Origin of the sequence: Nonomuraea maheshkhaliensis (genome assembly GCF_039529435.1) — a bacterium.
Classification (GTDB): domain Bacteria; phylum Actinomycetota; class Actinomycetes; order Streptosporangiales; family Streptosporangiaceae; genus Nonomuraea; species Nonomuraea maheshkhaliensis.
The window spans coordinates 1-57,671 of the sequence record NZ_BAAAMU010000022.1; the positions used below are offsets into that span (position 1 = coordinate 1).

Below are 57,671 nucleotides of genomic sequence, written 5' to 3' on the forward strand. Positions count from 1 at the left end.
ATCAGGATGGCGACCAGGCCGCGCGGCTTGACGTGGGTGAGGCAGTGCTGCACCCAGGCCAGCTCGGGCTCGCCACGGGGCGGCAGGCCGTACTCCCAGCGCGGGTCGCCGGTCAGCTCCTCGTAGCCCCAGGCCCGCTCGTTGAACGGCGGGTCGCACACGACCGCGTCGGCCCGCTCGCCGGCGAAGCCGTCGTGACGCATGGCGTCGCCGGCCACGACCCTGGCCGCCAGGCCGCGCAGCCGCAGCCTGGCGGCGGCGATGGCGGCCGAGGTCTCGCTGAGCTCCTGGCCGAGCACCCGCGCCGCGCCGGCGGGGGAGAGCAGCAGCGTGCCGACGCCGCAGGCCGGGTCGAACAGGGTCGAGCCGTCGGCGCTCACGAGCCGGACCATCAGCGCGGCGACGTCCTCGCGGGTGATGGACAACTGCCGCGAGTGGGCTTCGAGATAACGCTCGCACAGGAACTCGTACGCGGCCCGCGCGCCGTGCTGCTCACCCAGTTCGAGAACGAGCCCCGCCAGCTCGGGCTCCAGCTCGCCGGCCACGCGGGGATCGCGGACGCCCAGCGCGTCGTCATGGGATCCCGCGCCGTCACTCGCGGCGGCGGAGGCCCTGGTGAGCAGGGCTCCGGCCTGGGCCACCAGCTCGCCCAGCCGCAAATCGCCCGCGGCTTTCAGGCGTTGCCACACCCGATCTCCCAGGGAGACCTGGTAGGACTTCCCATAGCGCCGCAGCCACGACTCGACCTGCCGCAGGGAGAACAGCGGCTGGTTGGCGGTGCCGCCGATGGGCTGGGGGAAGTCGTCGTGGCGACGGCGCCAGTTGCTCACCGCGGCACGCCCGACACCGGCGAGCCGGGCGATGTCCCCGGCATTGACGGTCGGGTCGTGGCTCATGGAGCCCACAGTAGTTCACAAGAGTCTTCAGCGCATCTGCTTGTGAAGTCTTTCAACCAATGATTTACTGCTAGGTATGAAGCACAACATCCGCTATGCCGCCGGATCAGACGTGGGCCGCCGCAGGGAGCAGAACGAGGATTCTGGCTATGCGAGCGGCCGGTTGCTCGTGGTGGCTGACGGGATGGGTGGACACGCGGCCGGCGAGCTGGCGAGCTCGGCGGCGATCGCCGTCATGCGCGAGCTGGATGCCACGCTTCCCGAGACGGGCTCCGACCTGGAGGCGGCCCTGGAGGGCGCCGTGCACGAGGCGGCGCGCAGGCTGGTCGAGCTGGCCGACATCGACCCCGCCCGCAGGGGGATGGGGACCACGGTGACCGCCATGCTGTGGGACGGCTACCGGTTCGCCCTGGCTCATCTCGGTGACTCCCGCGGATACTTGCTTCGCGATGGTGCTCTCTACCAGATGACCAAGGATCACACACTTGTGCAGTCGATGGTGGACGAAGGACGGATAACGGAGGACCAGGCCGCCGTGCATCCCCGTCGTTCCATGGTGCTGCGCGTGCTGGGCAGCGAGGGCCGGGCGGAGCCGGACATGGCGCTGCGTGAAGCCGAGCCTGATGATCGCTACCTCCTCTGCTCCGACGGGCTCACGACCGTGCTCGGGCCCGAGGTCCTGCACGAGGTGCTGACCACGGTGGCAGACCCGGCCGCGGCCGTCCAGCGTCTGATCGATCTGGCCAACGAGGGCGGCTCGCCGGACAACGTGACCGTGGTCGTGGCCGACGTGGTCGCGCCGGGCGCGGGAGACGCGGGCATCTTCCGCGTGGGCGCCGGCGCCTAGCCATCGTAGTAGCGAGTCACACCAGCCTCAGCAGTCACGTAGCCGAAATTTCGGCTCATAGCAAGACACTTTCCGAATGACACGCGCACTTTCGCGATGGCGCTACTACAGTCCATCGTGATTTGTCGGTTTTCTGGGAGGAGTCGCCCTGGACTCGATCGCGGACGAGCTGCTGAAGACGGTGCGGCAGGAACTCGGTTACAAGGAGAAGAGCAGCCAGTTCACCAAGTTCGGCCAGTGGTACGCGGATCGCGTCCAAGACCCCCAGTATCGCGACGCGCCGTGGTGCGACATGTTCCTCGCCTGGGCCGCGAACAAGTCCGGCCTCTCCGACTACGTCGGCGAGTTCGCCTGGACGCCCTCCCACGCGGCCTGGTTCATCCAGCGGGGCGCCTGGTCGCAGAAGCCCGAGCCCGGAGCGCTGGTCTTCTTCGACTGGCGCGGCGGCAAGAGCTACAAGGGCATCGACCACGTCGGCGTGGTCGAGCGCGTCAGCGGCAAGAAGATCCACACCATCGAGGCGAACGTCGACCGCGTCTGGCTCAAGCGCAAGACCAGGGAGACGGACAAGGTCGTCGGCTACGGCCTGCCGCGCGTGGTCAAGGCCAACGCCGACAAGCTGGACGAGATCCGCTCGACCGAGCGCCCGTTTGCGTCGCCGCCGCCCGCCCAGGTCGGGCAGGGCTCGCCGCTGGACGTCTTAGGCACGCCGCCCGCGCTGCTCGCCGCCATGGTGATCATGACCATCGTGCTCTCGCTCCGCGTCTCAGGCCGTCGCCGCGGCACCCACCGCCGCCTCGCCTGGGCCTGGCCCCTGCGCCGCCTCAATCCGCCCGCGCAGCCGCCGTCCGGCCCGAAGGTCCCCTCCCCCAGAAACCCGCTGACCCCGCCCGCCGACGACGGCACGAAACCGCCGCGCGAGAAGGCGCCGGCCCGCCAGAAGGCGCCGCCCCGCGAGAAGGCCCCGGTCCGCGAGAAGGCCCCGGTGGCGAAGAAGGCCCCGGCCCCCGAGAAGGCCCAGGCGCTTGAGAAGGCTCCCGAGAGGCCCGCCCGTCCGGTCAGGAGCCGGGTGCCGGCCGGTTCGGGCGGTTCCGCCGCGAAGTACCCCACCACGTCGAGACGCAGACCGTACGAACGGGACTGACCCCGGCGAACAGCGCTAAGCGGTCAGGTCGATGACCGTCTTGACGTTGTCGTGGCCGGCGGGCTCGAACGCCTCCAGGGCGCGCGTCAGCGGCACCCGCCGCGTGATCAGCCGCTCCAGCCAGCCCAGGTCCGCCTTGGCCAGCGCCGCCGCCGCGTCGCGGTAGTGCCGCAGGTTGCCGTTCACCGTTCCGAAGACCACGTCGTTCTCCAGCACGATGTCCCGGTTGATCACGCCGGCGTCCACCCGGTGCGACCGCCCGCCGGGCGAGAGCCCGCACAGGCAGACGATGCCCGCGGCGGCGGTGGTGGTCATGGCGTCGATGACGAGCGGCCCCGCTCCCGTGCACTCGATGATGAGGTCCGGCTTGGCCTCGGCGAACTCCGCCAGCGACGAGCCGGAGTGGTACGTCGCGCCGATCCCCTCCACCAGGCTCGACTTGAGCCCCGGGCCGGAGCGGTCGAGAACGTGCACCTCCAGCCCGCGCTGCCGCCCGAGCAGGGCCGCCAGCAGCCCGATCGGCCCGGCGCCGGTGACCAGCAGCGTGCGCGGCTCGAACCAGGACCGCGCGCCGATCCGCTCGATCTGCTCCCACGCCTTGGCGACCACAGAGGCGGGCTCGACCAGCGCGCCGACGCTCTCCAGCGCGCGGTCCACCTTCACGGCGTAGCCGGCCTCGACGGTCCAGCGCTCACTGGCGAACCCGTCGAGCTCCTTGATGCCGCGCTCGGTGTAGCCGCCGTTGCGGCACATGTCGAACTCGCCCCGCGCGCAGGCCCCGCACGGCGCCGGGTCGGGGCGGCGTACGACGCCGGCGACTAGCTCTCCCGGTGAGAACGCGGACCCGTCGGGGGCTTCGAGCACCCGCCCGAGCGACTCGTGGCCGATGACCATGCGCTCCTCGCCCGGCGGCGGCCAGCCGTAGCCGGCGCCGATCAGCTCCCTGTCGGTCCCGCAGATGCCGACGGCCAGGCCCTCGACGAGCAGCTCGCCCTGACCCCGCCGCGGGTCGGGCACCTCCCGCACGTCGAGCGTGCCCTCACTCCCCGGTTCGAACGTCAGCGCGCGCATCCCCGCCACCTCCTCGGAAGGGCCCTACCCACGCTGCCCCCGTCCACCTCGCCCTTGGGAAATAGTAGGACGTCCTAGTATCTTCGTAGGTGAAGCCTCCACGAAGGAGTGATCAGGCGTGCACGTCCCGCGACACCCCGTCCGTTTCGTGACCGCCGCGGCCCTGTTCGACGGGCATGACGCGGCGATCAACATCATGCGGCGCATCCTCCAGTCCCAGGGTGCCGAGGTGATCCACCTCGGGCACAACCGGTCGGTCGACGAGATCGTCACCGCCGCCATCCAGGAGGACGTCCAGGGGGTGGCGATCAGCTCCTACCAGGGCGGGCACGTGGAGTTCTTCAGCTACCTGGTGGACCTGCTGCGCGAGCGCGGCGCCGGCCACGTGAAGGTGTACGGCGGCGGCGGGGGCGTGATCGTCCCCGAGGAGATCGAGCTGCTGCACTCACGCGGTGTCGCCCGGATCTTCTCGCCCGAGGACGGCCAGCGCTACGGCCTGCCCGGCATGATCAACAAGCTGATCGAGGAGTGCGACGTCGAGCTGGGCGACCCGCCCTCCGTGGAGGCCGTGGTCTCGGGCGACCAGGCGGCGCTGGCCCGCGCGATCACCCTGATCGAGAGCGGCCGGGCCCCCGCCGAGCTGGTGACCGGCCTGGCCACGGAGCGGCGGGCGCCCGTCCTCGGCATCACCGGCACCGGCGGCTCGGGCAAGTCCTCGCTCACCGACGAGCTGGTCCGCAGGTTCCGCGTGGACAACGACGACAAACTGCGCATCGCGATCATCGCCATCGACCCGACCCGCAGGCGCGGCGGCGGCGCGCTGCTCGGCGACCGCATCCGCATGAACAGCCTGGGCCCCCAGACCTACTTCCGCTCCCTGGCCACCAGGGGAGCGGCCAACGAGGTGCCCGCCTGCCTCGACGACGTGATCAACGCCTGCCGCGCGGCCGGCTACGACCTGGTGATCGTGGAGACGCCCGGCATCGGCCAGGGCGACGCGGGCATCGTGCCGCACGTGGACGTGCCCATCTACGTGATGACGCCCGAGTTCGGGGCGGCCTCCCAGTTGGAGAAGATCGACATGCTCGACTTCGCCGAGGCCGTGGTGATCAACAAGTACGAGCGGCGCGGCGCCGAGGACGCCCTGCGCGACGTGCGCCGCCAGCTCGTACGCAACCGCGAGGCGTTCGGCGTCTCACCCGAGGACATGCCGGTCTTCGGCACCATCGCCGCCCGCTTCAACGACGCCGGCGTCACCGCCCTCTACCACCACCTCAAGCCTCTCCTCCCCACAGGCGCGAGCCCCGGCCTGCTGGCGCCGGTCCAGGGCCGCACCTCGCAGGCGTCGGCCGCCATCGTCCCGCCCGCCAGGGTGCGCTACCTGGCCGACATCGCCGAGACCGTGCGCGGCTACCACGCCGAGACGCTGGCCCAGGCCGAGGTGGCCCGCCGCCGCCAGCAGCTGGCCGCAGTCCGCGACCTGCTCAGCGAGGCGGGCGCGCGGGAGATCGGCCGCGTCGAGGGGGAGCTGTCCGAGGAGAGCCGCGCGCTGCTCGACGGCTGGCCCGCCGTCAAAGAGCGCTACAGCGCCGACGAGCTGGTGGTGAAGGTACGCGACCGCGAGCTGCACACCCCGCTCTGGCGCGAGACGCTGTCCGGCAACCGCATCCCCAGGGTGGCGCTGCCCCGCTACACCGACCACGGCGACCTGCTGCGCTTCCTGCGCTCGGAGAACCTGCCGGGGATGTTCCCGTTCACCGCCGGGGTGTTCCCGTTCAAGCGCGACGACGAGGATCCGACCAGGATGTTCGCCGGCGAGGGCGACCCGTTCCGCACCAACAGGCGCTTCAAGCTGCTGTCCGAGGGCCAGCCCGCGACCCGGCTGTCCACCGCGTTCGACTCGGTCACGCTGTACGGCCACGACCCCGACCTGCGCCCCGACATCTACGGCAAGGTCGGCACCTCGGGCGTCTCGATCGCCACGCTCGACGACATGAAGGTGCTCTACGACGGGTTCGACCTGGCCGCGCCGAACACGTCGGTGTCGATGACGATCAACGGTCCGGCGCCCACGATCCTGGCCTTCTACCTCAACGCCGCCATCGACCAGGCCATCGACCGCTTCCGCGCCGAGCAGGGCCGCGACCCCGACGAGGCCGAGGCCCGCGAGCTGCGCGCCCGCACGCTGGCCACGGTCAGGGGCACGGTGCAGGCCGACATCCTCAAGGAGGACCAGGGACAGAACACCTGCATCTTCTCCACGGAGTTCAGCCTGCGGATGATGGCCGACATCCAGGAGTGGTTCATCGCCAACGGGGTGAGGAACTTCTACTCGGTCTCGATCTCCGGCTACCACATCGCCGAGGCCGGGGCCAATCCGATCAGCCAGCTCGCGTTCACGCTGGCCAACGGCTTCACCTATGTGGAGGCGTACCTGGCCAGAGGCATGAGGATCGACGACTTCGCGCCGAACCTGTCGTTCTTCTTCTCCAACGGCATGGACCCCGAGTACAGCGTGCTCGGGCGGGTGGCTCGCCGGATCTGGGCGGTGGCGATGCGCGAGCGCTACGGCGCCGGCGAGCGGTCGCAGAAGCTGAAGTACCACGTCCAGACCTCGGGCCGGTCCCTGCACGCCCAGGAGATGAACTTCAACGACATCCGCACCACCCTCCAGGCCCTGATCGCCGTCTATGACAACTGCAACAGCCTGCACACCAACGCCTTCGACGAGGCCGTGACCACCCCCTCGGCCGACTCGGTGCGCCGCGCGATGGCCATCCAGCTCATCATCAACCGCGAGTGGGGCCTGGCCAGGAACGAGAACCCGCTGCAGGGCTCGTTCATCATCGAGGAGCTCACCGACCTGGTGGAGGAGGCGGTGCTGAGCGAGTTCGAACGGCTGTCGGACCGAGGCGGCGTCCTCGGCGCGATGGAGACGGGCTACCAGCGCGGCAAGATCCAGGACGAGTCCATGCTGTACGAGATGCGCAAGCACGACGGCTCCCTGCCGATCGTCGGCGTCAACACCTTCCGCAACCCGCGCGGCGAGGACGAGGCCGAGCCGCACCAGGTGGAGCTGGCCAGGGGCACCGAGGAGGAGAAGCGCTCACAGCTCGACCGGCTGCACGCCTTCCACGAGCGCAACCGCTCCGAGGCGCCCGCGCAGCTGGCTCGGCTGCGGGACGTGGCGATGTCGGAAGGGAACGCGTTCGAGGTGCTGATGGAGGCGGCCAGGGTCTGCTCGCTCGGCCAGATCACCGACGCCCTCTTCGAGGCGGGCGGCCAGTACCGCCGCAACGTCTGACCGCGCCGGGCGACCGGCCCCGGCTCGCCCCGACGGCACGCGGCCGTCGGGGCTGCGGCCGCCTGCCGTGGCTGGTTCGGCCGCATGCCGGGACGGGGCCGGACATGGGACGCCGATAGGATCACGGTTCTGGGGAATATCCGTATTCTGGAGGATTTCATGTCCGACGTCACGCTCAGAGGTAACCCGATCACGGTCGGCGGCACCTTCCCGAAGCCCGGCGACAGCGCGCCGGCCTTCCGGCTCGTGGGCTCCGACCTGGCCGATCGTTCGCTCGACGACTTCGGTCAGAAGACCAAGGTCCTCAACATCTTCCCGAGCGTCGACACCGGCGTCTGCGCCGCCTCGGTGCGCCGCTTCAACCAGGTGGCCGGTGAGCACCCCGACGTGGCCGTGCTCTGCGTCTCGGCCGACCTGCCCTTCGCCCAGAGCCGTTTCTGCGGCGCCGAGGGCGTGGAGAACGTGACCATGCTCTCGCTCATGCGGGGCCGCGAGTTCCTCACCGACTACGGCGTGGCACAGGAGTCGGGCCCGATGGTCGGGCTGGCCGCCCGCGCGGTGGTCGTGCTCGACGGCGACAACAAGGTGATCTACTCGGAGCTGGTGCCCGAGATCTCCCAGGAGCCCGACTACGAGAGCGCGCTGTCCGCCCTCAAGTGAGCCACCGCTGAGCGGGCCGCCCGCGTACGTCGCGGGCGGCGCCTCAGCGCTTGACGCCCACGCCGCACAGCCCCAGCGACGCCTGCGGACCGGCGGCGGCGAAGTCAATCATGTCCGACAGATCCGGCCGCCACTGCGGCAACCACACCAGACCCGGATCCACCAGCTCGAACCCCTCGAACAGCGCGCCGATCTCGTCGCGGTCGCGCGGGGTGAGCGGCAGGCCGGCGCTCCGGTAGACCTCGGTGCACCGCTCGACCGCGGCCGGCCGGGCCTCGCTGCTGCCATGGGACATGACCAGGAAACTGCCCGGCGCCATGGCCTCGCGCAGCGCCGCGACGATCTCGCCGGGCCGTTCGGAGTCGGCGATGTGATGCATGACCGCCCCCAGCAGCACCCCGAGCGGACGGCCGAAGTCGATCGCCTCCAGCACGCCGGGGTCGCGCAGGATCGCCTCGGGCTCGCGCAGGTCGCCATGGACGACGCCGGTGCCGCCCTGGCCCTCCAGCAGCGCGCGGGCGTGCACCAGCACCACCGGGTCATGGTCGACGTAGACCACCCTCGCGCCCGGATCGACCTCCTGGGCGACCTCGTGCACGTTGCCCGGCGCCGGCAGGCCGGTGCCGAGATCGAGGAACTGCGTGATGCCGTTTCGCGCGAGATGGCGCACCGCCCGGCCGAGAAACGCCCGGTTCGCCCGGGCCGCCGCGGGTAACTCGGGTGCCACCTCCAGGATCTTCTCGGCCGCCGCGCGGTCGGCCGCGAAGTTGTCCTTCCCGCCGAGGAAGTAGTCGTAGAGCCTGGCCACGCTGGGCGTGCTGGGATCGAAGCCGAGTGACTCCCGCTCCAACCGTGGTCCCCCGATCAACGAGTAAAACGATCTTAGGCTCGGATCATACGGACGCCGACCGACATTCGCAGGATCTAGGCTGCATACGTGGACGACCTCGGTGTGCCCCTGCGGATTCCCGGGACCGTGAGCCGCATCGTGTCCCTGGTGCCGTCGCTGACCGAGTCGGTCGCGGCGAGCCTGCCGGGGGCGCTGGTGGGCGCGACCGACTGGTGCTCGCACCCGGCCGGCCTCGACGTCGCCAGGGTCAGGGGCACCAAGAACCCCGACCTTGACGCGATCAGGCGGCTGCGACCCGACGTGGTGCTGGCCAACGCCGAGGAGAACCGCGCGCCCGACATCGAGGCGCTGCGGGTGTCGGGGATCGCGGTCTGGGTGACGAAGATCGAGACGGTGGCGGAGGCGTTCGCGTCGCTGGAGCGGATGTTCGCCCTCGCCTGCCGGGCCGAGCCGCCCGGATGGCTGGAGGAGGCGCGGGAGGCGTGGCGGGCGCCGTACGAGGGGCCGCGGCGGACGGCGATCGTGCCGATCTGGCGGCGGCCGTGGATGGTCGTGGGCCGCGACACCTTCACCGGCGACGTGCTGCGCCGGCTCGGCGTGGACAACCTGTACGCCGGCCACCCCGAGCGTTACCCGAAGATCCCGCTCGCCGAGCTGATCGCGCGCCGCCCCGACCTGGTGGTGCTGCCCGACGAGCCCTACGCCTTCAGCGAGACCGACGGCCCCGAGTCGTTCCCCGGCCTGACCTGCGTCCCCGTCAGCGGCCGGCTGCTCACCTGGTACGGCCCCTCCCTGGTGCGGGCTCCGGAGATCCTGCGCCGTGCCCTCGCCTGACCCGGCCGTGCGGGGTCAGCTCGCCGCGTCGGTCCTGGCGGCCAGCGCGGCGTCCACGGAGGCGGGGGAGAGCACGTGCTCCATGACGATCACCGCCATCCCCACGATCCCGGCCCGATCCCCCAGCGAGCTGGTGACGATCTCCAGGTTCCTCGTCGTGTACGGCAGGCTGCGCCGGTAGACGACCTCCCTGATGCCCGTCAGATAGTGCTCCCTGGTCTGCGCCATGTCTCCGGCCAGCACCAGCACGCCCGGGTTGAGCAGGCTCACCGCCGTGGCCAGCACGACCCCCAGCGTGCGCCCGGCCTCCTGGACCCGCGCGATGGCCTCGGCGTCCCCCGCCTGCACGAGCTGGACCACCTCGCGGCTCGACGTCTTGCCGAGGTCGGTGGCCAGGGCGTGGCCGCTGGCCAGCGAGGCCACGCAGCCGCGCGAGCCGCAGGTGCAGACCCGGTCGTCGGTCTCGCGCAGCCGGACGTGCCCGATGTTGCCGGCCGCCTCCTCGACGCCGCGATAGATCTGGCCGTCGAGGACGATGCCGGTGCCGATGCCGGTGGAGACCTTGATCAGGATCAGCGAGTCGGTGCCCCGCCAGGACGACCACCACTCGCCCAGCGCCATCGCGTTGGCGTCGTTCTCCACCAGGATCGGCACGTCGAACATCGAGCCGATGGCCTCGCCCACCGGATGGTCGTCCCAGCCGGGCATCAGGAACGACCTGATCACCCGCCCGGTGGTGTGGTCGACCGAGCCGGGCAGGTCAAGGCCGACCCCGCACACGTCGCCGGCCGGCCGTCCGGCCCGGTCGAGCATCCGCTGGAACGCCTGCCGCACCCACGACAGCACGGCGTCAGGACCGAGCTCGATGCGCATCTCGGCGCGCTCCTCGGCCATCGTCTTGGCCGCCAGGTCGGTGAGTGCCACCCTGGCGTGGGTGGCGCCCAGGTCGGCGACCAGCAGCAGGCGCCTGGTGGCGTCCACGTCGAGCACGGACGGCGGCCGCCCGCCCCCGGAGACGCCCACGCCGGACTCGTGGATGTAGCCGGCGTCGATGAGCCGGTCGACCCGGTCGGTGATGGTCGACCGGGACAGGCCGGTGAACTCGATCAGTTCTTTGCGGGTACGGCAGGTGCCCTTGCGGATCAGCTGGAGGATCTGCCCTGCCGTCAGCATGGTCTATCCCTTCTCCGCTCCTGCGGTGAGGCCCTCCGTCAGCAGGCGTTCGCCGGCGAAGAACACGATCACGATGGGCAGCGTGAGCACCACCGATCCAGCCATCAGGACCGTCGTCGGGATCTCGATGCTCCCCGCCAGCTGAGAGAGCCCCAGGGACACGGTCCAGCTCTCCCGGCTCTCCACCAGGAAGAGCAGGGCGAACAGAAACTCGTTCCACGCGATCATGAACGCGTAGAGGCCGGTGGCCATCAGCGCGGGCTTGGACAGCGGCAGCACCACGCGCCAGATGGTCGACAACCTCGTGCACCCATCGATCGCGGCCGCTTCCTCCACGCTGCGCGGCACGGTCTCGAAGTAGTTGCGGAGCATGTATACCGTGACGGGCACCGTTTGCGCGATATACACGAGGATCAATCCGATCAGCGATCCACGCAGCCCGATCATGGTGAAGAGCACGAACAGCGGGATGGCCAGCACGATCGCCGGGAAGAGGTACACCGCCAGGAAGAGGAAGTGCACCTGGCGCCGGCCGAAGAAGCGCAGCCGCGCGACCGCGTACGCGCCCGGGATCGAGATCAGCAGCGTGACCGCCACCGAGGCCACCGCGACGATCGCGCTGTTCCTCAGGAAGGTCAGGAAGCCCTGCTTGGTCAGCACGTTCACGTACGTGTCCAGGGTGAAGGCACGTGGCCAGAGCGAGCCGGGGTCCAGGATGAGCTCCTGGATGTCGCGTACCGACAGCATCACCATGTAGAGGAACGGGAACGCGGTGATCAGGAAGAGGAACGCGATCACCAGCGGCTTGAGCACCTTGAGCAGGGCCCGCTCGAACCTATCCCTGCTCACGTTCGCCTCCCGCGAAGAACCTCAGGTAGACGGCCAGGAAGACCACCAGGAAGATCGCCAGCACGATCGCCTGCGCCGCCGAGGCGCCGATGTCGTCGCGCGAGGTGAGGAAGTTGTAGACCCGCACGCTGACCACCTCGGTGCCGGCGCCGCCGCCGGTCAGCAGGTAGACGTCGTCGAACTTGGTGAAGGTGAACACGAAGCGCAGCACCGACAGCAGCGCGATGATCCGCCACAGCTGCGGCATGATCACGTACCGGAAGCGCTGGGTGGGGGTGGCGCCGTCCACGACCGCGGCCTCGTCCAGCTCTTTCGGCAGCGCCTGCAGCCTGGCCAGGATGAACAGGAACGCGAACGGGAAATACCGCCACGCCTCGAACGCGATCACCGTGAGCAGCGCCACCGGCACCTCGATGCCCAGGAACTCGCCTCTGGCCTGGGTGAGGAAGGCGATCGGCTCATCCAGCCAGGTGTTGACGATGCCGTACTGCGGGTTGAGCATCGTCTCCCACAGGAACGTCACAGCCACCACCGGAGCCACGTACGGGATCAGGATCGAGGCCCTGACCAGGGTGCGCCCCCGGAACCTGTCGCGCAGCGCGAGCGCGGTCACCAGCCCGATCACGATCGACGACGCGGTCCCCGCGACCGTGTAGACGAGCGTGTTGACCAGCGACGTCCAGAAGCCCGGCTCGGACATCACGTACGTGAAGTTCTCCAGCGTGTAGTGACCGAAGATCCCGACCCGGCGGATGTTGATCAGCCGCGCGTCCTGGAACGCCAGCATGATCGCCCACAGCAGCGGCAGCACCACCACGACCAGCGTGATGACGAGCGTCGGTGAGATGAGTACCAACCCGGCTCGCGCCTCTTGCTGTCGCAAAGTGCGGCTGGTTTGGTCGCCTGACCTCACTGCCGGATCCCGCGCTTGATGGACTCGACCTCGGTCTTGGCCTGGTCGGCGGCGGCCTGGGGGGTCAGGGAGCCGTCGACGACCATGCTGAGCGCCTTGGGCACGGGCAGTTCGCCCATCGTGGCGCCGACCAGCTTGCCCTGGCCCTGCGGGATGCCCCACCTGGCGAAGGTGTCGGGGCTCTTGCGCAGGGCTTCGAGCACGTCGGCCGGGTAGACGTCGGCCAGCGGCTTCTTGGTGTCGACCCCGGCGGGCAACTTGTTCCACTTGTCCTCGAAGCCCTTGCGCGCGGGGAACTTGCCCTCGGGGGCCATGCCGATCCAGCGCTCGTAGCCCTCGTTCATCATGTAGGAGACGAACTTGCTCGCCGGGTCGGTGGCGGCGCCGTTCGTGATCGCCCAGGAGACGATCTCGCCGTACTGCGCGGGCGCATCGCCGTCAGGGCCCTTGAGTGCCGTGACGACGCCGGTGTTCTCGGCCAGCCACTCGGGGTTCGCGCGGCACTCCTGGCAACTGGGCAGCGCGTCCTTACGCAGCCCGGCCAGCTCGTCGAGGATGAACGACGACCAGATCATCATGGCCGCCTTGCCGGAGAAGTAGGTGGCCCTGGTGGTGTCGACGTCCTGCTTGCCCTTGACCGAGTAGTTCTTGGCCAGCTTCGCGTAGAACTCGAACGCCTTCACACACTGTGGCGTCCCAAGGGCGACATTTCCGGAATTGTCGACCAGCTGGCAGCCGTTCGCCAGCGCCACGTGCTCGAAGCTCTGCGCCGTGAACGAGTCCTTCGGCGCGATCGCCAGCGTGATGCCCGCGGTCCCGCCCGTGTTGAGCTTGGCCGCGGCCGTCTCCAGCGCCTCGTACGTGTCCGGCGGCTCAAGCCCGGCCTTGTCGAACAGGTCCTTGCGGTAGAGGATCAGCTGCGCCCACCCGTCGCTGGGCACCGCCAGCAGCTTGCCCCCCGAAGTGTCGAGCTCCAGCGCCCGCGGCGAGAAGGTGTCGCGGCCGAGCCCATCCACGATCCTGCCCGGCGTCTCGGTGTCGAGCAGGTCGTTGGCCTCCAGCTCGCGGATCGAGGCCAGCGGCAGCGCCCCGATCACGTCCGGCAGGTCGTCCGCGGCGGCGGCCGCCGTGATGGTCTGGCTGAACTGGTCCTCGGCCACGCCGACCAGCTTCACCTTGATCCCGGTCTTCTGGGTGAACTCGGAGACGATCGCGTTCTGCACGGCCATCCGGTCTTCGAGGTTCTCCTCGGTCCAGACCGTGATCTCGTCGGACGACTGCTCGCCACCGCCGTCGCCGCAGGCCGCCAGGGCGACGGCGAGCAGCGTGGCGGAGAGGACGGCGGTTACCTTCGTCGGCATGGCGCGCTCCTCTGGTTGGGGATATGCCGCCCTTACCCCCGGACGAGATGACGCAACGTGCGGTAGGCGATACCGAGACCGGTCTGTACCCTCTCCGTGCTTCCGCTCCAGACGGCGTCCTCGTGCTCCACGGAGACCACCCCGTCGTAGCCCCCCTCGTGCAGCGCGTCGATCACCCGGGTCCAGTCGACCTGGCCGAGTCCGGGCACGCGGAAGCGGTACCAGCCCTTCTCGCCGCTGATCGGGCCGTGGAAGCCGTACCGGTCGATCTTGCCCGCCAGGATCTGCGTGTCCTTGGCCTGCACGTGCGCGATGTTCGGGATGTACGGGGTCAGCGCCGTCACTGGGTCGATGCCCAGCGCCACCAGGTGCGAGGGGTCCCAGTTGAGCTTGAGCCCGAGGGTGAACATCCACTCCCACAGCTCGGGGGAGTAGGCCAGGTTGCCGGGATATCCGTCGGGATGCCAGCTCTTCATCACGCAGTTCTCGATCACGATCTCGACGCCGTGCCGGCCCGCGTACTCGACCAGCGGGCCGAAGACGTCCGCGGCCCGCTTGAGGTTGTCGTGCACGGTCAGCCCGGGGTCGCGGCCCACGAACGTGCCGACCGTGGGGCAGCCGAGCGCGGCGGCGGCGTCGACGCAGCGGCGTACGTGGGCGTTCACCTGCGGCCCTGCCTCAGGGTGCAGATTGTTCTCGTAGTACGCGATCGAGGAAAGCGTGAGTCCGCTCTCTGCGAAGATTCGCCCGACTCGCGAGCATTCGACGTCGTCGAAACGATCTACTCTGATGTGATTTCGGTCATCCGGAGAAGGCCACCCGGCGACCTCGAGCGCCTCGAAACCCCGGCTGGCAGCCCAGTGTGCAATGTCGGTAAGGTCGCTTTCCGGAAGACACGCTGTCAGAAACCCCAATTTCATCAGTCACCTCCGACGGAAGTCGTAGACTTCAGAGGGTTATCAGCACCACTATCGAGTGCAAACAAGTCCTAAATCTTCAACTTTTGATTGATCAGAACGCATAAGTGTGGGGAATTGCGCGTCATCACCTTCCAAGAGCCAGGCAAAGTCCGCGTCAGCCTGGAGTCGCCCGCCGAGCTGGTGGCGGGCACAGTGCGCGTGCGCACTCTCTATTCAGGAGTCTCAGCGGGCACAGAACTCACCGCCTATCGCGGGACAAACCCCTATCTCAGTCGTAAGTGGGACACCGAGCGGCGGCTCTTCGTGGAGGGCCAGACTCATGCGTACCCGCTGGCCGGTTGGGGCTACCAGGAAGTCGGCGAGGTGATCGAAGCCGCGCCCGATGTGGCCGACCCGCCGGTCGGCAGCCTGGTGTGGGGCATCTGGGGCCACCGGGCCGAGGCCGTGGTGCCGGCGGAGAAGCTCGTCGGCCACGTGCTGCCGCCCGGCGCCGACCCCGTGACCGGCGTCTTCGCCAGGGTCGGGGCCATCGCGCTCAACGCGGTCCACGCCGCCGATATCCACCTGGGCGACCAGGTCGCGATCTTCGGCCAGGGCGTCATCGGGCTGCTCGCCACCCGCCTGGCCGTGCTCAGCGGCGCCCGCGTGGTCGCCGCCGACGGCATCGCCGACCGGCTGGAGCTGGCCAGGAGGTTCGGCGCCGCCGAGACGTTCGACATCGCCTCGGGGTCGGTGGCCGAGTTCATGCGCAAGCGGGTCGAGGGCGCCGACACCGCCATCGAGCTGAGCGGCAGCCACGCCGGGCTGCACGAGGCGATCAGGACCGTGCGCAAGGGCGGCCGGGTCGTCGCCGCCGGCTTCTACCAGGGTGACGGCGTCGGGCTGCGGCTCGGCGAGGAGTTCCACCACAACCAGGTCCAGCTCGTCTCCTCCCAGATCGGCGGCGTCGCCTCGTGGCTTTCGCACCGGTGGGACGTCGAGCGCATGCAGCGCACGTTCATGGAGCTCGTGCACCGGGGGGAGGTCGACGCCCGCGAGCTCGTCAGCCACATCATGCCCCTCGACCGGGCCGCCGAGGCGTTCGACCTGATCGACAAGCACCAGTCCGAGGTGCTCCAGCTCGTCTTCGAATTTGAGGAGTCACAGTGAAGCTCGCCGTACAGGAGCAGCTTCTCCCCGGTCGTACCCTCCAGGAGAAGTACGCGTTCGCGCTCGATGCCGGATTCGACGCCATCGAGCTGCGCGGCAAGGGAGACTTCCACTTCGCGGGGCGGCTCACCGAGCTGAAGCGGGCGCTGGCCGACGGCGTGGTGATGCCGACGGTGTGCGTGGACATGCCCCACTTCATCGGCGACTTCGACCCGGCCAAGCGCAAGGACGCCATCCAGCAGCTCAGGTCGCAGCTGACGGTGATCGCCGAGCTGGGCGGCATCGGCGTGATGACCCCCGCCTCCTGGGGCCAGTTCTCCCTCAGGCTGCCCCCGTTCGAGCCGCCGCGCGGGCCCGAGGAGGACCGCGAGGTGCTGGCCGAGGCGCTGGGCATCCTCGGGGAGCACGCGCAGCGCAACGGCGTGCTGATCATGCTGGAGCCGCTCAACCGCTACGAGAACCACATGGTCAACACTCTGGCCGACGCCGTCTCCTACTGCGCGACGGACTCGATCAGGATCGTCGGCGACACCTACCACATGAACATCGAGGAGGACGACCCCTGCCGGGCGCTGATCGACGCGGCCCCGTACATCGCCCACATGCAGATCAGCGAGTCCAACCGCAACCAGCCGGGCACCGGCCACCTCGACTGGGGCGCGCAACTGGCCACGCTCGACGCCGTGGGCTTCGACGGCTACCTCGCCCTCGAATGCCGCCTGCGGGGCGAACCCGAGATCGTCCTGCCGCAAACCGCCGCCTTCGTCAGGAAATATCTATGATCCTCCGCGACGCTGTGCGCGTCCTCGTGAGCAACTGGGACGGCGCGCACACGGTCCCCTCCCGTCGCCTCTACCCCCACCAGTGGAGCTGGGACTCCGCCTTCATCGCGATCGGCAACGCCCGCTGGTCGCCGCGCAGGGCCAGGTCGGAGTTGCTGTCCCTGTTCGGCGCTCAGTGGGCGGACGGCCGGGTGCCGCACATCGTGTTCAACCCGCGGGTGCCGGCCGGCGCCTACTTTCCCGATCAGGGCTTCTGGCAGGCCAAGGCGCCCTCGGGGGCCGAGACCTCCGGCATCGTCCAGCCTCCGGTCCACGCGCTGGCCGCCTGGAAGACGCATCTGGCCGAGCCCGACACCGCGTTCCTGCGCCGGATCTACCCCCGGCTGGTGGCCCAGCAGGAGTTCCTGCGCCGCGACCGGCGCTCGCCCGAAGGGCTGATCTCGGTCGTGCACCCCTGGGAGTCGGGCATGGACAACAGCCCGGCGTGGGACCTGCCGCTGCGCGCGGTGCGGACCGGCGCGTCCGGGTTCACCCGCAAGGACCTCGACAGCGTCAACCCCGCCGAGCGGCCCACCGACCGCGACTACGAGCAGTACATCGGGCTCGCCACCGCCTACCGCGACTCCGGCTACACCGGTACGGGCGCGTTCGAGGTCGAGGATCCGCTGTTCAACGCCGCGTACGGGCTGGCCGAGTCCACCCTGGCCAAGATCGCGAACACGCTGGGCCTGGATGCCGAGCCGCACGAGCGCGAGGCCGAGGCGATCACCCTGGCCATGGTCGAGCACCTCTACGACGGCCGCCTGTTCCAGGCCCGCGACGTGCGTACCGGCCTGCTGACCGACACGGCCAGCGCGGCCGGGCTGACCCCGCTCATGCTGCCGGGGCTGCCGGTCGAGGTGGCCGAGACGCTGATCGCCACCGCGCTCGACCGCTTCCGGATCAAGGACCTGCCGCTGCCGAGCTATGCCCCGGACACTCCCGAGTTCGACCCCGCCCGTTACTGGCGTGGCCCGAGCTGGATCAACGTGAGCTGGCTGCTCTGGCAGGGGCTCAAGGACCGCCGCCCCGACCTGGCGGCGACCCTGGCCGACTCGGTGCTGAGCGCCGTGGTCAAGTCGGGGTTTCGCGAATACTTCGACCCGTTCACACTGCGCGGGCACGGCTGCCGCGACTTCAGCTGGTCAGCCGCCCTCGTCCTCGACATGGTCGCAGAGCACAGCCTGCACGGTCTGAAGCCGTCCGCCCGCGAGGCCGGTCAGAAAGTCTGGAGCGTCGGCGAAACCCACCAGATCGGTGATCACGCGCTCACGTAGCGCCCGCCCGCGCTCCCTGAGCAGGCCGATGGTCTCGTGCGAGAGCCGTTCCCTGTCCCAGGCGTGCGCGAGGCCGCGTGGCACCCGGCCGATCTGGGCGCAGCGCACGGTCAGCCCGTTGTGGTGGAACTCCTCGCCGAGCCGCACCTCCTGCGCGCCCTGGGTGTAGAAGGCCAGGTCGACCAGGGTGCCCTGGGGGCGCAGCAGGCGCAGCCCAAGCGCCAGCGCCCTGGTCTGGCCGCGGCACTGGAAGACCACGTCGGCGCCGCGGTCGCCCGGGCCGTGGCGCCAGCGGCGCTTGAGGTCCACGGCCGGGTCGTCGCCGGCGGCCATCGTGGCCGCGCCGAGCGCCGCGGCGATCTCCAGCCGCTCCGGGGTCTCGTCCACCACCACGACCTCGGCCGCGCCGCAGGAGAGCGCGAAGCAGGCCGTCAGCAGCCCGACGACGCCCGCGCCCACGACCGCGACCCGCCGCCCGCGCACGCCGTCGCCCAGGTGCCGCACCGCCGGGCCGTGCAGGTCGTGGGCGGCGTGCAGCAGGCCGTTGGCACAGATGGGGCCCATGTGGGCGACGTAGATGCCGAGGATGGGGTCGAGGTCGTCGGGCAGCTCGACGAACCGGTCGGTCAGGGGATCGGCCACGTACGCGGTGCGGTGCCCGTAGCACATGGCCACCAGCGAGCCCTCCCGCACGGCCCGCGTCCGCGTCTCGACCACCAGGCCGACCTGCATGTAGCCGATGCCGCGCACCGGATAGGACACCGACGGCTCACCTTCGCGGAACAGCCCGAGCGCCGGATCCCAGCTCGCGCCCAGGTAGGGGTTGGTGCCCTTGACGTAGGTCAGCTCGGTGCCGGCGGAGACGCCGCTGTGCGTGGTGGCCACCATGAAGCCGCCCTCGGGCAGGTCGGGCAGCTTCTCCTCGATCAGGCGCACCTCGCCGGGCGCCTCGATGCTCAGCACTTCAGTCATGCAGGGTCACCGGCCTCCGTTCGGTGGCGGAGCGCGCGAGCGCGAGCGCCACACGATGAGTGCGCAGCGCCTCACCGTACGGTACGCGGACATCGGCCGGCCTGCCCTGCACCGCGTTGATGAACTCCCGGTCCACCCGGGTCTTCGCCCGGCCGTCGTCCTCGATCGCGCGTTCGCCGTCCACGAGCAGCCGTGTCTCGCTGAGTTCGAGCGCGATCCCCTCCGCGCACACCTCCAGCCCCACCCGGTGCTTGCGCGTCAGCAGGCACGAGGTGGCCAGCAGACCGGAGGCGCCGCCGGCGAAGCGCATGACGGCGGAGGTGGCCCGGTCGACCTCACCGTCCACGCTGTCGCCCGCCGGCACCGCGTGCACCATCTCCACCTCGCCCACCAGGAGTCGCGCGAGGTCGAGCACGTGGACCGCCTGCTCGACGATCTGGCCGCCGGACATCTCCCGGTTGAGCCACCAGCCGACGGGGGGCACCTTGTCCAGCCAGTGACCGAGCGCGAGGCGTACGGGACGGCCGGAGAGCAGGTCACGGGCCTGTTCGACGATGTCGAGATAACGCCAGTGGTGACCGACGGCGGAGGGCAGCGATCTCCGCTCTATTTCGGTCGCGATTTTTTCCGCGGTTTGGAGGTCTAGTGAAAGGGGTTTTTCTACAAATAGCGGGAGATTGCACGACAGAACATCATGTTCCGGGTTACCGTGCGCGAAAGGAGGCACACAGACGTAAACAGCGTCGAGACCGCCGGCACTGAGCAGGTCGGCATGGCCGCCATAGGCGGGGGAGCCGTGCTTCGAGGCCAGAGCCTCGGCCCTATGGGGATCGGTGTCGGCGATTCCAGCGATCGTGACATCGGGGAAGCCGGACAGGACGTCTGCGTGGCGAGCGGCGACATTTCCGGCACCTACGATGCCGACACGGGTCATTGGGGACACAACCCGGCATATGCCACGTCTAGGCGCCATCAAACAAACATGTTCGTAAGCCTAACCGTCGGGCAGAAGCCGGGACCTCATGAGATCGGGGCTGATGCATGGAGACAGATATGCGAGCCTTGGCCAGGGTCCAGGAATGGTACGGCCCGCACTCGAGCACGTCAGCCGAGTGGCCGGTGGACGCCTTAATGATGGCCAAAGGAGAGACCACGATCAGCGTGGTCCTGCCCGCGCGTGACGAGGAGAGCACCGTGGGCGACATCATCACCACCATTCGCGGAGACCTCATCGAACGCACACCTCTCGTCGACGAGATCCTCGTCGTCGACTCCAACTCCACCGACGCCACCGCCGAACGGGCGCGCGAGGCCGGCGCCCGGGTCGTGGCGCAGAACGACGTCCTGCCCCACCTCCCGCCCCTCACCGGCAAGGGAGAGGCCCTGTGGAAGGGGCTGGCGGCCTCCAAGGGCGACATCGTCGTCTACATCGACTCCGACCTGCGCAGCTTCGGCGCGCACTACGTGACGGGCCTGGTCGGGCCCCTGCTGGTGGACACAGGCATCCACTTCGTCAAAGCGACCTACGAACGGCCCTACGTCGCCGCCGACGGCTCCGTCCAGCGAGGCGACGGCGGCCGCGTGACCGAGCTGGTGGCCAGGCCGCTGCTCAACATGTTCTGGCCGGAACTGGCCGGATTCGCCCAGCCGCTCGGCGGAGAGTACGCCGCCCGCCGCGAGGTGCTCGAACGACTGCCCTTCGTCACCGAGTACGGCGTGGAGTTCGGCCTCCTCGTCGACCTGCTCCAGCTCGTCGGGCTGGACGCCATGGCCCAGGTCGACCTGGGCCACCGCATCCACACCCACCAGCCGATGGCCGCCCTGGGCCGGATGGCCGGGCAGATCATGCAGACCGCGTGGTCCCGCCTGGAACGCCAGGGCCGCGTGCTCGCGTCGGAGCCCCCGGCGCACACCCTGCTGCAGTTCGGACTCGACAACGATGTCGCTCTCGTGGACGTGGCGGTGGCGGAACGACCTCCGCTCGCCTCCCTCGTGCTTGAGGAGGACCTGGCGTGAAAGTCCTGGTGAACGCGGGCCCGTGGCTGGAGGTTCCGCCCGCGGGCTACGGCGGTATCGAGAACGTGGTGGCCACCCTCGTGCCCGCGCTGCGCGAGCGCGGCGTGCACGTCGTGCTGGCCTCCGTCGGCTCCAGCGGGCTGGAGGTGGACGAGCTGATCAGCGCGTACGACGAAGGTCAGTTCACCGAGCTGCAGAAGCCGTACAACCAGGTCATGGGCATCGCGCACGCGCATCTGGCCCGGGTGGCGGCCGAGCTGCGGCGGCGTGACGACATCGACCTCGTGCACGATCACGTCGAGGTGGTCGGCCCGGCCGTGCTCTCGGCGCTCGGCGGGCCGCCCGTCCTGCACACCCTGCACTGGGACCTGCGCAAGCATCCGGCCTTCTACGGCGCGTTCCCGCCTGGGATCGCGGTCAACGGCGTCTCCGAGTCGCAGATCGCCCGCGCCCCCGACGCCCTGCGCGCCGCCGCGCTCGGCTCCATCCACCTGGCCACCCCGCTGGCCGACCCGCCGGCTGATCGCGAGCCGCGGGTGGAGCGGGGCGAGCACCTGATGGTCATGGGCCGCATCTGCGCGCTCAAGGGCCAGCACGTGGCGGCCAGGATCTGCCAGAAGCTCGGCCTGCCCCTCGTCCTGGCCGGCCCCGTCAGCGGCCGCGACACCGCCGCCGAGCTGGACGTCGTCGCCCAGAACCCGTACCACCCGCTGCACAGCCACCCCGACGTGCGCTACCACCTGGACCAGGTGGCCCCCTACCTGGACGGCGACCTGGTTCGCTGGGTCGGCGCGGTCGGCGGCGCGGAGCGGGACGACCTGTACGCCTCGGCCCGCGCGGCCCTGTTCCCCATTCAGTGGGACGAACCAGGCGGGACCGCCGTCGTGGAGGCCATGGCGCTCGGGGTGCCCCCGGTGGGCCTGCGCCGCGGCTGCCTGCCGGAACTCATCGACCACGGCCGTACCGGGTTCCTGGCGGACAGTGAGGAGGAGCTGGCGGAGTGGGTGCTGCGGCTGGACGAACTGGACCCCGAGGAGTGCCGTCGCGAGGCCCGCCGCCGCTTCACACCGTTGGTGATGGCCGATCGGTACGTGGAACTGTACGAGCGCCTCGCCCGCCACTGACGGCTCGTCGGCCAGGTCGGCGGGTCAGGAACACTGACGGTTCGCCGGCCGGTCGGCGGCCTGGGAGAAGCCCACTGACGGTTCGCCGGCCCGGTCGGAGGCTCAAGAGAAGCCCCTGGGCAGGACCGTCACCGGGCAGGCCGACGCGCGCAGCACCTTCATGGCCAGCTCACCCAGGAACACCCGGTGCGGCTGCGCGTCCTCGCTCGCCGCGCACACCAGCAGCTCGCCCGGCAGCCACTCCAGATCCGACAGGGCGGCCACCACGTCGTGCCCCTCGGCCACGGCCGCCTCCGCCTCGATCCCGGTGCTCTCCCAGGCCAGCCGGACCGCCAGGGCGAGATCGTCCCTGAGCTTGCCCTGATCCTCCGTACGCAGGTCGAGGGTGATCAGCCGGAGCGGGACACCCAGCCGCAGCGCCGCGTGAGCCACCTGCTCGACCGCCGCGTCACACTGCGGCCGATGCACGTACGCCAGCGTGAGCCGGGCGGGCTCGACCGGCGGCTGATAGCCGGACGGCGCCAGCATCACCGCCTCGGACGAGCGGTGCAGCAGGTGGTCCGCGGCCGAGCCGATGGTGATCCGGCCGGGCTGCCCGCCGCCCGCCGAGCCGACCACGATCAGGTCGGCCCTGATCCGGCTGGCCAGCACCGACAATCCCCGCCCCGTGCCCCGGCTCTCGTACGTCAGGTACTCGGCCGTGACCTGCCCCAGCTCCTCGGCCGCGTGCGCCAGATTGGCCTGCGCCTCCACCGCCAGCCCCGGGCTGCCCGGCGGGTAGATCGTGGCGATCGTCAGCTCGCCGCCGGTGACCCGGGTGATCGCCGACCCCAGCGCGAGGGCGTCCCGCCCACCAGGGTCGTTCGCATAGCCGACGATCACGTGCGCACCGATCACGATCCCCCTCTTACCCGACTTGAGCTGGGAATACGCGACCTCAGCGACAACGTTGTAAACGTACGGAGGCGCAAAGAAAGTGAAGATCACCCTTGACACCCGTTTCAACGGGTCCCTCGGCTCCGTCACCCTCGGTGAAGCGGTTCAGCAACTCAAGGCTCGCGACCTGGCCTGCACCGTCGCCGCCGACGTGCTGGAGCAGAAGGTCACCATCTTCTCCGACTGCGTGGAGCGCGGGTTCACGCCGCTCCGCAGTGAGATCATGGCCGCGTACTACGTCGCCGAGCGCGACGCCACCGCCGAGGCGTTCGACCGGGGGCTGATCAGCCGGGGCGAGCTGGAGACGAAACAGGCCGCGCTCGTACGCCAGCTCTTGTCCTGACGCCGTTTTGACCACGGTTGACGGCCGGAGTTCGTAAGGTCGTGTCCATCGCATATTCATGGATTGGACACGTGTGTACGAGGACATCGTCGACTTCGCCCGCTCCACGCCCGGGTGGCTGCACACCCTCGCCGAGGTCGGCACCGACGCCGGGTTGTTCGTGTTCGCGGCGCTCTTCGTGGTCGTCGCGGTGCGGGCGTGGCGGGCGCCGGCCAGAGAACTGGCGCTCGCGGTCTCGGGGCCGGCCGGGATCGTGCTGGCGTACATCCTGAGCGAGGTGATCAAGACCTTCGTCCAGGAGGACCGGCCGTGCCGGGGCGGGATCGCCACGATCGCCGCCTGCCCGCCGCTCGACGACTGGTCCTTCCCGAGCAACCACTCCGTCATCGCGGCCGGCGCCGCCGCCACCCTCGTCCTGGCCTGGCGGTCTCTGGCCTGGGCGGTGTTCCCGCTGGCCGTGGTGATGGCGTTCTCGCGGGTGTTCGTCGGGGTGCACTATCCGCACGACGTGGCGGCCGGCTTCCTGCTGGGGGCCACGCTGGCGCCGCTGTTCGCGCTGCTGCAGGTCGGGGCGGTCACGCCGGCCGTACGGCTGCTGCGCGCCCGCCTGCCCGAACACCTCCGCCCCGCCGCCCCTGACCCGGCCCCGAACTGGCGCCAACGCCCCTCCACGTCACAGCCGCCTTTCGAGGACCCGCAGCGGTCGTTCGGACAGGGGCCGGACCCGCGACAGCATGTCGGGGCGGACCCGCGACAGGACTTCGGGCCGGACCCGCGACAGGACCCGTCGGTGGATCCCCGGTATGGCCCCGCCGCTGATCCGGGACGGCCGAGCTTCGGCCGGGGGAGGGCGCCGCAACACGGGGTCGCACAGCCGCCGCACCAGTACGCCGAAGGAGCACCCCAGGGCTATGCCGGGGGCGCGCCTCATCGCTACACCGACGGCCCGCCCCATGGTTACGCCGGAGAGCGGTCGCGGCGCCATGCCGAGGGACCGTAGCCCCATCGGCCGCTCCAACTGGGCCGGCGTGGACGCTCCGTCGCCACGGCGAGCAGCCGTCCCCCGCATGAGGCGGCATGCCGGCCCCAAGCTCGCTCGGCGGTGCCGTCCCTGACCCTGCATCCCGGGGTCGCCCTGCCTGCATCCCGGGCTCGTCCGGGCTGCACCGTGGGCTCGTCCGGGCCGCATCGCGGGCTCGTCCGGGCTGCACCGTGGGCTCGTCCGGGCTGCACCGTGGGCTCGTCCGGGCTGCATCGTGGGCTCGTCCGGGCTGCATCGTGGGCTCGTCCGGGCTGCACCGTGGGCTCGTCCGGGCTGCATCGCGGGCTCGTCCGGGCTGCACCGTGGACTTGTTCCAGCTACACAACAGGGCGGCTCCCGCTGCACCGCAGCTCGTTCTGCCTGCACTGCCTAGACCGTCTGCCTGCACCGCATGAGCCGCTTGGCTGCACTGCAGGGGCCGGGGCGGCTGCATAGCGGGCCGCCCTGCCTGCATCGAGGGATCGCCTCGGCTACATCGTGGGGTCGCCCCGCCTGCACCTAGCCTGCCCCGGCCCTGCACCGCAGGCCGTCCTGCCTGCATTGCGGGGTCGTCTGCCTACACAGTGGGCTCGCCCTCGCCACACCACGCGATCGTCCCGGCTGCACAGCAGGGCCGCCCCAGCTGCATCGCGAAGCCGTCCCGGCTACACCGTTGTGCCGCCCTGGCTGTTCGGAGTGGACCAGCGGTCGGTGATGGAGATCAGGCGGTCCAGAGTGCCGGGTTCCGAGTAGGCGTGGCCGGCGTCGTCGATCACGTGGAACTCGGCCTCCGGCCACGCCTTGTGCAGGTCCCAGGCCGTGGCCACAGGGGTGCAGACGTCGTAGCGGCCCTGGACGATCGCCGCCGGGATGTGCCGGATCCGATCCACGTCCCTGATGAGCTGGTCGGGCTCGAACCAGCCGCCGTGGGTGAAGTAGTGGTTCTCGATCCGGGCGAAGGCGACGGCCATCTTCTCCTCGCCGAACTCCTCGACCAGCCCGGGGTCGGGCCGCATCGTGATCGTGCCGCCCTCCCACTGGGCCCACGCCTTGGCCGCCGCCAGCCGGGCCTCGTCGTCCGGACCCTCCAGCCTCTTCGCGAAGGCCGCGATCAGGTCGCCGCGCTCGTCCTCCGGGATCGGGGCGACGAACCGCTCCCACAGGTCGGGGAAGATGTGGCTGGTCCCGTCCTGGTAGAACCAGCGCAGTTCCTGGGGCCGCAGCGTGAAGATCCCGCGCAGCACCAGCTCGGTCGTCCTGTCGGGATGCGTCTGCGCGTACGCCAGCGCCAGCGAGCTGCCCCACGAACCCCCGAACACCTGCCACCGCTCGATCCCGAGGTGCTCGCGCAGCTTCTCCATGTCGGCCACCAGGTGCCACGTGGTGTTGGCGCTCAGGTCGGTGGCCGGGTCGGAGGCGTGCGGCAGGCTCCGGCCGCAGTTGCGCTGGTCGAACAGGACGATGCGGTAGAGCGCGGGGTTCCACTGGCGGCGGTGCTTGGCGTTGCACCCGCCCCCTGGTCCGCCGTGGAGCATGACGGCGGGCTTGCCATCAGGGTTGCCGCAGACCTCGTAGTAGATCTGGTTGCCGTCGCCGACGTCGAGCAGTCCGGAGTCGTACGGTTCGATGGCGGGGTACAGGGTTCTCATACGTCCTGATCCTGCCGCATCGTCCGGGTCGAACGCGGCCAGGGGCTCAGTCGGACCAGTCGTATCGGGTCAGGAACGTACGACTTCCGGTCGCGTAGTCGTGGAACGCCTGCCGTACCTCCTCCAGTTCCCCCACCTCGGTCCTGATGAGCTTCCCCTCCTTGTATTCCAGCTCGTACCCGGGAGAAACCTGGAGGAAGTGCCGCCCGAAGTTCACCACCGCCACGAACGGGTTCTGCGGTGACATCGTGCCGAGCACGTCGTGGATCAGCCCGAGGTCGGGGTCGTTGACCATCATCCCGTCGCCGGTGTGGAGCTGCATGCCCTCGTACACCCCCAGCGGCGCCACGTTGTGCACGAGGTCGCGCTGCGGGTCGTAGCAGACCAGGCCGTGCGCCCGCGCGGCCGTGAACACCTGCGCGGACATCTCGTCCATCGTGTCCAGATCCATCGTCACCAGGACGTGCCCGTCCGGATAAGTCGTGACCTGCCCCGGCAGCTCCTTCGCGACGCCGGGCGCGGCACCGGTGGCGGGTTCCGTCCGCTTGACCGCCAGGTACGTCGCCCGTGCCTGGTCCCTGCTGATCGGTACGGGCTCGTCCCAGACCATCAACTCAACGCTCATCGACTCTCCTTGAGGAGGCTGGAATCCCCGTGCCTCATAGCGGGGAGGGTAGCCGGATCCCGGCCGGGAGATGGACCCGGGCGCGGCGACCGGGTCCATCTTGGCCGACGCCCGCACCCGGGTCGCGCGTCACTGCCTGGGCTTTTCCGAATCCGGCACCAGCACGACCGTGCAGTTCGCGCAACGGCGGGCCTCGGCGGGAATGTCGGACAGGCATTCGGGGCACTGCTTGGTGGTGGCCGCCTTGTTCCGGTCGAACAGCGAGATCAGCCGGGTCATCGGCGCCACGATCAACCAGTACACGACGGCCGCGATGATCAGGAAGCTGAGCAGGTGGTTGAGGAAGTCGCCGTAGAGGAAACGGCTGCCGTTGACGGTGAACGAGTAGTCGGCGAAGTCGGGCTGCCGGCCGCCGGTGATCGCCCCGATCAGTGGGGTGACCAGATCGGTGACCAGCGCCTGCACCAAACCGCTGAACGTGGCGCCGATGATCACGGCGACCGCGAGTTCGACGATGTTGCCTCGGAGTAAGAACTGTTTGAATCCGCCCATGAAACCGCATGTTGCCCGTTACGGCGACGGCAAACGGAAGCAGGCGCATGCTGTGTGGGTGAGCCGTCTTCGACACCGCGCCGCCGGGGGCGGCCCCCCGTTGACCTCGGGCGGAGTAAGGACGACGCAAGCGTGGGAAGGAACAGGGTGATCAGTCGGGCCCGGGGTTGTCGGGTTGAGCGGGGGAACAGACCATGGGGAAAGACCGCAAGGGAGCCTCGATGATCGAGATCTGGCCGGGTGACCCCTATCCGCTCGGGGCCACCTATGACGGCGCGGGCACGAACTTCTCGCTCTACACCGAGGTCGCGGACAAGGTGGAGCTGTGCCTGTTCGACGAGGCCAATGTCGAGTCGAGGGTGCCGCTGGCCGAGGTGGACGGGTTCATCTGGCACGGCTACCTGCCGGGGATCGGGCCGGGGCAGCGCTACGGCTATCGCATCCACGGTCCCTACGAGCCGGCGCGCGGCCTGCGCTGCAATCCGTCGAAGGTGCTGCTCGACCCGTACGCCATGGCGATCGAGGGCGGCGTCGACTGGAACGAGGCGGTGTACGGCTACCGCTTCGGCCAGCCCGACACCAGGAACGACCTCGACTCCGCCCCCTACGTGCCGCGCTCGATCGTGATCAACCCGTTCTTCGGCTGGGGCCACGACCGCCCGCCCGCGACGCCGTATCACGACACCGTGATCTACGAGGCGCACGTGCGCGGGCTGACGATCAGTCACCCGAAGATCCCGCGGCACCTGCGCGGCACGTACGCGGCGCTCGGCCACCCGGAGATCCTCGACCATCTGACCAAGCTGGGCGTGACGGCGCTGGAACTGATGCCGGTGCACCAGTTCGTCACCGACCACATCCTTGAGCAGCGCGGGCTGTCCAACTACTGGGGCTACAACTCGATCGGCTTCTTCGCCCCGCACAACCGCTATTCCAGCCAGGGGCAGCGGGGCGGTCAGGTGCTGGAGTTCAAGGCGATGGTGCGCTCGCTGCACGAAGCGGGCATCGAGGTCATTCTCGACGTCGTCTACAACCACACCGCCGAGGGCAACCACCTCGGGCCGACGCTGGGGTTCAGGGGCATCGACAACCTCAACTACTACCGGCTGGTCGAGAACGACAAGCGGTATTACGTGGACACCACGGGCACCGGCAACAGTCTGCTCATGCGCTCTCCGCACGTCCTGCAGATGATCATGGACTCGCTGCGTTACTGGGTCATCGAGATGCACGTGGACGGGTTCCGGTTCGACCTGGCCTCGACGCTGGCCAGGGAGCTGCACGAGGTCGACCGGCTGAGCGCGTTCTTCGACCTGGTGCAGCAGGACCCCGTGCTGTCGCAGGTCAAGCTGATCGCCGAGCCGTGGGACGTCGGTCCTGGCGGCTATCAGGTCGGCAACTTCCCCTCGCGGTGGACGGAGTGGAACGGCCGTTACCGCGACACCATCCGCGACCTGTGGCGGGGGCAGGCGGCCACGCTGCCCGAGTTCGGCTCGCGGTTCACCGGATCGAGCGACCTCTACAAGGACGACAGCCGCCGCCCCGCCGCCTCGATCAACTTCGTGACCTGCCACGACGGCTTCACCCTGCAAGATCTGGTCTCGTACAACAACAAGCACAACGAGGCCAACAAGGAGAGCAACCGCGACGGCACCGACGACAACAGGTCCTGGAACTGCGGCGAGGAGGGCCCCGCGGGCATCGCCATCGAGTCGCTGCGCGAGCAGCAGAAACGCAACTTCCTCACCACGCTGTTCCTGTCGCAGGGCGTGCCGATGCTCTCGCACGGCGACGAGCTCGGGCGCACGCAGCGCGGCAACAACAATGGCTACTGCCAGGACAACGACCTGACCTGGGTGGACTGGTCGGACGTCAGGGAGAACTGGCTGCTGCTGGAGTTCACCCAGAGCCTGGCCGAGCTGAGAAAGAAACATCCCGTCTTCCGGCGTAGGAGGTTTTTCTATGGCAAACCGGTGCGCGGGCTGAACGACATCGCGTGGCTCACCCCGTCGGGCGAAGAGATGACCGACAGCGACTGGAACGTGGGTTACGCCAAGTCGCTGGCCGTCTTCCTCAACGGCGACGCCATCACCGAACCCGACCGGCGCGGCCGGCCGATCCGGGACGACTCCTTCCTGCTGCTGTTCAACGCCCACTACGACACCATCAAGTTCACGATCCCCAAGGACTACGGCGAGATGTGGCACACCGAGATCGACACGGCCATGCCGATCAAGCTCGACGTGCGGATGATCAAGGCGGGCGAGGGCATCGCGGTGCCCGGCCGCAGCGTACGGGTGCTGCGCCGTGTCTAGACCCATCTCGACCTACCGGCTGCAGCTCACCCCCGACTTCGGTTTCGCCCAGGTGGCCGAGATCGCCGGTTACCTGCGCGACCTGGGCGTGAGCCACGTCTACCTGTCTCCGATCCTCCAGGCCACGCCCGAGTCGCGGCACGGCTACGACGTCACCGACCACTCCCGGATCAGGGAGGAGTTCGGCGGGGCCACCGGGTTCAGGGAGATGGCCCAGCAACTCGCCGCGCACGATCTGGGCATCGTGGTGGACATCGTGCCCAACCACATGAACACGGTGAACGCCCAGTTCTGGTCGGTGCTCAAGGACGGCCCCGCCTCGCCGTACGTCAAGTGGTTCGACATCGACTGGCGCGACGGGAAGGTCGCGCTGCCCGTGCTCGGCGACGACACCGAGCCGGTCGTCGACGGCGACGTGCTGCGCTACCACGAGCACGCCTACCCGCACCCCGGCCACTATCGCCTGGTCGACTGGCGCGAGGGGCCCGGCTACCGGCGCTTCTTCGACGTGTCGTCGCTGATCGGGCTGCGGGTCGAGGACCCGTCGGTGTTCTTCGCCACTCACGAGGTCATCTTCTGGCTGCTCGACGAGGGGCTGGTGGACGGCCTGCGCATCGATCACCCCGACGGCCTGGCCGATCCGCGCGGCTACCTCCAGCGGCTGCGCGAGCGCACGGGCGGCGCCTGGACGGTCGTCGAGAAGATCCTCATCGGCTCCGAACGGCTGCCCCGCGACTGGGCCTGCGACGGCACCTCCGGCTACGAGGTGCTCAACCGCGTCAACGGCCTCTTCGTGGACCCGGCCGGCAAAGAACCGCTGATCCGCCTTTTCGCCGACATGACAGGACAACCAGCCGAATACCGGCCGGTGATGGAGCAGTCGAAGGCGGACGTGCTCGATCTGTTCTTCGGCGCCGAGATCGACCGCCTGGCCCGGGCGACCTCCTGCGACCCCGCCGCCGTCCGTGAGTTGCTCGCCGCCATGCCGGTCTACCGAGCGTACGTGGTGCCCGGCGAGCCGCCTCCCCCCGAGTCGGCCGAGATCGTCGAACTGGCCGCCGAGTCCTGCTCGCCCGCCGTCCGCCCGCTGGTCCGCGAGGTGCTGCACGGCTCGCCGGAGGCCGTCGTCCGCTTCCAGCAGTCGTGCGGTCCCGTCATGGCCAAGGGTGTGGAGGACACGGCGCTCTACCGGTGGTTCCCGCTGGCCTGCCTGAACGAGGTCGGCGGCGAGCCCGACGCCTTCGGCGCCAGCGTGGCCGACTTCCACGCCTTCTGCCAGGAGATGCCCCCGTACTCGATGACCGCCCTGTCCACCCACGACACCAAGCGGTCGGAGGACGTACGGGCCCGGCTGTCGGTGCTGTCGGAGATCCCCGGCGAGTGGGCGGCACAGGTGGAGGAGTGGTCGGCGCAGGTCAGTTTCGACCCGCACCTCGACTACCTGGCCTGGCAGAACCTCATGGCCGCCTGGCCGATCTCCGCCGAACGCTTCACCGACTATCTGCTCAAAGCGGCCCGCGAGGCCAAGACCGCCATTTCCTGGGTGCATCCTGATCCTTCCTACGAACGCCGCCTGAGATCCTTCGCCGAGGCCGCCGTACGCCTGCCGATCGGCGGTTTCACCGAACGCATCGACCCGTACGCGATGTCCAACTCCCTCGGGGCCAAGCTGGTGCAGCTGATGATGCCGGGGGTGCCCGACGTGTACCAGGGCAACGAGACGACGGACTTCTCCCTGGTCGACCCGGACAACCGCCGGCCGGTGACGTATCCCCGTAAACCGGAGACATCGTGGGACTCGGCCAAACTGCTGGTCACCACCCAGGCCCTGCGGCTGCGACGCAGACTCGGGGGCGCGGCGCCGTACCTGCCGCTGCAGGCGGAGGGCGAACGCGCCGACCACGTGATCGCCTTCGCCCGCACCGACCCCGTTGCTCCCTCAGACGTCCGCACAGCCACCTCCGCCGACGCTGGTGCCGAGGAGGGTGCCGAAGGTGGGCGTGGCGAGGGCTCGGGTCTCGGGTCCGTGCGTGGCGAGGGCTCTGGTCTTGGGCCCGCGCGTGATGCGGACTCGGGTCTCGGGACCGGGCATGCTGCTGACTCTGGTCTCGGAACCTCGGGGCGTGGAGATGATCGGGGTGCCGGGGCCGCCACATGGCCGGAAACCAGCTCCGGCACCGCCATCCGCGCCGACGCCGTGGTGGGAACCGTGGCCGGTTGGGGCGCGAGACCTCCGACCGGTGCAGGCATGGGGGCTCCGGCGGGCTGGGGTGGGGAAGATCCGGCCAGATCGAGTGAGGGGATGTCGGCTGGGTCAGGTGCGGGGACGCTGACCAGCTCGGGTGCGGGGTTGTCGGTCGGTTCGGGTGCGGGGGCGTCGCCCGGTTCGGGTGTGGAGGTGCCGACCAGCCCGGGGGCGGAGGGTTCGGTGGATGTGGATGTGGATGTGGAGGTTGGGGGTGGGGCGGACGTCGGGGCTGGGGTGCGGGCGCGGGCGGTCGTTGTGGCTACTCGGCTGCCCGTACGGCTGGCCGCGACGGGATGGGGAGCCACGACGTTGACGCTGCCGCCGGGCACGTGGCGGGATCTGCTCACCGGCGGCCTCTACACCGGGCGGATTCCGCTCGGGCACCTGCTCGGTCAGTATCCGGTCTCACTGCTGGAGCGACATGATCTTTGAGGTCTGGGCACCGAAGGCGACAGTGGTCGAAGTGGACGTCCTGGGCGGGCGAAGGGCGATGTCCCCCGGGGAAGGTGGTTGGTGGAGGGCGGAGGTGGAGGGCGCGGGGCACGGCACTCGGTACGCGTTCGTGGTGGACGGCGACGGGCCGTACCCGGATCCGCGGTCGCGGCGCCAGCCGGACGGCATCTTCGCGTCGAGCGCGGTGTACGACCACGCCCGCTTCACCTGGTCCGACCACGACTGGAAGGGCCGCGACCTGCGCGGGGCGGTGATCTACGAGCTGCATGTGGGCACCTTCACCTCTGAAGGGACGTTCGTCGCGGCCATCGAGAAGCTGCCGCATCTGGTGGAGCTCTGCGTGGACTTCGTGGAGGTCATGCCGGTCGCGCCGGTGCCGGGCGAGCGTAACTGGGGCTACGACGGCGTGGACCTGTACGCCGTGAACGAGACGTACGGCGGCCCCGACGGGCTCAAGTCGTTCGTGGACGCCTGCCACCGGGCCGGGATCGGGGTCATCCTGGACGTCGTCTACAACCACCTGGGGCCGTCGGGGAACTTCCTCCGGCCTTTCGGCCCGTACTTCGCCGGATATGACGGCAGCTACTGGGGTGAAGCGGTCAATCTGGATGGGCCGGACTCCGACGAGGTGCGGCGCTACTTCATCGGCAACGCGCAGCAGTGGTTGCGCGACTTCCACGTCGACGGGCTGCGGCTCGACGCCGTCCACGCGCTGCACGACAGACGCGCCACGCACCTGCTGGCCGAGCTGGCGCAGGAGGTGGACGCGCTGGCCTGCTCGGTGGGCCGGCCGCTGTCGCTGATCGCCGAGTCCGATCTCAACGACCCGCGCATGGTGCGTTCGCTCGACGCCGGCGGGCTGGGCATGACGGCGCAGTGGAACGACGACGTGCACCACGCCCTGCACTGCGCGGTCAGCGGCGAGAGCCACGGCTACTACCAGGACTTCGCCCAGCTCTCGGCGCTGGCCAAGGTGCTCACGCAGGGGGTGCTGCACGACGGGACGTACTCCAGCTTCCGGGCTCGCGCGCACGGTGGCTCCTTCGACGGTGTGGCCGGTCACCGGCTGGTGGCCTGCCTGCAGAATCACGACCAGATCGGTAACCGGCCCGTCGGGGACCGGCTGCCCATCCCCGCGCTCAAGATCGGCGCCGGGTTGTTGCTGACCTCGCCCTTCACGCCGATGTTGTTCATGGGGGAGGAGTGGGGGGCGCGCACGCCGTTCCTGTTCTTCTCCGACCACGTCGAGCCGGAGCTTCGGGAGAGCGAGGGGACACGGAGGGAGCGCGAATTCGACGGGTTCGGGTACGTGTGGGAGGCGCCGAACCCCTCGGATGAGGAGAGCTTCCTGCGCTCCAAGCTGGACTGGACCGAGGTGAAGGAGGAAGAGCACTGGTCGCTGCTGTGCTGGTATCGCGACCTGATCGCGCTGCGCAAGGCCCTGCCCGAACTGTCGGACCCCCGTCTGGACCGGGTCCGGGTCGAGGTCGATCCGGAGGGTCGGTGGTTGCTGATGTGGAGGGGGGAGTTGGCGGTCGCGGTCAACTTCTCCCAGGAGTCGGCGACGTTGCCGCTGGTGCCGGGGACGGTCCTCCTGACTTCGGACGAGCCGGTGTCGGTGGATGGGGAAAGGCTGCGGCTCCCCGCCCAGTCCTTGGTGATCAGCCGGCCCGGTCCCTCCTGATCCATTCGGGTTTCGTGCGGGGCCGCCGGGGCGGTGTCGTGTCCGGAATGCGTGGGGTGCGGGTGGTCCGGCGTTCGGTATGCCGGGTCGTGTGCTCGGCAAGGGCGCTCGGCGCGGGTGGTCGGGCGTTGGGCGCGGGTGGTCCGGCGTGGGCATGCGTGGGGCCTGTGCTCGGCATGTTTGGGGCCGCCCTCGGTACGGGTGGTCGCGGGTTCGGGGCGGGGAGGTGGCTGTCATGCGGCCAGAGCTCTGGAGGGCTCGGGTGGGTGGCAGTCGATGGAGGTCAGCGTTGCGTGGTGGGTGGTTTGCCTGGCGCAGAGCCAGTCGTTCAGTGAGCCGGTGAAGCCTGAGGGTGGGCCGACCTTGAGGCAGCTGATCCGGCCCGAGCCCGGGGCGGGGCCGATCTTGAGGCGGCGGATGGTGCCGGTGCGGCCGAGTCCGCCCACGTCCGCGTCGTACGGTGTCAGCCGCACCCCGAACGGGAGGCCGCCGTCCGGCTGGTCGGAGGGCTGGATGCGGAGGAAGTCGTCGATCTCGCGGTCTCCAGCCTCAGGGTGGGCGGCGAGGTAGGACAGGTGGTCGGCCAGCAGGCGACCGGCCACCGTACGCAGGAGATTGGTCGCGCACAGGCTGTGGGCGCAGGCGGCGCCGTCGATGGTGATCTCCGGGAGGGCGAAACGGCGCAGGCCCTGGGAGATGACGCGGAGGCAGTCGCACGCCCCCAGATCGGCGGGGCCGCACGGCGGGCACGTCGCGGCATCGTGGACCTGGGCGTCCCAGGACAGCCAGTCGTCGTCGAGACTGAACCCGGCCGGCTCGCCCGGGCATCTGCCGCACGTGAGAATCGTGGAGCTGGTCAGCGGGTCGATCAGCAGGCCGTCGCACTCGCGGGCCAGCGCCCTCGCCGCAGCGCGGGCCACCTGGACGGTGGTGGGAAGCTTGTGCGGCGGTGCGGTGGAGGAGATCACGACGTGATGTCGGGTGCGGCGCAGCCTGTGTCTCTCGTCGTTGGTGAGGGCGGTGCCGATCGGTCTCCACGGGGTCGGGTGGTGGGTCACCGTCAGTGTGCCGTTGGCCGTTGAGGTGATCGCGGCCCGTCTGAAGGTGCTGCCGATGCGCCATGGCACGAATGACTTCACGTCGAAGGGGACGTGCTCCATGGCGACGATGAAGAGGGAGGTCATGGAGTCGGGGAGAGGGATGGCGATTTTCACGAGTGATGCCTCCGGTATGCGGCTTGGTGCCTTGCGCATTACTGCGTTGCGGTTCGAGTGGGAGTTCGGGTCAGGGTCATCGGGAGGAGCCCAGGATCGAGGGCGAGGGCAGGGCAGCGGGGAGTCGAACGGGATTCTGTGGACGGCGTTGGGTTATCCACAGGCGGAGAGGTGATTTGAGGCTTAAAGAGCGCGCTGCCCCATGTGGGACTTGCCGGCCGTTGATCGGCCTGGCCTCGGCGTTCACGCGGGTCAGGCTCCTGCTGGTCCTGGTTGCGCCGGATCCTCGGCGGGAGTGAGGGCGGCATCGCGGGTACGTCGCCTACCGGAAGCCGCCGGATGGTCGGCAGGTGAAAGGCGCAGGACGCCACCAGGTACGGGGCCGGGAAGGGGGTGGCGTTCACGGAAGTGGTGTACGAGTTTGACCTGGTCACAGGCGTCGCGGTGGTTGAGTCCGCGAGTGTTGTGTCGTTCGCCGTCGTTCCGTGCAGGCCCGCCGACATCAGGGGGAGGACGCTCGTGGACGGCAACGTGAAGCCGGTGCTGGCCCGGAAGGTGTTGGCCTGCAAAATAGGCCGGTGTTGGCCAGTGAAATAGGGTTGGTGCTGGTCTGCAACATAGCGCCAGTATTGGCCGGCAAAGCAGAGCTGGAGTTGGCTGGCGAACCAAGGCCGGTGGTGGAGGGTTCCAGTAAGGCTGGTGGCAGGTCGCAGGGTGGTTCATGACAGCCGTGCATTGCGGTATTTCGGCGTCGGCCGGCATTCAGCCGCACGCACAAGAACGGCTGCATTCTGCGCTCGCATATGGAGTGCAGAATGCAGCCGTTCAATTGGCGGTATCAGCTAGCAGAGCCACCTTCGCTCGGATTCGAAGGTGCCGACCGAGGTCCTGACCAGCGTGTAGTAGTTTCCGGCGCCGGTCCTGCTGCAGTAGGCGTATGCGGTGACGGGGCTGGTGTATCGGGGGCAGCAGCCTGCTCTGATGTCGAACCCCAGGGACACGTCGATCCAGATCTCCACCGTGACGGCTTGGGAGCCGCAACCGCCGATTCCGGTGATGACGTCGCCGTTCTGGGCCGGAGGATAGGCGTACGGCTGGTACCCGTTACAGTCGGCCGCAGCCGAGATGTTCGACGTTTCCGGCGCAGCGGACGCCGTCGAGGCCCACGGTAAGAGGAATCCCAGGGCCATGGTGAGAATCATGAGAGTTCGCCGGAACCGCATCCTTTTCTCCCATCGAGAACGTTGCCTTGCGTGTGCTGGTACCCCTTCTCGCCCGATTCTGGTGAGCTGCTGTATCGGTAGCTATCCGGTATCCGCCGATATCGGGCTGCTCGATGGATTGACGGAATCGGGACCGGCTGTTACCTCAAGGCGGCATCGGTCCGGTGTTGTGGTTTTCCGCAGGTGGAGTGGGTGGAGTGCCTCATTCTGGGGCCCACCTCGTTCTCCCTAGCGTTGGGCCTCATGATTCAGACGATGATGAACGTGCTGACGGCCGTGACCGTGGCCGCAGCTGGCCAGGTCGTGACCGGGGTGCGGCCCGAGATGGAGAAGATCGTGGCGGGGAAAGGCGCGACGGCCGTGCTGGCGCGGATCTCCGATGGCGAGAAGAGCTGGTCCGCCGCCGTGGGCGTGCGCGACGTCAAGCGCGGCGGCCGGCCGTCGCCTGCCGGATATTTCAGGATCGGTAGCGTCACCAAGACGTTCGTCGCGACCGTGGTGCTCCAACTCGTGGACGAAGGCAAGGTACGCCTCGACGACCCCATCGAGCAGCACCTGCCCGGCCTCGTGCCGGGCGGCGACGGCATCACGGTCCGCGCGCTGCTCAACCATTCCAGCCACCTGTACGACTACATGAGCGAGCCGGGCTACTCGACCAACCGGTGGCGCGGCGACGCGCGGTTCCGTTCGTACAAGCCGGGCGAACTCCTCAAGGTGGCCTTCGCGAAGAAGCTGCCCGACGACGGCGAGTGGCACTACTCCAACACCAACTACGTGGTGCTCGGGCTGCTGGTGCGCAAGCTGACGGGCCGGCCGTACGGCGAAGAGGTCGAACGGCGCATCCTGCGCCCGCTGAAGCTGCGGCACACGGTGGTGCCGGGCGACCGGGCCGGGGTGCCGTCGCCGCACGCCAAGGGGTACGAGCCGATGCCCCAGCTCGTGGACGCGACCCGGATGAACCCCTCCCTCGACTGGGCGGCCGGAGAGATGATCTCGACGACGGCGGATCTGGAGCGGTTCATGTCGGCCCTGCTGAGCGGCAGGCTGACCAGCGCCGCGTCACTGCGCGCCATGCGGACGACCGTCCCGACGAAGGCCGGGTTCGCGTACGGGCTGGGGCTGCAGGCGTACCCGCTGCCGTGCGGGACGGTGTGGGGGCACAGCGGGGAGCTGATCGGGTACATGACGTTCGCGTTCCGCTCCGACTCCGGCAAGTCGATGGTCCTGTCGATCAACCCCTCGACCAGGAACCCGTCCACCGAGGAGGTCATGGGCATCGCCACCAAGGCCTTCTGCGGAAAAGGTTGAAGGCTTCGGTACGCGGGCGGCGCGAGGCCGGTACGCGGGCCAAGACCCGGTCAGCGGCTCAGGATCCGGCGCATCGCCTGCTCCAACGTGCTCACCGGATCGACGACGCCGTCCTTGGACCGCCACGCCACATACCCGTCCGGCCTGACCAGCACGGCGCCGCCCCCGCCCACCCCGTACCGCTCCTGGAAGCACCCGTGCACGTCCATCAGCTCGTCGTCCACCAGCAGCCGCGTCAGCCGCACCCCGAGCCGCTCCCTGACCAGCCGCCCCGCCTCCATCCACCCCTGACCGGCGGGCGTCGCGGCCATGAGTACGAAGCCGGAGCCGAAGAGGTCGACGGTGGAGATGCGCTGCCCGTCCCAGTCGAGCACCACGTGCGGCGCCCGGCTGCCCGGGCGCCCGTCGGGCACGCGCGGGTCCGTAAGGATCGAGCCGTCGTCGCCGGGCTCGTCGAGGATCGCCGTGGAGTGGCAGCGCAGGCCGAGCAGCAGCCCGGCCGGGTCCTCCAGCGGCTCCGGGTAACCCACGCGGGCCGCGGGCGGCATGCGTACGCCGAGGTTGGCGAGCTGCGCGTCGGCCGTCAGCGTGCCGGCGGGACGGCGTTCGGCGTCGTACGTGTCCAGGAACCCCTCCCCGGCCTGCCCGCTCAGCACCAGCCACAGCCGCCAGGCCAGGTCGCACCCGTCCTGGAGCGCCGTGCTGCCGCCCTGGCCGCCGGTGGGCGGCATCGTGTGGGCGGCGTCGCCGGCGAGGAACACCCGCCCCGCCCGGTACGTCTCCGCGAGCACATGTGCGATCCCGAACGTGGACTTGTCCAGCACCCGTACGCCCAGCTCCGGCCGGGCGACGGCCAGGCGGACGAGTTCGACGCAGCGTTCCGTGGTGAAGTCGGCCGAGCTCTCGCCCTCGGCGAGGTTGACGCCGAGCACGTGGGCTCCCACCCCGGTGCCGGTCACGATCACGCCGGTGAAGACGTCGTTCTGCAGGTACCAGAGCGTCACCTCGCGCTCGTTGACCAGCCCGGACAGGTCGGCGTCGAACATGATCGAGCACATCTGCCCCAGCGTGCCCTTGCCGGTGGTGGGCACGCCCAGGGACTCGCGCAGCGGGCTGCGCCAGCCGTCGGCGGCGATCACGTAGTCGGCCCGGACCAGCCGGTCGCCGTCGCGCGAGCGGATGAGCGCCGTCACCCCGTCGTCGTCCTGCTCCAGAGAGATGAGCTCGGTGGAGAAGCGCAGGTCGGCACCCAGTTCTTCGGCCTTGACGCGGAGCAGGCGCTCGATCTCGGACTGGGGCGCGCCCACCATGGCGACGGGGGTGAGCTCGCGCATGAAGGCCATCTCGTCCTTCTCGCTGCTCATGATCATATGCGGTTCCGGGTCGGCCAGGTCGCGGGCGATCGCGATCCGCATGTTCTCGCCGATCCCGGCCCAGACGCGGGCCAGCTCCTCCTCGATCCCCGGTACGGGACGCAGCAGCTCAAGCGCGCGCGGCCCCACGCCGAACGCCTTGGGCTGGACGGACGTGCCCGGATGCCGTTCGACCAGCATGACGGGCACGTCGCGCCAGGCCAGCAGGGTCGCGGCGCTCAGGCCGGCGTATCCGGCGCCGACCACCAGGACCGGCACTCGCTCTTGCTCCATTGAGACCACCTCCGGGAACGCGTACTATCGCGTCAGCGAAACAGGCAACACGATATGTCGCGTTCGCGGAGACGGTCAAGATATATCGCGAAAAGCTAGGAAAGGTGGCGTTCCAGGGACTCCAGCTTGGAGGTCATCCCGTCCGTGACGCCCTGGCGCAGATCGGCCTTCAGTACGAGGCTCACCCGGGGCGCGACCTCGCCCACGGCGTCGACGGCGCGCTTGATCACGTCCATGACCTCGTCCCACTCGCCCTCGACGGTGGTGAACATGGCGTCGGTGCGGTTCGGCAGCCCGCTGTCACGGACGACCTTGACCGCGCGGGCGACCGGCTCGGCGACCCCTTCGCCGACGCCCAGCGGGGTGATGGAAAAAGCGACGATCATCGGAAACCCTCTCAGTCGAAGAAGGGTTCCGATCCTAGACAACGGCGAAACACGACCCCGGGAAGCGAAAAGCCACGACGCCTGACAACGTCGTGGCCACCGCTCAACCTCACGCGTGCTCGTGCTCGTCTTCCTCTTCCTCGCTCGGCTCCTCGGCCGGCTCGACGCCGAGAACGGCCTCGCGCGGCTCGATCTCGCTGATGTGGTCGACGAGAGCGAGCACGTGGTCGGGCTCGATCAGCCACTGCAGCGCGGAGGCCCCGGAGTCGTCGGAAGAGACCAGCTCGGCCTGCTCGGTCCGCTCCTCGTCGGTGAGGTCGGAGTCGGGGTGCCGGATCTCGGCCAGCGCCGCGGCCTGCAGCGCGTCCATGTCGAGCACCTCGACGGTCAGTTCGACCGTCAGGCGTAGGAACTTCGATTCATCACTCATGGCGACGATGCTAGGGCAGCTTCCACTCGACAGGCGTCGCGCCTTGCTGGATCAGCAGCTCATTGGCCCGGCTGAACGGCCGCGAGCCGAAGAAACCGCTGCGCGCCGACAGGGGGGAGGGGTGGGCGGACTCGACGCGCGGCACGCTGCCGAGCATGGGCGCGAGGTTGCGCGCGTCGCGGCCCCACAGGATCGCCACCATCGGCTTGCCACGCGCCACGAGGGCGTGGATGGCCTGCTCGGTGACCTGCTCCCAGCCCTTGCCGCGGTGGGAGGCGGGCTTGCCCGGCATGACGGTGAGCACTCTGTTGAGCAGCAGCACGCCCTGGTCGGCCCACGGCGTCAGGTCGCCGTTGGCGGGCCTGGGCAGGCCGAGGTCGGTCTCCATCTCCTTGTAGATGTTGACCAGGCTGCCCGGCAGCGGACGCACGTCGGGGGCCACCGAGAACGACAGCCCGACGGGGTGGCCCGGCGTGGGATAGGGGTCCTGGCCCACGATCAGCACCTTGACCTCGTCGAAGGGCTGGTTGAACGCGCGCAGCACGTTCGAGCCCGCGGGAAGGTACTGTCTGCCTTCGGCGATTTCCTTACGCAGGAACTCGCCCATCAGGGAGATCTGCTCGGATACGGGCTCGAGTGCACGTGCCCATCCGGCTTCGACGACTTCGTTCAGTGGACGACCGGCCATGCCCGTTGAGCTTAGTCAGGTCTGGTACGGCTCGTCCCCGAAACGTCGGGGCGAGCCGTACCAGAATGATCACGAGGCGGCCGCTACTTCACGGAGCCGGACATCATGCCCTGGACGAAGTACCGCTGGAACGCGAAGAACAGGACCAGCGGGATGATCAGCGACATGAACGCACCGGACGAGAGAATGTCGACGTTCGACCCGAACTGCCGCATCTGAGACTGCAGATACTTGGTCATCGGCTGGTTGCCGGTGTCGGCGAAGACCAGCGCGATGAGCATGTCGTTCCACACCCAGAGGAACTGGAAGATGCCCAGCGAGGCGATGGCCGGCTTGCCCAGCGGGAAGACCACCGAGGCGAAGATCTTCCACTCCGAGGCGCCGTCCATGCGCGCCGCCTCCAGCAGGGAGGAGGGGATGCCGACGAAGAAGTTACGCAGCAGGAAGATCGCGAACGGCAGCCCGAACGCCACGTGGAACAGCACCACGCCGGGGATCGAGCCGAAGATGCCGGCGCCGCCGTAGAGGGAGGCGACGGGGATCAGCGCGATCTGGATCGGCACGATCAGCAGGCCGACGACGATGAGGAACGAGGTGTCGCGGCCGGGGAAGTCCATCCAGGCGAACGCGTACGCCGCCATGGCCGCGATGCCGATCACCAGGACCGTGGTCGGCACGGTGATCAGCACCGTGTTCCAGAAGGAGGCGGTGAAGCCGCTGCCGAGCAGGTTGGCGTAGTTCTGGATGGTCAGCTCGGCCGGCTTGGTGAAGATCGTCCACCAGCCCTCGGCGCTGTTGACCTGGTTGGTCCGCATCGAGACGACCAGCAGGCCGAGCGTGGGCACCAGCCAGAACAGGCCGAGCAGCACCATGATCACCTGGACCGCGCCGCTGCCGATGCGATCGACGATCTTGCTGGCCAGGCCCCTGCGCGGCGTCCCGGCCTCCAGCCCCTTCGGAGCCGTTGCGGTTGCCGTGGTCACGCGTTCTCCCTCCTGAACCTGCGGATGTTCATGATCATGAAGGGAAGGACCAGAACCAGCAGGAAGATGGCCAGCGCACTGCCCAGTCCCTGGTTCCCGCCACCGCCGAACGACACGCGCCACATCTCCAGCGCGACCACGTTCGCCTGCGGCTGCACCGAGGACGGGGCGATGATGAAGACCAGGTCGAACACCTTCAGGGTATTGATGATCATCGTCACGAAGACGACGAGCAGGACCGGCGACAGCAGCGGCACGGTGATCTTGCGGAACACCTGCCACTCCGTGGCGCCGTCGATGCGGGCCGCCTCCAGGGCGTCACGCGGGATCGCCGCCAGGCCGGCCGCGATCAGCACCATGGCGAATCCGGCCCACACCCAGACGAACGCGCCGATGATGGCGGGGGTGATGAGCGCCGGGCCGAGCCAGGTCAGGCCGCCGTACGAAGCCTCGAAGTTCGACTGCGGCAGCCGTACGACGTAGGACCCGGGAGCCAGGCCGTCGAAGCGGAACGAGCCGTTCTCCGCGGTCGTGGCGGTCGCCGCGACCTGGCCGTTCTGGACCGCCTCGACCGTCATGCCGGGCAGGCCCTTCTCGGTGCCGTCGATCGCGCCGCTCTGGCCGCCGCCTCCCGGCGTGAAGTCGAACCAGACGGTGCCTGACAGCCCGTCGCCCGCCGGAGCCTGCGCGGCCTGCGCGTTGGACGGCATGACGTCCGGCTTGACGCCGACGATCGGGATCAGCACCGGCTGGCCCGCCTGGGCGGGCTGCTTGGTGACGACGCCGCCGTCCTGGGCGGCCACCTGGGACTGGTCACCCTCACGCGGGCGTGCCTCGGGGTAGCCCTGCGAGGAGGAGAACGTGTCGTGGACAGTGGTGAGGATGGCGTTGGCCAGGCCCTTGTCCGGGTTCTCCTCGTAGACGAGGCGGAAGATGACGCCGGCGGCCATCAGCGAGACGGCCATCGGCATGAACACGATCAGCTTGAACGCCGTCGCCCACCTGATCCGCTCGGTCAGCACCGCGAAGATCAGGCCCAGCGTGGTGACGATGATCGGCGCGACGACGACCCAGATGAGGTTGTTGCGGATCGTGGTGAGCATGCCCTGATCGCTGAAGATCGTGGCGTAGTTGCCCAGCCCCACGAATCCGGTGCCCACCGAGTCGAACAGGCTCCGGAAGATGGAGAAGCCGATCGGATAGATCACCCAGATGCCCAGCAGCAGCGCCGCGGGCAGGAGGAAGAAGATGGCGACCGTCGGCGAGGGGCCTAGGCGTGTTCTCTTGCGGGGGGTATCAGCCGGTCCGGTGGGGGGCTCGCCCGCGGCCTCCGCCGCGGGCGAGTCCTGCCGGCCGTCCAACCGTTCGGTCACGGCCTTACCTCTTTACTTCCAGGCCTTCTTGGCCTCGGCTTCGAGCGCGTCCTGCGTGCCCTTGACGTCGGTGGGGTTGCGCAGGAAGTCCTGCAGCACCTTCCACTCGCCCTTGCCGTCGGTGCCGCCGAAGGCGCTCGGGGCCAGGTCCGACATGTCGTAGCGGACGGCGTCGCCGGCCGAGACGATCGTCTGGCCGAGCTGCTTGGTCAGCTCGTCGGGGTAGTTGTCGGGGGAGACGTTCTTGTTGGGCGACAGGTAGCCGGGCAGCTTGGCCCAGATCTCGCCGCCCTCCTTGGAGGCCAGGAACTGCACCAGCGCCATGGCGCCGGGGGAGTCCTTCATGGCCACCGCGACGTCGCCGCCGAGCACGACCGGAGCGGTGTCACCGGCCTTGGGGAACGGGAAGTACTTGGCCTCCTCGCCGAGCTTGGCGCCCGACTGCACGGCCTCGACGGCCACGAAGTCGGCCTCGATCACCATGGCGGCCTTCTTGGTGCTGTAGACGTCGTTCACGCAGGTGGGGAAGTCGGTCTGGAGAGCGCCCGACGAGCCGCCCGCGACGAACTCCTTCTTGCCGGCGATCTGCGCGATCTTCTCCAGCGCGGTCTTCACACTCGGGTCGGTCCACGGGATCTCGTGCTTGGAGAGCTTGTCGTAGTTCTCCGGGCCCGCGGTGGACAGGTAGACGTTCTCGAAGAGGTCGGTCAGCGTCCAGCCGGAGGCGCCGCAGAGCGAGAACGGCGCGGTGCCGGAGTCGGCCAGGGTCTGCGCCGACTTCACCAGCTCGTCCCAGGTGGTGGCCGGCTGCACGCCCGCCTCGTCGAAGGCCGACGAGCGGTACCAGACCAGCGACTTGTGCGCCGCCTTGATCAGCACGCCGTAGACCTGCCCGTCGACGGAGCCGAGCTCCTTCCAGTACGGGGTGTAGTTGGCGTCGATCTCCTTGGTGACGTCGGCGGACAGCGGCTTGAGCGCCTTCTGCTCCGCGTACTGCTGCACCAGGCCGGGCTGCGGCAGGATCGCCACGTCCGGCGGGTTGTTGCCCTGGATGCGCGGGCCCAGGTAGGCGCCCGTGTCCTCGCCGGTGGAGGCGTAGGTGACCTCCGCGCCGGTCTTGTCGGAGAAAGCCTTGAGCACCTGCTCGAAGTTCTTCTGCTCCGCCCCGGTCCACTTGGCGGCGACTTCGAGCTTCACGCCCTGGAGCGTCTTGCCGCCTCCGCCGCTGGCGGGCGCCGACTCCGACGCGGTGGGCGCGGTGGTCGTCGGCGCGTTACCGCAGGCGGCGACGGCTACCGCGAGCCCGGCCAGGATCGCTGCTGCTCTGCCTTTTCGCATGGCTGCCTCACTGGGTTCTGATGATTTCTTCGAGTTCTGACTTCATGGAGGCCGCGACGTCGTCGGCGGACTCCGGGGAGGGGTCGCCCAGCGCCTTGGCGACCGAACTGGCGATCACCAGGCTGAGCTGGTTGTAGTTGGCGCTCACCGGCCGTGCCCTGGCGGCGAGGATGCTCTCCTTGAGCACCGGCAGGTAAGGGAAACGCTTGATGAGGTCGGGGTCGTCGTAGAGCTCGGTCCACACGGGCGGGAACGAGCCTTCGGTGAGGACCCGGCGCTCGTTCTCCAGGCTCGTGAAGTAGCGGATGAACTCCTGTGCGGTGTGCTGGTGCTTGGAGTAGGCGCTGATGGCGAGGTTCGCGCCGCCCAGCGTGCTGGAGCCGGGGCCGCTCCGGCCGGGCAGCCGGGTCACGCCCAGCTTGCGGCCCAGCTCGGCCTTGGCCGGTCCGTACGCGTGCGGCCAGTTCCTGGCGAAGGCCAGGCGGCCCTCCTGGAAGGCCAGGCGCGACTCCTCCTCCTTGTAGCTCAGCGACTCCTTGGGGATCCAGCCCTCGCGCAGCCCCTGGAGCAGGAAGCCGAGCGCGGTCCCGCCCGTGACGGGGTCGAGGGTGACCTCGGTGCCGTCCTGGCTGACGATCTGCCCGCCGGCCGACTGCACGGCCTCGGAGAAGTTGACCGTGAGCCCCTCGTAGGCAAGAAACTGCCCCGCATAGCCCCCTATGTTGTGCTTTTTCGTAATCTGTCGTGATTGCTGGCGAAGCTCGGCCCATGTCCTGGGCGGCTTCTTCACCAGGTCCGTCCGGTAGTAGAGCAACCCGGCGTTGCTCGTGTACGGGACGGCCCAGAGCTTGTCCTTGTAGATCGCCGTCTCCACGACGGGCGGCAGGAACCTGTCGAGCGGGAACAACCCGCGCTCCAGGGGGATGATCCAGCCGTTCTCCGCGAATTCGGCGGTCCACACGACGTCCAGCCCCAGCACGTCGTAGCGGCTGCTGCGGGCCTGGAGGTTGGCCCCGATCTGGGCACGCTGCTCGTCGGCGGCCTCGGGCAGCTCCAGCAGCGTCACCTTCTCGGCCGGGTGGGCCTGGTTCCAGCGGTCCAGCAGGGGTTGCAGGTACGCCGTGGTGTCGCGTCCGGTGGCGAACGTGATCGGGCCTGTGCCGCCCGTCCCGGTCTCGCCGCCGCCCTCGTCGCCCGTCGCCGCGCATCCAGCCGCCAGGGCGACGGCCAGCAGCACCGGCAGCGAGCGAAGCACTGTTACCTCCGCGTTCGGATCGGTTTACATACGTGTTAGGTAGATGCATTCATGTTATGCACACCTGTAATCTGTAGGTCAACGGATATCTCTGTAACGCGTACGTAACATGAGTGAGGGGGTGGGCGGTGCGGCCGCACCTGCTGGCGCTTCTGGCCAAGGAGCCGGCTCATGGCTACGAGCTGAAACAGGCGCTTGAGCAGACCTTCGGCAGCGCCTATCCCTCCCCCAACATCGGCCAGATATACGTGACCCTCGGCCGGCTGGAGAAGGACGGCCTGATCAGGGCGGTCGACGTCGAGCAGTCCAACCGGCCCAACAAGAAGGTCTACTATCTGACCGCCAAGGGCCGGGAGGTGCTGGAGGCCTGGGTCGACGAGCCTACCGAGGGCCCCAGGGTGCGCGACGAGTTCTTCATGAAGCTCGTGCTCGCCCCGCTCACCGGCATCGCCGACCGGATGGCGCTGATCAGCCGGCAGCGCCGCCACTATCTGTCGCTCATGAGCGACCTCAACGACATCCTCTCCCGTACGCCCGACACGGATCGGGTGGCGATGCTGCTCATCGAGGGAGCGATGTTGCACCTTCAAGCCGACCTTGACTGGTTGGAGCGATGCCAGGAGGATCTGGCATGAGCACGGTTGTGAAAACGGTCAATCTGGTCAAAATCTACCAGGATGGCGCGGTGCCCGTGCCTGCCGTGCGCGGGGTGGACCTCCAGGTCGAGCCGGGAGAGTTCGTCGCGATCATGGGGCCGTCCGGCTCGGGGAAGTCCACGCTCGTCCACATGCTGGGCGGGCTCGACACCAGGACCAGCGGCGAGATCTGGCTCGACGGCAAGCGGGTGGACACCCTCTCGGAGAGCGCCTGGGCGCTGCTGCGGCGCAAGCGCATCGGCTTCGTCTTCCAGTTCTTCAACCTGGTCGCCAACATGACCGTCGGCGACAACGTCGAGCTGCCCGCGCTGCTGTCCGGCGCCTCGCCCAAGGTGGCCCGCGAGCGCCGGGAGAGCCTGCTGGCCGCGCTCAACCTGACCGACAGGGCCGAGGCCGCGCCCGCCCAGCTCTCCGGCGGTGAGCAGCAGCGGGTGGCGCTGGCCAGGGCGCTGGCCAACGAGCCCAGCCTGCTGCTGGCCGACGAGCCCACGGGCAACCTCGACAGCCGCAACACCCGCGACGTGCTCCGCCTGCTCGGCGAGGTGCACAAGGAGGGGCAGACCATCGTCATGGTCACCCACGACGCCCGCGTGGCGAGCCTGGCCGACCGGCTGGTGTCGCTGTTCGACGGGGAGATCGTGGACGACGGGCGCATCGCGCGCAGGCGTACGCGCACGGCCGGTGAAGTGATCGACCTCCGGTGAGCGCGTCTCTGGCGGGAAACCGGTGGATCAGGGCCGACCTGCGGGCCAGGAAGGGCCAGGCGGTGCTGACCGTGCTGACCGTGGCCGGGATCGTGGCCGCGCTGATCACCGCGGCGACCCTGCTCGAAGACGGCACCAACCCGTGGCGCAGCCTGTTCGCCCAGACCGACGGGGCCCACGTCTGGCTGCACACCAAGGACAGCCCCCAGGTGGCCCTGGGCGGCATCGACGGCGTCACCCAGACCGCGGGCCCCTACCGGTCGGCGCCCGTCACCGTGGCGCAAGACGGCAAGAAGGAGCCGGCCTCGCTGCGCGCGATGCCGGCCACCCCGCCGCTGGTGGCCCATCCCGTGGTGGCCGAGGGCAGGTGGCTGGACCCCTCCCAGCCCGACGGGGCCGTGGTCGAACGCTCCTTCGCCGCCTCGCTGGGGCTGCGCATCGGCGCCGCGTTCACCATCATCGCGATCAGCGGCGAGCGCCACACCCTCTATGTACGCGGCATCGCCGACTCCGCCGACCAGGGCTTCTATCCCGAGTGGACACCCGGCCTGGCCTACGTGCTGCCCATCATGCTCGACCGCATCGAGCCCATGCTCGGCCGCAGCGAGTGGGTGACCGGGTTACGCCTGGCCGACCCCGAGGCGTCCCAGGTGGTCTCGCAGCGCGTGGTCGTCATGCTGGAGGACCGCCTGCAGCGCGTCTACACCTGGCGCGAGGTCAGAGCGGCCATGGAGCTGGACAACCGGCTGCTGGGCACGCTGCTGGCGCTGTTCGGCGTGGTCGGGCTGGTGGCCGCCGCGCTCGCGCTGGCCAACGCGGCCGGTGGCCGGGTGCTCGGCCAGCTTCGTGACCTGGCCACGCTCAAGTCGCTGGGCTTCACCCGGGGCCAGATCGCGCTGCTGCTCCTGGTCGAGCACGGTGCCCTGGGCCTGCTGGGGGTGGTGATCGGCGCGCTTTCCGGCTGGGGCGTGATGGCGGCGATGCTCGGCGCGACCTCCGTGGCGCCCATCCCCGTGCTGGCCATCGTCGCGGGCACGGCTTTGACGGTGCTGGCCGCCGTCGGCGTGCCGGCCTGGCGGGGCGGGCGCACGCCGCCCATCCCCGACGTGCCCGCCGCGCCGCCCAGGGGCCGCCTGTCCAGGCTGGCCCGGCTGGCCCTGCTCGTACGCCTGCCGCCCGCCCTCGTCCTCGGCACCAGAGACGCCTTCACCCGGCGGGTGCCGGCCTTCCTGACGGCGTTCGGCCTGGCCGTGCCGATGATGATGATCACCATCGGGCTCGGCGTGTGGGCCACGCTCGACAACTTCCTCGCCCACCCCGAACAGGTGGGCCAGCACGCCGGCCTCTACGCCAGGCCCGGCAAGATCGAGCCGGCCGAGGCCGAGCGGCTCGTCAGGGCCGACAAGGACGTGGCCGCCGTCTATCCGGGCACCGACGTGAACGCGCTGGCCCCCGGCGAGGCCCGGTCGGTCAGGGTGCGGGCGATCGGCAGCTCGACGCAGCCGTACCCGTTCCCCGTGGTCGAAGGCCGCGAATACGGGCGCCAGGGCGAGGCGGTCGCCGGGCAGGGTCTGCTGGACCTGCTCGGGGTCAAGATCGGTGACCGGGTGCGGCTCACCGTGGGCGGCACCCCGCTGATCGTCAGGATCGTCGGCAGGACCGTCGAGCCCGAGCAGGACGGCGAGGTGCTCTCGGTGGGGCTCGACAGCCTGGCGGCCAAGGACTCGGTGCCGCCGGAGTTCTACGCGCTGGCCCTCAAGCCGGGCGCCGACCCGTCGGAGGTGCGCGGCCGGTTGCTGGCCGAGTCGAAGGAGGGCCTGGACGTGCAGGCCGCGATCAACCCGGCCGACCGGCTGTCGATCATCAGGGTGGTGATCGTGGCGCTGATCGCCGTGCTGACCCTCATCGGCCTGGCCAACCTGCTCACCGCCAGCGCGCTCGGCCTGCGCGACCACGCGTTCGACCTGGCCGTGCTCAAGGCCATGGGTCTGACCCCGCGCCAGGTCATGGCCACGCTCGTGACCGGCACGGGCCTGCTGGTCGTGCTCGGCGTCGGCGTGGGCGCCGCGGCCGGTGTCTCCGTCGTCACCGGCCTGATCGACCTGCAAGGTCACACCAGCGGGGTCGGCGCGGGCATCGGCCGCGCGCCGTCACCGCTGACGGTGACCGTGACGGTGCTGGTGGCCGTGGGCACGGCGCTCGCGGTCGCGCTCATCCCCGCGCGCCGCGCGGCCCGTGCCCAGGTGCCCGTCACTTCTCGGTGAGGCTGTCCTCGGGCTTCTTCAGCGCGAACCAGTAGAAGCCGTGCCCCGGCAGCGTGAGCAGGTAGGGCAGCTCCCCGATCGACGGGAAGGGCACCCCGCCCCGCGCCTCGACGGGCGTCATGCCCTCGAAGCGGCGCAGGTCCAGCTCTACCGGCTGCGGGAACTTCGACAGGTTGTTGACGCACAGCATCACGTCGTCGCGGTCCTCGCGCACGTAGGTGAGCACGCAGGGGTTGGAGGACCACATTTCCGTGTACGCCCCGACGCCGAACACCGGGTGCCTGCGCCGGATCTCCAGCATCTTGCGGGTGAACTGCAGCAGAGACCCTTCGTGGCGCTGCTGGGCCTCCACGTTGACCGCCTGGAAGCCGTAGATCGGGTCCATGACCGCGGGCAGGTAGAGCCGCCCGGGGTCGGCGGAGGAGAACCCGGCGTTGCGGTCGGGGCTCCACTGCATCGGCGTGCGGACCGAGTCGCGGTCCTCCAGCCAGATGTTGTCGCCCATGCCGATCTCGTCGCCGTAGTAGATGATCGGCGAGCCCGGCAGTGACAACAGCAGCGCGGTGAACAGCTCGATCCGGTCCCTGTCGTTGTCGAGCAGCGGGGCCAGGCGCCGGCGGATGCCCAGGTAGGCCCGCATGCGCGGGTCCTTGGCATACTCCTTGTGCATGTAGTCGCGCTCTTCCTCGGTCACCGTCTCGAGCGTGAGCTCGTCGTGGTTGCGCAGGAAGATGCCCCACTGCGCCTTCTCGGGCAGCTTGGGGGTGAGCGACATGATCTCGGAGATCGGCTCGCGGGTCTCCTTCTTCACCGCCATGTAGATGCGCGGCATCAGCGGGAAGTGGAAGGCCATGTGGCACTCGTCGCCCCCGGTGGTGGGGTCGCCGAAGTACTCGACCACGTCCTCGGGCCAGCCGTTGGCCTCCGCCAGCAGCACCCGGTCGGGGTAGAGGCGGTCGACCTCGGAGCGGACCTTCTTCAGGTAGGCGTGCGTCTCCGGCAGCCCGGAGCAGGCCGTGCCCTCCCGCTCGAACAAATAGGGCACCGCGTCCAGCCGGAAACCGTCGATGCCGAGGTCCAGCCAGAACCGCAGCACCTCCAGCATGGCCTCCTGCACCGCCGGGTTGTCATAGTTCAGGTCCGGCTGGTGGTGGAAGAAACGGTGCCAGTAGTACTGCTTACGCACCGGGTCGTAGGTCCAGTTGGACTCCTCCGCGCCGATGAAGATGATCGGCGCGTCGGGATAGCCACCAGGATGGTCCGACCACACGTAGAAGTCGCCGTACGGCCCTTCGGGATCGTGCCGGGACGCCTGGAACCAGGGGTGCCGGTCACTGGTGTGGTTCATCACGAGGTCGGTGATGATCCGCAGGCCGCGCTCGTGCGCCGCCTCGATCAGCTGCACGAAGTCCCCCAGGTCCCCGAAGTCCGGGAGGATCTTCATGTAGTCCGAGATGTCATATCCGCCGTCGCGCAGCGGGGACTCGTACAGCGGCAGCAGCCACAGGCAGTCCACGCCCAGCCACTCGAGATAGCCGAGCTTCTCGATGAGGCCGCGCAGGTCGCCGGTGCCGTCGCCGTTGGAGTCCTTGAACCCCCGGACGAGAACCTCGTAGAACACCGCCCGCTTGTACCAGGCTGGATCCTCCGAGACGAAGGCCTCGGAGATCGGCTCTGATATTGGGGATGCGTTGATCATTATGTCGCTCACAGGAAGAGATGTGGGCAGGACGAAGTCACCGGTTGCCCCGGCGTTGTTATCTGGTGACCGCGCCGCGTGGGGTCGTCATCCCTGCGAACCCCATGCCCTCGGACGGAACCTGATTTGTGATCTGGTGCCCGTTTGTGCGGCGCTTACGGGCCGAACACTACCAGCCCGTTGGCTTTCCGGAACCCGCTTCTGCTGTGCGATGGTTAATACCCGGGAGATCCGTATGTAATCGCCCTGTTACCGAGAGTTCACTAAAAAGGTGTGGCCAGGTCCGAGAGGTCGCTCTCGAAGTCATTCAGCCACAGTCCGAACAGCACCAGACCGCGCACCCAGAATCGATCGTTCCAGCCGTTGAACCTGGTCAGCGCGTCCGGTCCGCCGGCGACCACCTCGTGCAGCTCGTCCGACAGCAGCCCCGGCACCCGGTTCACCACGATCTCCAGCATGCGGTGCGAATAATTTCGGGCAGGCGCCGCCGTGGAACGCAGGGGCACCCTCCGCAGGGGCTGCTTGACCACGTTCGTGGAGGGCAGGGCGGCCACCCTCGGGTTGGCGGCATGCAGCACCTCGCGGTAGAAGCGGCCCTTGTCCTTGCGGGCCACGCCCACCGACAGCGCCGCGTCGAAGAACTCAGGATGGATGAATGGCGCCGCGAACGACGCCTCAGGGCCCACCAGGTTGACCGCCGAGCGTGCGATGCCCCGCACGGTTCTCGTGTGCAGCACCGACAGGGGCAGCTCGGCCCGGTGCCCGTGGAGCATGGAGGTGGCGGTCGCGAACTGCTCGCGTACGGTCTCCTCCATCCACTGGGCCGCCGCCTTGGACAGGAACGGCTGCGTCGGCTGCCCGAGCGACAGCGAGCCCAGCACGGCCGCCGAGCGCTCCTCCTGCGTGGTGGCCTCCAAGGCGGCCCCGCTGACCATGAAGTTCTTCAGCAGCGGACCTCCGGCCAGGCCGTCGACCAGGATCCGGCCCGCGCCGTGCACCTCCTTGGCGAAGGGCGCGTACCAGGCGTGGTGCGGGGTCAGGTATTCGAGCCTGCGCGCCACCTCCATCGCGTCCTCGGGGTAGGCGGCCGCGTCCTGGGTGATCACCCGGTGCGCGATGCCCAGCTCCCTGGTGATCGACCGGGCGAACGCGATGTCGGTGTCGGTGCCGTCGTCGGGGCTCGTCGTCCACGACTCCACGTCCATGCCCCTGGCGCTGGCCACGCCGGCCAGCAGCCGCGAGTCGTACCCGCCGCTGACCGGCACCAGGAGTTTGCGGCCGTCGTAGTCCTCGTAGACCTTGTGCAGCAGCTCGACGATCTCGCCCGGGCTGATCCACGACTCGAACGGCTCCGTGCGCAGCCAGCGCGGCAGCAGCCGCTCCGTGGAAAGCCGGCCGTCCTCGCAGACCAGCGCGCTCGCCCCCGGCAGCCGCTTGACCTCGCTGTACGGCGTCGCCTCGCCCAGCGGGAACGTGACCTGCAGGATCGAGGCCCACGCCGACCAGTCGATCGCGACCGGCGCGAGGTTCAGCAGGGGCTGGATGAGGGAGGAGAAGTAGACCGCGTCGCCCAGGCGCACGTAGTAGAGGTCCACCAGGCCCAGCGCGCCGGTGTGCAGTGTCACCTTGCGCCCGTCGCCGATCAGCCCCGGCGTCTCGTACGTCTCCGCGACCGTGATCCACTCGTCGGGGGCCTTCGGCCTGCGCTCGCCCCAGGCGAACGCGAACGCGTGGCCCGCCCGGTGATAGGGCGGCAGCGGCGTGGAGCTGTACAGCGTCGCCTCGGGCGACTGCAGAGCCGGGAGCACCTTCGGTCCTGAGGCTGTCAGCTTGCCGAGTACGGCGGCGTCGATCCGGCCGAGAGCGCCACAGATATAGGGCCTTACATTGAACTGCACCGGATCTCATCCCTTCGAGACGCTTCCCGCAAAAGAGTATCCTTTGCCGGGCTGAGAGAGCGGAGGTCCAGTGTCCACAGAGCTTGAAAGCACGCGCCGGGCGTTGCGTGAGGCCGTGTCCCAGGCCGGACGGGCGGCCGAGCTGGCCAGGCTGCTGGACGCCGCCCAGGCCAGGCTGGCAGCGGCGGAGCAGAACGCCGAGGAGGCCAAGGCGCTGGCCGAGCAGCTGAGCGAGGCCGAGGAGCGGCTCGCCGCCGAGCAGGCGGCGGCCGACAAGCTGCGCAAGGAGCTGGCCGAGCAGCGCTTCCAGGCCGAGGTGGCCAACTGGAAGCTGTCGTCGATCAAGGTCGCCCGCTGGAACCGCCTCGGCGACGCCATCAAGAGCGGCAAGAGCAACCCGGTGCGCCTGGCCAGGGGTCTCAAGGGCGCCGCCAAGCCGGTCAAGCGGCCCAGCGCGCCCAAGCGCAGGCCCGTGGCCGCGGTCAAGCCCAAGGACGAGCGCCCGGGTGCGGCGTTCCAGGCCACCAGCACCACCAGGACGCTCGGCGGCGCCTCCTTCAAGCTCAAGCCGTTCCGGGTGCCGACGGGCCCCAACACGCGCCCGCACCTGACCGCCGCGGTGATCGCCGACCCGCACGCCGAGGCGCTGCTGCGCTACGAGTGGCGGCAGACCACCGGGTTCACGCCCCGCGACTTCGCCAGGGTGCTGCCGCTCGAAGTGCCCCACCTGCTGGTCGTCGAGTCCGTCACGCAGGGCCCGTGGGCCGAGGAGATCACCGGAGAGCCGGGCGAGGGGCTCAAGGCGCTGCTGGCCTGGTGCGCCGAGCGCGGCATCCGCACGGTCTTCTGGCACACCGGGGGCGATGTCGCCGCCTATGCCGCCGCGGCCGACCTGTTCGAGCACCGCTTCACCACCGACCTGACCGTGGCCTGGCCGCGGCTGCAGTTCGGGGTGCAGCCGCGGGTGCACAACCCGCTGCCGCTGGCCGGGGGCCGCATCGACCGGGTGCTCACGCTCGACCAACTCCTGCCCGGCCACCTGGCCTACCCCGACGTCCTGACCTCCTACCGCTGGCCCGCCGCCGCCGACTGCCCGCCGGGCACCCCGCAGTGGCGGCTGGCCGAGATCGCGGCCTGCGGCACGCCCATCGGCACCGAGGACGACTCGCGGCGGGCGCACGTGGCGCTGCGGCGGGCGTACTCGATGGGGACGATGAGCGAGCGCATCGACGAGCTGCTGGACGCCATCGGCCTGCCCAGCGCGCGGCCCACGCTCAACACCTCCGTGCTGCTGCCCATCCTCGACCCGTACCTGATGGAGCACGCGCTCGCCCAGGTCGCCCGGCAGTCGGGCGTCGACCAGCTCATCGTCATCGGGCCGCCGGAGGCCGAGCTGCGCGCCCGCGACGTGCTGCCGGACGTGGAGGTCATCTACCGGCGCCCGCAGCCGGCGATGACCGAGGGCGCGATGCTCAACGCCGGCATCGACCTGTGCGAGGCCGACCTCGTCGCGGTCATGGACCCGCGCGACGTCTACGGCCCCCACTACCTGTCGGACCTGCGCCGGGCCTTCCTGTTCACCACCGCCGACATCGTCGGCAAGGCCGCCTTCTACGCCCACCTGCGCAAGCCCCAGGCCACGCTGCTCAAGCAGCCCGACGCTGAATACTCCTACCTGCCCGAGATCACCGGCGGCACCCTCCTGGCCAGGCGCAACGCCCTGCGCGAGCTGGGCTTCGCCGACCTCACGGAGGGCTGGGACGAGGTCCTGATGCGGCAGTGCCGTACGGACGGGATCAAGGTGTTCTCCGCCGACCGGTTCGGCTACGTGCGGGTGCGTGACGAGGACCGCTGGCTGCTGGGGGCGGCCCACCTGGTCGAATACGGCTCGGCCGAGCCGCACGCGCTCATCTGAGAGGGTGTCCGCATGACACCCGAGGAGCTGGCCGCCGTGCTCGGTGAGCCGCCGGCGCCCGAGGGGTCGTGGGAGCGCGAGGCCGTCTACGTCTCCGCCGCCGCGCTGCGGCGGGGCCTGGACGCGGGGGAGCTGGCCGAGCGGGTGCGGGCGCTCGGCGGGGTCGCTTCTGTGGAGGTGCGCGGGAAGGGGTTCCTGCGGATCGTCGTGACCGTGCCGGGCGACCTGCTGCGGTCGGCCTGGGCACGCCCGCCGTTCGAGCCTTCGTGGCCGGACTTTCCCCGTACGTGGGACAACCCCGGCTTCGTGGTGCGTTACGGGCACGCGCGCGCCTGCGCCGCGTTGAGGTGGGCCCGCGAGCTGGGGGTGCCGGAGACCGGGTTCGCGGCCGAGCTGCTCGACGACCCCTGGCACCGCCGGGTGCTGCGGGCGCTGGCCGAGCTGCCAGGGCGGCTGGTCAGCAGGGAGCCCGGCTGGGAGAGCTACCTTTTGCGGCTGGCGCTGGCCTATCACGACGCCCATGAGCGGGCTCCGGCCGTTCCCATGGGGGAGGAGGAGCCGGGTGCCGTGCACACGGCGCGGGTACGGGTGGCGGCGGCCGTGCGCGAGGTCCTGCCGGGCCCCGATCGGCTGTAATGAATCACAAAATATTCGGTTAAAAGGCGAAAAAGCGTAAAAATATCCCTTCCAGGGCGTGATCGCGTCTCGATACGTGGTCACAGGGTCATGGCTCACTGGCGCTTCCGATAGCCTCGATCGGGTGAGTCGATTCGCCCACCCCGCCGGGGACCGGCACGCCGAGATGCTGCCGCACGAGCGCCCGCCGCTGGCGCCCGCCGACCTCAACCGGATCAACCCCTCGATCTGGCCCCGAACGTCGAGCCGGGCGGAAGGCGCGCTCACCGTCGGCGGCGTGGACGTGCGCGACCTGGCCCGCGATCACGGCACCCCGCTCTACGTCATCGACGAGGACGACGTGCGCTCGCGCATGCGCGACTACGCGACGGCGTTCGCCGGCTCCGAGGTCCACTACGCCGGCAAGGCGTTCCTGTGCAAGGAGATCGTGCGCTGGCTCCAGGACGAGGGCCTCGGCCTCGACGTGGCCAGCAGCGGTGAGCTGGCGGTCGCGCTGAGCGTCGGCTTCCCCGCCGAGCGCATCACCATGCACGGCAACAACAAGTCCAAGGCCGAGCTGGCCAAGGCCCTGGAGGCCGGGGTCGGCCACATCGTGGTCGACTCCTACGACGAGATCACCAGGCTCGGTTACCTCGCCGAGCAGCTGGGCAAGCGGCCCAAGGTGATGGTCAGGGTGACCACCGGGGTCGAGGCCCACACCCACGAGTTCATCGCCACGGCCCACGACGACCAGAAGTTCGGCCTGTCGCTGAACGCGGGGGCCGCGGCCGAGGCCGTGCGCCGCATCCTCGCCCTGCCGCAGCTTGAGCTGGTCGGCCTGCACTCCCACATCGGCTCCCAGATCGTCGACACGGCCGGGTTCGAGGTGGCCGCGCGCCGGCTGGCCACGCTGCTCGTCCAGATCAAGGACGAACACGGCGTCGTGCTGCCCGAGCTCGACCTCGGCGGCGGTTACGGCATCGCCTACGTCGACGGCGACGAGGCCCCCGACATCAAGGAGCTCGCCGACGGCCTGCGCGAGATCGTCGCCAAGGTCTGCGTGGACGCCGGCCTGCCCGTGCCCCGCCTCACCGTCGAGCCAGGACGCACCATCGTCGGCCCCGGCGGCATCACCCTCTACGAGGTCGGCACCATCAAGGACGTCGAGGGCCTGCGCACCTACGTGAGCATCGACGGCGGTATGAGCGACAACGTGCGCACGGCACTCTACGGCGCCGAATACACCGCCGCGCTGGTCAGCCGGTCAAGTGAGGCCGAGCCCATGCTCAGCCGCCTGGTCGGCAAGCACTGCGAGAGCGGCGACATCATCGTGCGCGACTTCCACCTGCCGGCCGACCTCGCCCCCGGTGACCTGATCGCCGTGGCCGCGACCGGCGCCTACTGCCGTTCGCTGGCCAACAACTACAACTACCTGCCCAGGCCCGCCGTGGTCGCCGTCTCAGGCGGCGTCTCGCGCGTGATCGTGCAGGGCGAGACCGAGGACGACTTGTTGAGGGGGCAGCTGTGAAACCGCTGAAAGTGGCTCTGCTGGGCTGCGGCGTCGTCGGGTCTCAGGTCATCAGGCTCATGCACGAGCAGGCCGGCGACCTGGCCGCCCGCGTCGGGGCCCCGCTGGAGCTGGCCGGTGTCGCCGTACGCAGGCTGGGCCGCAAACGCGACGTCGAGGTCGACCCCGCGCTGCTCACCACCGACGCCGAGGCGTTGGTCACCCGCGACGACGTCGACATCGTGATCGAGGTCATCGGCGGCATCGAGCCCGCCCGCTCGCTGATCGTCTCCGCCCTGTCCAGGGGCAAGTCCGTGGTCACCGCCAACAAGGCGCTGCTGGCCGCCGACGGCGCCGCGCTCCACGAGGCCGCCAGGACCGGCCGCGGCGACCTCTACTTCGAGGCCAGCGTGGCCGGGGCCATCCCGCTGCTGCGCCCCCTGCGAGAGTCGCTGGCCGGCGACCACGTCAAACGGGTGCTCGGCATCGTCAACGGCACCACCAACTACATCCTCGACAAGATGGACTCCACGGGCGCCTCCTTCACCGACGCCCTGGAGGA

Annotated in this window: 49 protein-coding genes and 1 pseudogene (1 of these 50 running past the window's edge); 24 read left to right on the top strand and 26 right to left on the bottom strand. The window is 69.5% G+C overall.

Going from position 1 to position 57,671, the window contains the following annotated elements:
- Positions 1-896 (bottom strand): HsdM family class I SAM-dependent methyltransferase (locus tag ABFX54_RS17115; protein ID WP_346105899.1); only part of this gene is annotated, 896 nt, incomplete at its 3' end.
- A gap of 76 nt (positions 897-972) precedes the next feature.
- Between ABFX54_RS17115 and ABFX54_RS17120 the strand changes: the two genes are divergently transcribed.
- A complete protein-coding gene (locus tag ABFX54_RS17120; protein WP_346105901.1) occupies positions 973-1,743 on the top strand; it encodes a PP2C family protein-serine/threonine phosphatase in 771 nt (256 codons plus the stop codon).
- 181 nt (positions 1,744-1,924) lie between these two features.
- Positions 1,925-2,887 carry a CHAP domain-containing protein gene (locus ABFX54_RS17125; RefSeq protein ID WP_346105903.1) on the top strand — a complete coding sequence of 321 codons (963 nt, stop codon included), beginning with the start codon at positions 1,925-1,927 and terminating at the stop codon, positions 2,885-2,887.
- Between the two features lie 15 nt (positions 2,888-2,902).
- Here ABFX54_RS17125 and ABFX54_RS17130 read toward each other — a convergent pair whose 3' ends face one another.
- Complete coding sequence (locus ABFX54_RS17130; RefSeq protein WP_346105905.1) at positions 2,903-3,958, bottom strand: glucose 1-dehydrogenase; 1,056 nt, start codon at positions 3,956-3,958, stop codon at positions 2,903-2,905.
- Between the two features lie 118 nt (positions 3,959-4,076).
- On the opposite strand from ABFX54_RS17130, the gene icmF reads away from it, so the two are divergent.
- Together icmF and tpx are read left to right on the top strand one after the other, a co-directional pair.
- Complete coding sequence (gene icmF / locus ABFX54_RS17135; protein ID WP_346105907.1) at positions 4,077-7,262, top strand: fused isobutyryl-CoA mutase/GTPase IcmF; 3,186 nt, start codon at positions 4,077-4,079, stop codon at positions 7,260-7,262.
- 159 nt (positions 7,263-7,421) lie between these two features.
- On the top strand, positions 7,422-7,922 hold the full coding sequence (tpx, locus tag ABFX54_RS17140) for a thiol peroxidase (RefSeq protein ID WP_346105908.1): 501 nt from the start codon (positions 7,422-7,424) through the stop codon (positions 7,920-7,922).
- A gap of 43 nt (positions 7,923-7,965) precedes the next feature.
- On the opposite strand, the gene ABFX54_RS17145 is transcribed toward tpx, so the two are convergent.
- Entirely contained in the window at positions 7,966-8,772 is an 807-nt protein-coding gene (locus tag ABFX54_RS17145; RefSeq protein ID WP_346105910.1) for an SAM-dependent methyltransferase, read from the bottom strand.
- An 87-nt stretch (positions 8,773-8,859) separates the two neighbouring features.
- On the opposite strand from ABFX54_RS17145, the gene ABFX54_RS17150 reads away from it, so the two are divergent.
- Entirely contained in the window at positions 8,860-9,606 is a 747-nt protein-coding gene (locus tag ABFX54_RS17150; RefSeq protein ID WP_346105912.1) for a helical backbone metal receptor, read from the top strand.
- Between the two features lie 15 nt (positions 9,607-9,621).
- Here the strand turns inward: ABFX54_RS17150 and ABFX54_RS17155 are convergent, their stop codons facing one another.
- The 5 genes from ABFX54_RS17155 to ABFX54_RS17175 are packed head-to-tail and all read right to left on the bottom strand — an operon-like array spanning position 9,622 to position 14,822.
- Positions 9,622-10,779: an ROK family transcriptional regulator gene (locus ABFX54_RS17155; RefSeq protein ID WP_346105913.1), complete on the bottom strand. Its 1,158-nt coding sequence runs from the start codon at positions 10,777-10,779 to the stop codon at positions 9,622-9,624.
- A gap of 3 nt (positions 10,780-10,782) precedes the next feature.
- The gene (locus tag ABFX54_RS17160) at positions 10,783-11,628 is read right to left on the bottom strand and encodes a carbohydrate ABC transporter permease (RefSeq protein ID WP_346105915.1); all 846 of its coding nucleotides are present in this window, start codon (positions 11,626-11,628) and stop codon (positions 10,783-10,785) included.
- Positions 11,615-12,484: a carbohydrate ABC transporter permease gene (locus ABFX54_RS17165; RefSeq protein WP_346105917.1), complete on the bottom strand. Its 870-nt coding sequence runs from the start codon at positions 12,482-12,484 to the stop codon at positions 11,615-11,617. The genes ABFX54_RS17160 and ABFX54_RS17165 overlap by 14 nt, the downstream gene beginning before the upstream one ends.
- A gap of 53 nt (positions 12,485-12,537) precedes the next feature.
- A complete protein-coding gene (locus tag ABFX54_RS17170; protein ID WP_346105919.1) occupies positions 12,538-13,902 on the bottom strand; it encodes an ABC transporter substrate-binding protein in 1,365 nt (454 codons plus the stop codon).
- 32 nt (positions 13,903-13,934) lie between these two features.
- Positions 13,935-14,822, bottom strand: coding sequence for a sugar phosphate isomerase/epimerase family protein (locus ABFX54_RS17175; RefSeq protein ID WP_346105920.1), 888 nt, complete (start codon positions 14,820-14,822; stop codon positions 13,935-13,937).
- 114 nt (positions 14,823-14,936) lie between these two features.
- Here ABFX54_RS17175 and ABFX54_RS17180 point away from each other — a divergent pair, with 114 nt between their 5' ends.
- From ABFX54_RS17180 to ABFX54_RS56955, 3 genes and pseudogenes are all read left to right on the top strand, one after another.
- A complete protein-coding gene (locus ABFX54_RS17180) occupies positions 14,937-15,971 on the top strand; it encodes a zinc-binding dehydrogenase (RefSeq protein WP_346105922.1) in 1,035 nt (344 codons plus the stop codon).
- The gene (locus ABFX54_RS17185) at positions 15,968-16,753 is read left to right on the top strand and encodes a sugar phosphate isomerase/epimerase family protein (RefSeq protein WP_346105924.1); all 786 of its coding nucleotides are present in this window, start codon (positions 15,968-15,970) and stop codon (positions 16,751-16,753) included. The genes ABFX54_RS17180 and ABFX54_RS17185 overlap by 4 nt, the downstream gene beginning before the upstream one ends.
- Positions 16,750-17,928: pseudogene (locus tag ABFX54_RS56955) on the top strand (MGH1-like glycoside hydrolase domain-containing protein); the annotation flags it as partial. The gene ABFX54_RS17185 and the pseudogene ABFX54_RS56955, both read left to right, overlap by 4 nt.
- Before the next feature lie 9 nt (positions 17,929-17,937).
- Here ABFX54_RS56955 and ABFX54_RS17190 read toward each other — a convergent pair.
- The gene (locus ABFX54_RS17190; protein WP_346105925.1) at positions 17,938-19,041 is read right to left on the bottom strand and encodes a zinc-binding dehydrogenase; all 1,104 of its coding nucleotides are present in this window, start codon (positions 19,039-19,041) and stop codon (positions 17,938-17,940) included.
- The gene (locus ABFX54_RS17195; RefSeq protein ID WP_346105927.1) at positions 19,034-19,975 is read right to left on the bottom strand and encodes a Gfo/Idh/MocA family protein; all 942 of its coding nucleotides are present in this window, start codon (positions 19,973-19,975) and stop codon (positions 19,034-19,036) included. The genes ABFX54_RS17190 and ABFX54_RS17195 overlap by 8 nt, the downstream gene beginning before the upstream one ends.
- A gap of 119 nt (positions 19,976-20,094) precedes the next feature.
- On the opposite strand from ABFX54_RS17195, the gene ABFX54_RS17200 reads away from it, so the two are divergent.
- Entirely contained in the window at positions 20,095-21,057 is a 963-nt protein-coding gene (locus ABFX54_RS17200; RefSeq protein WP_346105928.1) for a glucosyl-3-phosphoglycerate synthase, read from the top strand.
- Positions 21,054-22,181, top strand: a complete 1,128-nt coding sequence (locus ABFX54_RS17205) for a glycosyltransferase (protein WP_346105930.1) — start codon at positions 21,054-21,056, stop codon at positions 22,179-22,181. Before ABFX54_RS17200 ends, ABFX54_RS17205 begins: the two co-directional genes overlap by 4 nt.
- 102 nt (positions 22,182-22,283) lie before the next feature.
- On the opposite strand, the gene ABFX54_RS17210 is transcribed toward ABFX54_RS17205, so the two are convergent.
- Positions 22,284-23,078: a universal stress protein gene (locus ABFX54_RS17210; protein ID WP_346105932.1), complete on the bottom strand. Its 795-nt coding sequence runs from the start codon at positions 23,076-23,078 to the stop codon at positions 22,284-22,286.
- Positions 23,079-23,157: 79 nt separating this feature from the next.
- On the opposite strand from ABFX54_RS17210, the gene ABFX54_RS17215 reads away from it, so the two are divergent.
- Together ABFX54_RS17215 and ABFX54_RS17220 are read left to right on the top strand one after the other, a co-directional pair.
- Positions 23,158-23,460, top strand: coding sequence for a hypothetical protein (locus ABFX54_RS17215; protein ID WP_346105934.1), 303 nt, complete (start codon positions 23,158-23,160; stop codon positions 23,458-23,460).
- A 58-nt stretch (positions 23,461-23,518) separates the two neighbouring features.
- The gene (locus ABFX54_RS17220) at positions 23,519-24,460 is read left to right on the top strand and encodes a phosphatase PAP2 family protein (RefSeq protein WP_346105936.1); all 942 of its coding nucleotides are present in this window, start codon (positions 23,519-23,521) and stop codon (positions 24,458-24,460) included.
- A gap of 686 nt (positions 24,461-25,146) precedes the next feature.
- Here ABFX54_RS17220 and pip read toward each other — a convergent pair.
- The 3 genes from pip to mscL all read right to left on the bottom strand — a co-directional run bounded on the left by pip (position 25,147) and on the right by mscL (position 27,307).
- A complete protein-coding gene (gene pip, locus ABFX54_RS17225) occupies positions 25,147-26,130 on the bottom strand; it encodes a prolyl aminopeptidase (protein WP_346105938.1) in 984 nt (327 codons plus the stop codon).
- A gap of 46 nt (positions 26,131-26,176) precedes the next feature.
- On the bottom strand, positions 26,177-26,755 hold the full coding sequence (locus tag ABFX54_RS17230) for a hypothetical protein (RefSeq protein WP_346105940.1): 579 nt from the start codon (positions 26,753-26,755) through the stop codon (positions 26,177-26,179).
- 129 nt (positions 26,756-26,884) lie between these two features.
- Entirely contained in the window at positions 26,885-27,307 is a 423-nt protein-coding gene (gene mscL / locus ABFX54_RS17235) for a large conductance mechanosensitive channel protein MscL (protein ID WP_106248112.1), read from the bottom strand.
- A 221-nt stretch (positions 27,308-27,528) separates the two neighbouring features.
- Between mscL and glgX the strand changes: the two genes are divergently transcribed.
- Genes glgX through treZ form a run of 3 tightly spaced genes read left to right on the top strand, consistent with a single transcriptional unit; the run spans position 27,529 to position 34,007 of the window.
- Positions 27,529-29,622, top strand: coding sequence for a glycogen debranching protein GlgX (glgX, locus tag ABFX54_RS17240; protein ID WP_346105942.1), 2,094 nt, complete (start codon positions 27,529-27,531; stop codon positions 29,620-29,622).
- Positions 29,615-32,302, top strand: coding sequence for a malto-oligosyltrehalose synthase (gene treY, locus ABFX54_RS17245; RefSeq protein WP_346105944.1), 2,688 nt, complete (start codon positions 29,615-29,617; stop codon positions 32,300-32,302). Before glgX ends, treY begins: the two co-directional genes overlap by 8 nt.
- The gene (treZ, locus tag ABFX54_RS17250) at positions 32,292-34,007 is read left to right on the top strand and encodes a malto-oligosyltrehalose trehalohydrolase (RefSeq protein ID WP_346105946.1); all 1,716 of its coding nucleotides are present in this window, start codon (positions 32,292-32,294) and stop codon (positions 34,005-34,007) included. Before treY ends, treZ begins: the two co-directional genes overlap by 11 nt.
- A 233-nt stretch (positions 34,008-34,240) precedes the next feature.
- Here treZ and ABFX54_RS17255 read toward each other — a convergent pair whose 3' ends face one another.
- Entirely contained in the window at positions 34,241-35,191 is a 951-nt protein-coding gene (locus ABFX54_RS17255) for a hypothetical protein (RefSeq protein ID WP_346105948.1), read from the bottom strand.
- Positions 35,192-35,614: 423 nt separating this feature from the next.
- Between ABFX54_RS17255 and ABFX54_RS17260 the strand changes: the two genes are divergently transcribed.
- On the top strand, positions 35,615-35,818 hold the full coding sequence (locus ABFX54_RS17260) for a hypothetical protein (RefSeq protein WP_346105949.1): 204 nt from the start codon (positions 35,615-35,617) through the stop codon (positions 35,816-35,818).
- Between the two features lie 245 nt (positions 35,819-36,063).
- On the opposite strand, the gene ABFX54_RS17265 is transcribed toward ABFX54_RS17260, so the two are convergent.
- Positions 36,064-36,411, bottom strand: a complete 348-nt coding sequence (locus ABFX54_RS17265) for a hypothetical protein (protein WP_346105951.1) — start codon at positions 36,409-36,411, stop codon at positions 36,064-36,066.
- Between the two features lie 276 nt (positions 36,412-36,687).
- Here ABFX54_RS17265 and ABFX54_RS17270 point away from each other — a divergent pair, with 276 nt between their 5' ends.
- Positions 36,688-37,752 carry a serine hydrolase domain-containing protein gene (locus ABFX54_RS17270; RefSeq protein ID WP_346105953.1) on the top strand — a complete coding sequence of 355 codons (1,065 nt, stop codon included), beginning with the start codon at positions 36,688-36,690 and terminating at the stop codon, positions 37,750-37,752.
- 50 nt (positions 37,753-37,802) lie between these two features.
- On the opposite strand, the gene ABFX54_RS17275 is transcribed toward ABFX54_RS17270, so the two are convergent.
- The 8 genes from ABFX54_RS17275 to ABFX54_RS17310 all read right to left on the bottom strand — a co-directional run bounded on the left by ABFX54_RS17275 (position 37,803) and on the right by ABFX54_RS17310 (position 45,851).
- Positions 37,803-39,398: an FAD-dependent monooxygenase gene (locus tag ABFX54_RS17275; RefSeq protein ID WP_346105955.1), complete on the bottom strand. Its 1,596-nt coding sequence runs from the start codon at positions 39,396-39,398 to the stop codon at positions 37,803-37,805.
- Positions 39,399-39,493: 95 nt separating this feature from the next.
- Positions 39,494-39,784, bottom strand: coding sequence for an MTH1187 family thiamine-binding protein (locus tag ABFX54_RS17280; RefSeq protein WP_346105957.1), 291 nt, complete (start codon positions 39,782-39,784; stop codon positions 39,494-39,496).
- 109 nt (positions 39,785-39,893) lie between these two features.
- Complete coding sequence (locus ABFX54_RS17285; RefSeq protein WP_346105959.1) at positions 39,894-40,214, bottom strand: hypothetical protein; 321 nt, start codon at positions 40,212-40,214, stop codon at positions 39,894-39,896.
- Positions 40,215-40,224: 10 nt separating this feature from the next.
- Positions 40,225-40,902: a uracil-DNA glycosylase gene (locus ABFX54_RS17290; protein ID WP_346105960.1), complete on the bottom strand. Its 678-nt coding sequence runs from the start codon at positions 40,900-40,902 to the stop codon at positions 40,225-40,227.
- An 83-nt stretch (positions 40,903-40,985) separates the two neighbouring features.
- The gene (locus ABFX54_RS17295) at positions 40,986-41,885 is read right to left on the bottom strand and encodes a carbohydrate ABC transporter permease (RefSeq protein WP_346105962.1); all 900 of its coding nucleotides are present in this window, start codon (positions 41,883-41,885) and stop codon (positions 40,986-40,988) included.
- A complete protein-coding gene (locus ABFX54_RS17300; protein WP_346105964.1) occupies positions 41,882-43,258 on the bottom strand; it encodes an ABC transporter permease in 1,377 nt (458 codons plus the stop codon). The genes ABFX54_RS17295 and ABFX54_RS17300 overlap by 4 nt, the downstream gene beginning before the upstream one ends.
- A 12-nt stretch (positions 43,259-43,270) precedes the next feature.
- Entirely contained in the window at positions 43,271-44,596 is a 1,326-nt protein-coding gene (locus ABFX54_RS17305) for an ABC transporter substrate-binding protein (protein ID WP_346105966.1), read from the bottom strand.
- Between the two features lie 7 nt (positions 44,597-44,603).
- A complete protein-coding gene (locus ABFX54_RS17310) occupies positions 44,604-45,851 on the bottom strand; it encodes an ABC transporter substrate-binding protein (protein ID WP_346105968.1) in 1,248 nt (415 codons plus the stop codon).
- Between the two features lie 128 nt (positions 45,852-45,979).
- Between ABFX54_RS17310 and ABFX54_RS17315 the strand changes: the two genes are divergently transcribed.
- Genes ABFX54_RS17315 through ABFX54_RS17325 form a run of 3 tightly spaced genes read left to right on the top strand, consistent with a single transcriptional unit; the run spans position 45,980 to position 49,475 of the window.
- Positions 45,980-46,486: a PadR family transcriptional regulator gene (locus ABFX54_RS17315; RefSeq protein ID WP_346105969.1), complete on the top strand. Its 507-nt coding sequence runs from the start codon at positions 45,980-45,982 to the stop codon at positions 46,484-46,486.
- The gene (locus tag ABFX54_RS17320) at positions 46,483-47,211 is read left to right on the top strand and encodes an ABC transporter ATP-binding protein (RefSeq protein ID WP_106248131.1); all 729 of its coding nucleotides are present in this window, start codon (positions 46,483-46,485) and stop codon (positions 47,209-47,211) included. The genes ABFX54_RS17315 and ABFX54_RS17320 overlap by 4 nt, the downstream gene beginning before the upstream one ends.
- Positions 47,208-49,475: an ABC transporter permease gene (locus ABFX54_RS17325; RefSeq protein ID WP_346105970.1), complete on the top strand. Its 2,268-nt coding sequence runs from the start codon at positions 47,208-47,210 to the stop codon at positions 49,473-49,475. The genes ABFX54_RS17320 and ABFX54_RS17325 overlap by 4 nt, the downstream gene beginning before the upstream one ends.
- On the opposite strand, the gene treS is transcribed toward ABFX54_RS17325, so the two are convergent.
- Together treS and ABFX54_RS17335 are read right to left on the bottom strand one after the other, a co-directional pair.
- Positions 49,462-51,174 (bottom strand): maltose alpha-D-glucosyltransferase, encoded by a 1,713-nt coding sequence (gene treS, locus ABFX54_RS17330; RefSeq protein ID WP_346106068.1) that lies wholly within the window; start codon positions 51,172-51,174, stop codon positions 49,462-49,464. The two genes, ABFX54_RS17325 and treS, sit on opposite strands and share 14 nt — an antisense overlap.
- Positions 51,175-51,437: 263 nt before the next feature.
- Positions 51,438-53,072 carry an asparagine synthetase B family protein gene (locus ABFX54_RS17335; protein ID WP_346105971.1) on the bottom strand — a complete coding sequence of 545 codons (1,635 nt, stop codon included), beginning with the start codon at positions 53,070-53,072 and terminating at the stop codon, positions 51,438-51,440.
- Positions 53,073-53,142: 70 nt separating this feature from the next.
- On the opposite strand from ABFX54_RS17335, the gene ABFX54_RS17340 reads away from it, so the two are divergent.
- The 4 genes from ABFX54_RS17340 to ABFX54_RS17355 form a co-directional block, all read left to right on the top strand.
- Positions 53,143-54,987 (top strand): glycosyltransferase family A protein, encoded by a 1,845-nt coding sequence (locus ABFX54_RS17340; protein WP_346105972.1) that lies wholly within the window; start codon positions 53,143-53,145, stop codon positions 54,985-54,987.
- Positions 54,988-54,999: 12 nt separating this feature from the next.
- Positions 55,000-55,623, top strand: coding sequence for an anticodon-binding protein (locus ABFX54_RS17345; protein WP_346105974.1), 624 nt, complete (start codon positions 55,000-55,002; stop codon positions 55,621-55,623).
- A gap of 124 nt (positions 55,624-55,747) precedes the next feature.
- A complete protein-coding gene (lysA, locus tag ABFX54_RS17350; protein WP_346105975.1) occupies positions 55,748-57,130 on the top strand; it encodes a diaminopimelate decarboxylase in 1,383 nt (460 codons plus the stop codon).
- Positions 57,127-57,671, top strand: the 5' portion of a protein-coding gene (locus ABFX54_RS17355) for a homoserine dehydrogenase (RefSeq protein ID WP_346105976.1). 745 nt of this gene lie beyond the right edge of the window; 545 of the gene's 1,290 nt are visible here — the first part of the coding sequence; it begins with the start codon at positions 57,127-57,129; its stop codon lies off the right edge, out of view. The genes lysA and ABFX54_RS17355 overlap by 4 nt, the downstream gene beginning before the upstream one ends.

What these genes read in the sequence shown, in the direction of transcription:
- ABFX54_RS17270 (WP_346105953.1), top strand. Translation starts at nt 36,688, where the DNA reads ATGATTCAGACGATGATGAACGTGCTGACGGCCGTGACCGTGGCCGCA.
- tpx (WP_346105908.1), top strand. Translation starts at nt 7,422, where the DNA reads ATGTCCGACGTCACGCTCAGAGGTAACCCGATCACGGTCGGCGGCACC.
- ABFX54_RS17285 (WP_346105959.1), bottom strand. Translation starts at nt 40,214, where the DNA reads ATGAGTGATGAATCGAAGTTCCTACGCCTGACGGTCGAACTGACCGTC.
- ABFX54_RS17120 (WP_346105901.1), top strand. Translation starts at nt 973, where the DNA reads ATGAAGCACAACATCCGCTATGCCGCCGGATCAGACGTGGGCCGCCGC.
- glgX (WP_346105942.1), top strand. Translation starts at nt 27,529, where the DNA reads ATGATCGAGATCTGGCCGGGTGACCCCTATCCGCTCGGGGCCACCTAT.
- ABFX54_RS17175 (WP_346105920.1), bottom strand. Translation starts at nt 14,822, where the DNA reads ATGAAATTGGGGTTTCTGACAGCGTGTCTTCCGGAAAGCGACCTTACC.
- ABFX54_RS17200 (WP_346105928.1), top strand. Translation starts at nt 20,095, where the DNA reads ATGCGAGCCTTGGCCAGGGTCCAGGAATGGTACGGCCCGCACTCGAGC.
- ABFX54_RS17190 (WP_346105925.1), bottom strand. Translation starts at nt 19,041, where the DNA reads ATGACTGAAGTGCTGAGCATCGAGGCGCCCGGCGAGGTGCGCCTGATC.
- ABFX54_RS17290 (WP_346105960.1), bottom strand. Translation starts at nt 40,902, where the DNA reads ATGGCCGGTCGTCCACTGAACGAAGTCGTCGAAGCCGGATGGGCACGT.
- ABFX54_RS17220 (WP_346105936.1), top strand. Translation starts at nt 23,519, where the DNA reads ATGGATTGGACACGTGTGTACGAGGACATCGTCGACTTCGCCCGCTCC.
- ABFX54_RS17255 (WP_346105948.1), bottom strand. Translation starts at nt 35,191, where the DNA reads ATGACCTCCCTCTTCATCGTCGCCATGGAGCACGTCCCCTTCGACGTG.
- ABFX54_RS17275 (WP_346105955.1), bottom strand. Translation starts at nt 39,398, where the DNA reads ATGGAGCAAGAGCGAGTGCCGGTCCTGGTGGTCGGCGCCGGATACGCC.
- mscL (WP_106248112.1), bottom strand. Translation starts at nt 27,307, where the DNA reads ATGGGCGGATTCAAACAGTTCTTACTCCGAGGCAACATCGTCGAACTC.
- ABFX54_RS17230 (WP_346105940.1), bottom strand. Translation starts at nt 26,755, where the DNA reads ATGAGCGTTGAGTTGATGGTCTGGGACGAGCCCGTACCGATCAGCAGG.
- ABFX54_RS17155 (WP_346105913.1), bottom strand. Translation starts at nt 10,779, where the DNA reads ATGCTGACGGCAGGGCAGATCCTCCAGCTGATCCGCAAGGGCACCTGC.
- ABFX54_RS17320 (WP_106248131.1), top strand. Translation starts at nt 46,483, where the DNA reads ATGAGCACGGTTGTGAAAACGGTCAATCTGGTCAAAATCTACCAGGAT.
- ABFX54_RS17195 (WP_346105927.1), bottom strand. Translation starts at nt 19,975, where the DNA reads ATGACCCGTGTCGGCATCGTAGGTGCCGGAAATGTCGCCGCTCGCCAC.
- ABFX54_RS17130 (WP_346105905.1), bottom strand. Translation starts at nt 3,958, where the DNA reads ATGCGCGCGCTGACGTTCGAACCGGGGAGTGAGGGCACGCTCGACGTG.
- ABFX54_RS17265 (WP_346105951.1), bottom strand. Translation starts at nt 36,411, where the DNA reads ATGGCCCTGGGATTCCTCTTACCGTGGGCCTCGACGGCGTCCGCTGCG.
- treS (WP_346106068.1), bottom strand. Translation starts at nt 51,174, where the DNA reads ATGATCAACGCATCCCCAATATCAGAGCCGATCTCCGAGGCCTTCGTC.
- ABFX54_RS17280 (WP_346105957.1), bottom strand. Translation starts at nt 39,784, where the DNA reads ATGATCGTCGCTTTTTCCATCACCCCGCTGGGCGTCGGCGAAGGGGTC.
- ABFX54_RS17305 (WP_346105966.1), bottom strand. Translation starts at nt 44,596, where the DNA reads ATGCGAAAAGGCAGAGCAGCAGCGATCCTGGCCGGGCTCGCGGTAGCC.
- ABFX54_RS17345 (WP_346105974.1), top strand. Translation starts at nt 55,000, where the DNA reads ATGACACCCGAGGAGCTGGCCGCCGTGCTCGGTGAGCCGCCGGCGCCC.
- treZ (WP_346105946.1), top strand. Translation starts at nt 32,292, where the DNA reads ATGATCTTTGAGGTCTGGGCACCGAAGGCGACAGTGGTCGAAGTGGAC.
- ABFX54_RS17170 (WP_346105919.1), bottom strand. Translation starts at nt 13,902, where the DNA reads ATGCCGACGAAGGTAACCGCCGTCCTCTCCGCCACGCTGCTCGCCGTC.
- pip (WP_346105938.1), bottom strand. Translation starts at nt 26,130, where the DNA reads ATGAGAACCCTGTACCCCGCCATCGAACCGTACGACTCCGGACTGCTC.